We start from the raw sequence: 56,485 nt of genomic DNA on the forward strand, positions 1-56,485 counted from the left end.
TATCGAGACCAAGGGCGGCATCATGACCAAGCTCATCGAGCGCAACACGGCGATCCCGACCAAGCGCAGCGAGACCTTCACGACCGCCGACGACAACCAGCCGTCCGTCGCGATCCAGGTCTTCCAGGGTGAGCGCGAGTTCACCCGCGACAACAAGCCGCTGGGAACCTTCGAGCTCACCGGCATCGCGCCGGCCCCTCGCGGCATCCCGCAGGTCGAGGTGACCTTCGACATCGACGCGAACGGCATCGTGCACGTGTCCGCCAAGGACAAGGGCACCGGCAAGGAGCAGTCGATGACGATCACCGGTGGATCGTCGCTGCCCAAGGAAGACATCGAGCGCATGGTGCGCGAGGCCGAGGAACACGCCGCCGAAGACAAGAAGCGTCGTGAGTCGGCTGAGACCCGCAACCAGGCCGAGACCCTGTCGTACTCGATCGAGAAGCTGATCAAAGACAACGAGGACAAGCTGCCCGACGAGGTCAAGACCTCGGTGCAGGCTGATGTCGACGCCCTCAAGACCGCTCTTGCCGGCGAGGATGACGACGCGGTGAAGGCTGCGTTCGACAAGCTGAACCAGAGCCAGTCGCAGCTCGGTGAAGCCATCTACCAGGCAGGGCAGGCCGCCGGCGAGAACCCCGACCCGGCGGCGAGCGAGCCCGGCTCGGGTGAGGTCCCCAACCCCGACGAGGACGTCATCGACGCCGAGGTCGTCGAGGACGAAGACGACAAGAAGTAAACGGAAGAGATCATGGCACGCAAGGACGACGAAGAGCCCACACCTTCGGAGAAGGACTCCGGAGTCGGACCTGACGGCGCCCCTGACAGCGCGAGCGCTGACAACGGTGACGCGGCAGCGTCGGAGGACACCTCCTCCGGCGCCGCCGGCGCCGGGCAGGATGACCTCACGGTGGATGACATCCTCGGGGCCGCGCAGTCGGCCGATGCCGCTGCGGCCGAGGATGTCGTGCTGGCCGACCTGGAATCGGCACTGTTGACCGACCTCAAGCGCCTGCAGGCGGAGTACGCCAACTACCGCCGCCGCACAGAGGAGCAGCGCGAGATCGAGATCGAACGCGCCAAGGGAGCCGTCGCAAAGGGCTTCATTCCGGTGCTCGACGACCTCGACCGAGCCGAGAAGCACGGCGACCTCGAGGAGGGCACGCCCTTCTCGGCGATCGCGGACAAGATCCGTTCCGTGGCCGAACGGCTCGGCGTCACCTCCTACGGCGAAGCCGGCGAGGTCTTCGACCCGCAACAGCACGAGGCGATCTTCCAGCAGCCCACTCCCGGGGCTACCGAGACCACGATCCTCGAGGTCGTGGAGGTCGGCTATCGGCTCGGATCGATCGAGCTTCGCCCCGCGAAGGTCGTCGTCGCCGTGCCGGCTGAGTAGCACGGAGGACAACCGATGGCCAGTCAAGACTGGTTCGATAAGGACTTCTACAAGGTCCTGGGCGTCTCGAAGGATGTCTCCGCTGCGGACCTGAAGAAGACGTACCGCAAACTCGCACGCCAGTACCACCCCGACTCGAACGCGGGCGATGCCAAGGCCGAGGCCCGCTTCAAGGAGATCAGCGAGGCGTATGCCGTGCTCTCGGACCCCGAGCAGCGCGAGGAGTACGACCAGATCCGTGCCATGGGCTCGGGTGCGCGCTTCACGGCAGGCGGCCAGGGCGCTGGCGGATTCGAAGACGTCTTCAGCCGGTTCGGTCAGAGCCGCGGCGGCTACAGCTACGAGAGCGCCGACTTCGACGACATCTTCTCGATGTTCGGTCAGGGCGGCGGCAGCTCATTCGGCTCGGGACGGTTCGGACAGGCATCCGGTGGCTACCGCGGGTACGGCGGTCCCACGCGCGGCGCCGACGTCACGGCGCGGACGACGATCGACTTCGTCACCGCGACCAAGGGTGAGACGATCACGCTGCAGTCCGAGGACGGTCAGCCGTTCAAGGTCAAGATCCCTGCTGGCGTCGCGGATGGTCAGAAGATCCGGCTTCGCGGACGCGGTCGGCCCTCGCCGGATGGCGGAGAGAGCGGCGACATCGTCGTGCAGGTCTCCGTGCGCCCGCATCCGGTGTTCACCCGAGACGGACTCAACCTGCGGGTCGTCGTCCCGGTGACCTACACCGAGGCGGTCTTCGGAGCCACGATCGAGGTCCCGACCCTCGGTGGCGACCCCGTGAAGCTGCGCGTAGCCCCGGGAACGCCCTCGGGGCGGGTCCTGCGGGTGAAGGGCCGCGGCGTGCAGACTCAGAAGGGCACCGGAGACCTCCTCGCCGAGGTGCAGATCGCGGTGCCGACACACGTCGACGGAGCGGCACGGGAAGCGTTGGAGAAGTACCGCGAGGCCGAACCGAAAGAGAACCCGCGAGCCGAACTGATCGCTCGCGCCGCTAGCTGACCCGCCATCGAGGACATCCGGATGCACGAAGACGAGATTGACGACGAGGCCCCGATCCTGGCGATCGCGGCAGCGGCCGAGCTCGCCGGCATGCATCCGCAGACCCTGCGTCAGTACGACCGGCTCGGCCTGGTCGTGCCGGCGCGCACGCCGGGCGGTTCTCGGCGCTACTCGCTACGCCACGTCGAACAGTTGCGTGAGATCGCCCGGCTCTCGGGTGAGGGAATGAGCCTGCCGGGAATCGCGCGGATCCTTGAGCTCGAAAACCGGGTGCGCGAACTCCACACTCGAGTTCGCGACCTCGAGGCCCGCGTCGAAGCGGAACTTGCCAACAGGCCCGGGGCTCGTGTGTTCGCTGCAGGGCCAGGTGGTTCGGTGATCACTCTCCGGCACGGCCGGCGCGTGCGGCGCGCCACCGAGATCGTGCTGTGGCGCCCGCGCCACGCGCTGCCACCGGCATCCGACACCCCGGCCGGCGACGACTGAGTCGTGCCCCTGCGGCGCCTGTACGAGCCGCTGAAACCGATTGCATCGGGATACAGTGGAGCATGGCAACAATCTATGAGGTGGCCAAGCTCGCGGGTGTCTCCACGGCGACGGTTTCCCGCTATTTCAACGGCGCGACAGTCGCTCCTGTCACTGCCGCACGCGTGAAGGAGGCCGCAGAGGCGCTGCGTTTCGTCCCGAATCGGACGGCGCGGCGGCTGCGCCGCCAGACGTCGGAGCTCATTGCGCTGCTCATTCCTGACATCGAGAACCCCTTCTTCACCGCCCTCGCGCGCGGCGTCGAGGACCGGGCGCAGCGCGCCGGGTACTCGGTTGTTCTCTGCAACACCGATGACGATGGCGGATTCAACCGGTCAACGCAACGGGTGCTGTGAGATGAAGCAGGCGCTGATCTCGGGAGGCATCGATTGCAGGGCAAACATGGTCATCTCAGTCGTGAGCAGAAGCAGCTCGCGCTCCGTCTCCACTCGAAGGGGTGGCGGCTCATCGATATCGCCCGCGAGATCGGCTGTACGGCGCCGATGGTCGGCCGCATGGCGCGGGAGGGCCGTCACCTCGACGGGAAGCCGTTCGGCTGGGAGCCGCGCGAGGGGCATCTGACGGTCTTCGACCGTGAGGAGATCCTGGTCGGCCTCGCCCGCGGTGACACGCTTACTGCGATCGCGCGTGCCCTGGGACGCGCGGTGTCGACGGTCAGCCGCGAGGTCAAGCGCGGGGGCGGACGGGAGGAGTACTCGGCGTGGCGGGCGCACGAGGACGCGCGGGAGCAGGCCCGCCGACCGAAGCCGTTCAAGCTCGACAGTGGACGGCTGCTCGAGGTCGTCACGACGCAGCTGGAGCAACTGTGGTCGCCGCAGGAGATCGCCGCACGCTTACGTTTGGAGCATCCCGATGACCCGGAGATGCACGTGAGCCACGAGACGATCTACCAGTCCCTGTTCGTGCAGGGACGCGGGCAGTTGCGCCGCGAGCTCGCCCGCTGCCTGCGGTCGGGGCGTGCGGCACGGAAGTCGCGGACCGCGACGGACGGGCGGGGCCGGCTGCCGGGGATGGTGATGATCAGCGAGCGTCCCGCAGAGATCGAGGGCCGTGCCGTGCCGGGGCATTGGGAAGGCGACTTGATTCTCGGTGAGAACAGTCGCAGTGCCGTGGGAACCCTCGTCGAACGCAGCACTCGGCTCGCTCTCCTGCTGCACCTGCCCGACGGGAAGAGCGCCGAAAAGGTGGAGGCCGCGATGCGCGAAGCGATCACGGCGCTACCGTCGTCGCTGGCGCGGACGATCACCTGGGACCAGGGCGCGGAGATGGCCAAGCACGCCGAGTTCACGACAGTAACCGGCATCCCGATCTACTTCTGCGACCCGCATTCCCCGTGGCAGCGCGGAAGCAACGAGAACACCAACGGGCTGTTACGCCAGTACCTGCCGAAGAGCACCGATCTGAGCATCGTCACCCGCGCTGAGCTGACCGCGATCCAGGACTCGCTCAACGGTCGACCACGCAAGACACTCGGCTATCTGACACCATCGGAGAAGTTCGCGGAACTCGTTGCGACCACCGGTTGAATCCGCCGATCCTGCGAAGGAGACGCGGTATCTCGACATCGCCAACTCGGAGGACATGGCGGGCGTGATCCTGGCGCCTTCGTCCGTCGACGGCGAGATCTCGCATCTGACCGATAGCGGACGACCCGTCGTGGCCGTCGATCGGCGCACGGGACTAGATATCGATGCGGTCATGATCGACAACAGAAGATTGGGCGCCGAAGTGACGGCACGTCTCCAGGCGCGTGGGTACCATCGCATCGCGTGCATCGCGGGTCCGAGCGATCTCGAGGCGACCGAGGGGCGCGCGCTCGGCTGGAGGGACGTCGTCGGTCCCGGCGATGCGGCGCGTCTACTCGTCCACGCGGACTACCGCGTCGCGGGCGGCGCATTGGCCATGACGGAGCTGCTCGCGCGCGGGGAGCGGCCGGATGCCGTGATGACCACGAACAATCTGATGGGCGTCGGAGCCGTGCAGGTTCTGGCCGCGCACGGGCTCCTGGCCGAGATCGGCGTCGCGGTAATCGGCGAGCTTCCGTATCCGCCTGCGATCGCCCGGATCGTCACTCAGGTGCGCCTTCCCGCCCGGCACTTGGGAAATACTGCCGCTTCACTGCTCCTGGATCGGATCAACGGCGATGACCAGCCTCCGCGGACGGTGGAGTTGCGCGGCGAGGTACTCGAAGTCGACGCCGGTCATGTGAGCTCGGATGTAATCGATTCATCGTTGTCTCGTATGTGAACAGGGGGCCTGCGGTGCAGATGTAATCGATACTTGACGAAATCGATTACATGCGGTCTACTGAGGTGAGCCGATTCTCGATGGAGAGGACATCAGAATGAAGCGCGCCAGGAGTGCACTTGCAGTTCTTGCGGTAACAGCGACCGCGTCGGCGGCCATCTTGACCGGCTGCACGCCAGCCGAAGACGGCGGTGACGATGCGGCAGGAACACTCGACGTCGTGTTCTGGAACTACGGGCCCCTCGCAGAGGGGCAGTATCAGGGAGCCGCCGACGCTTTCATGGCGGCGAACGAAGGCGTTGAGGTGAGCCTTACCCCGGTCGCGGGAGAGAACTGGGGCACGTACTACGCCAACGTCGCCACGATGATCGCGAGCGGCGAACGCCCCGACCTGATGCTCATCTCGACAGAGGGCGCCCAGTTCGTCCACGCGAACGGTCTCGTGCAGCCGATCAACGGATATCTCGAGAGCGACCCGGGCGCGCAGGAACTGCGCGCCGACGTCGCGGACGGTCTCATCGAATTCTTCACCGTGGACGGCGATGTCATCGCGCTCGCAGACGCGTGGAACGACATGGTCATCTGGTACAACACCGATGTGTTCGCTGCGGCCGGCGTTGAGCCGCCCAGCGCGGACTGGACGTGGGATGAGTTCGTCGACGTCGCCGCGCGGCTTTCCAGCGACACCGATGGTGACGGAGCGAACGACACGTACGGGTTCACCTGGGCGAGCAACGAGATTTTCCCCGGGATCCTCCCGTGGGTCGCCAATGCCGGTGGGAATCTCGTGTCCGATGACGTCTGCGCCCCGACGGTGGACTCGCCCGAGGTCATCGAGGCCGTGAGCTTCTTGAACGACCTCATCGCCGAAGGCATCGCTCCGGCACCCATGCCGATGAGCGATGTCTTCACACGCTTCCAGAACGGAACCATCGCCATGTTCGGTGCCGGGCGCTGGCCGAACGGGTCTTTCGGTGCGGCAGGGTTCACAGCGGGTGATATCCAGCTCTATCCGACCGGAGCAACCTACAAGACGGTCGCCGGGGGCGGGGCGTACGCCATTCTGTCGTCGTCCGAGGATCCGGACCTCGCGTGGGAGTTCCAGAAGTTCACGCTGAGCGACGAGATCCAGGAACTCTACGTCGGAACACCCGACGCCCCTGGTGACCTGATCCCCTCACGGCGATCCATTGCCGCGCAGATGAGCGAGCAGGGTGTGCCGCCTGCCAACTCCGAGCTCTTCTACGCGATCATCGACGACTACCCGCCGTTGGTGCCGTTTCCCGCCCCGCCGGAGTACAGCGAGTTCGAGGCCACCGTGCTGCGCAACCTCCAGCTGATCTTCGCAGGTGACGTGTCGGTCGAAGCCGGCCTGGCGGCGATGCAGTCCGAGCTCGAGCCGATCGTGACCTGTGAGTGATGACGGTCGCCTCTGTTGAGCGCGCCGGGGGCGAGGGCCGTGAAGTCCTCGCCCCCGGCGGCGAACCCCCACTGAGGGCGCGTCGCCGGCGGCGAGACACGCGCGCAGCTCTCGTCTTCCTCCTCCCGTCGATGCTCGCCTTCGCGTTGTTCGTGCTTGCCCCCGCGCTGGGAGTCTTCGGACTGAGCTTCTACGACTGGAACCTTTTCACCGACGGCACCTTCATCGGCCTGGACAACTACGCGCAGCTCATGCAGGACTCGCGACTGCTCGCCGTGTACGGATCGACGACCTACATGGCGGTGTCGATCCTGGCGGTCAACGTGATCATCGGGCTGTTGCTCGCTGTGCTGCTGGAGACCCGGATGCCCCGTTGGCTGCGCGGCTTCTTCCGGCTCTCGTTCCTCTTCCCGTTCGTCGTCTCGTCGACCGCGGTAGCCCTGATCTGGCGATTCCTGCTCAACAAGGACCTGGGACTCGTGAACTACTGGCTCGGCCAGATCGGTATCGACCGGATCGACTGGCTGGGCTCCAGCACCTGGGCGCCCATCTCGATCATCATCGTGTCGTCGTGGAAGACGCTGGGGTTCTCGATCCTGATCTACATCGCGGGGCTGCAGTCGATTCCGAACGAGATCCGCGAGGCGGCGATCGTCGACGGCGCCAACCCCTGGCAGCGCTTCTTCCGGGTGACTCTTCCCCTGCTCTCGCCCACCGTGTTCTTCCTGATCGTGATCAACACGATCAACGCGTTTCAACTCTTCGCCGAGCCGGAGGTGCTCACGGGAGGCGGACCGGGCGATGCGAGCCGCACGATCGTGCAGTACATCTACGACCTCGCGTTCGGACGCTTCGATCTGGGGTACGCCTCCACTGTCGGCATCACTCTTCTTGTGAGCCTGGTCGTTCTCACCGGATTGCAGTTCCGCATTTCGCGCCGCTGGACGTTCTACGAATGAGCACTCGAACCCGCACCCGAGACGTGCTCGCGCGCGTCGTCGTCTTTCTCATCCTGGGCGTGGCAGCGCTCGCGATCATCGCCCCGTTCGCGTGGATCTTCCGGGGTGCCATCTCCCCCACGGATGCCGAGCTGTACCAACTGCCACCCACTCTGCTGCCGGCGCAACCGACGCTGGAGAACTTCGTCAAGGTGTTCCAGCAGGTGCCCTACGGCAGATTCATCCTCAACTCCCTCGTCGTGGCGGGCTCGATCACGATCGCACAGATCATCACCTGCTCCACAGCTGCCTACGCGTTCGCACGCCTGGACTTCCCGGGCCGTGGGTTCGGCTTTGCACTGGTCGTCGGATCGCTGATGATTCCGATCCAGGTCACGATCGTTCCGCTGTTCCTGGTGCTCTCGAAGGTGGGACTCACCAATACGCTGTGGGCCCTCATCCTCCCAGCAGTGTTCAGCGCGTTCGGCATCTTCCTCCTCCGGCAGCACTTCCTTAGCCTGCCCAGGGAGCTCGAGGAGGCTGCCCGTATCGACGGCGCCGGTCACGCGCGCACCTTCCTGCAGGTGATCCTCCCCCTCTCGGGTCCGGCCCTCGCAACGCTGTCGATCCTCACCTTCACGTACTGGTGGAACGACCTGCTCATGCCGCTCGTGATGATCCGTGACGCGGAGCTGCAGACGTTGCCCGTCGGCCTCATCCTGCTCGCCGGCCGCTTCGACACCGGCTCGCTGGGCACCATCGCCGCGGGCATCACGCTCGCCGTGATTCCTGTGCTGATCGTGTTCATCGTTGCCCAACGCTGGATCGTGCAGTCGATCGCGTCGAGCGGATTGAAACTGTGAGCGTCGTCGAGCGCCCGGGGACCGGGCTCGCGCCGGCGCAGGCACTCTGGGAGGCGACGAAGGCGGTGTGGGCGGAGTTGCCACGCGTGATCTTCCTCTCCGTGATCGTGCTGTGCGCCTGGCTGCCTTTCGTCGCAGCCACAGTGTTCGAGGCGCTGGCATTCCTGCCGCTGTGCGCGGTGCCTGCGTTGGCCGCGACATCCACGATGTACTCCGCGCTCGCGTCGGCCGTGTCCGGTGGTCGAGTGACGCTGCGACGGATGCCCCGTCCTGACGCGGTGTGGGTAGCCCTCGGCGTCCTCGTCGTCACCGCGGCGGTGTGGGTGGTAGTCGCTCCCACCGGCCCGATCGCCGTCGCTCTCTGGGCAGGTGTGGCTATCGGAGCCCTCATCCTCCCCGTCGCTGCGGCCTACGGCGCGCATCGGGCACTGCGAGGATTGCCGGCCCTCGCCGGGGCGCTCGTCATCGTGGCAGTCCGTCCCGCGGTGGCACTGTGCATCCTCGCGGTGGGGGTGATCGCAGGGTTCGGCGTGGCAGCGACGGCCGGGGCGCTGGTCCTGGTGGTCCCCGCCGTGCACGCGGCCTATTCGATCCTGCTGTGCGAGCGCGTGGTCGCTGTCGTCAACGCGGGAGAAGTCCGATGACCGGGCGTGACATCGTCCGGTCGCTGGCGCCGGCTCCTCATCGGACCGTCCGGATGCGGAAAATCGACCTTCCTGCGGATCCTCAACCGCATGCACGAACTCGTGCCCTCGGCATCCCTCGCGGGTGAGGTTCTGCTTGACGGAGATGACATCTACGACGCGAGCAAGAAGCTCGTCGACGCCCGCAAGTCGATCGGGATGGTCTTCCAGAAGCCCAACCCGTTCCCCGCGATGTCGATCTACGACAACGTCATCGCCGGCCTCAAGCTCACCGGTCTGAAAGCGGGTCGCGACGAGAAGGACGAGCTCGTCGAGACGTCTCTCATCAAGGCCGGGCTGTGGAAAGAGGTCAAGGACCGTCTTCGTGCACCCGGCGGCGGTCTGTCGGGCGGTCAGCAGCAGCGACTGTGCATTGCCCGTTCGCTTGCGGTCAAGCCCCGCGTCCTGCTGATGGATGAGCCGTGCTCGGCTCTGGACCCTACCTCGACTCGCGTGATCGAAGAGACCATGGTCGAGCTCAAGGAAGAAGTCACGATCGTCATCGTGACCCACAATATGCAGCAGGCCCAGCGGGTCTCGCAGCAGTGCGCATTCTTCCTAGCATCCCAGGGGACCCCGGGTGTCATCGTTGAGCACGGCGACACCGAGGCTATGTTCTCCGACCCGATCGACCCGCGCACCTACGACTATGTCAACGGCCGGTTCGGATGACCCGACCTGCTCCCTGACGCCTACAACGGTTCGGTCGCGCCGTGTTGCGGGTTGAGCTGAGCCGAACCCGCAACATGACGCGACCGAAGTGGGTGTGTGAGGCCAGGTCGCCTCAGCTCGCGGCGGACTCGCGACCGCGCGCGAAGCCGGCGTCGAACCCGCGCTCGTAGGCGTGCTCGCCGTGGCGGTGCTTGCCGTGACGGTGCTTGCCGTGACGGTGACCGTTCCGGTGCGAGCCGTGGTCACGACCGTCGTCGCAGTGGCGCGCATCGTCGTCGGCATCGAATGCTGGACCGAACCCGGGACGGAATCCGGGGCCGAAGGCGCGTCCGAATCCGGGGCGGAATCCGGGCCCGAATCCGGGTCCGAAGGGGCGGCCGTGCCGCCCGCGCCCGAATCGGCCGAAGCCGAGGCCCGAGTACAGGTCGTCCTTCTGATCCCCGCCGAGTTCGCGGGCCATCGCCTGAAGCGTGGCGATGGTCGTGGCGTAGTCCTCGGGTGAGACGGCGCCTGACACGCGCTCACGGATGCCGGACACAGCCTCGGCGAGGCGGGCCTTCATCTCGCGGCCGGCGTCGGTCAGCGTCCAGTCGCCGGATCCGTTCTGCTCGATCCAGCCGCGGTCCTCGAGGCGACGCATCCGCTTACCTCGAGGTGCTCGGGCCCAGGCGTGGGTGCCGTCGATGATGTTGAGCAGCATCCAGTCTCGGCGGTCCGCGCCGGGCTCGGCGAGGCGGGTGTCGAACTCTCGGCTGATCAGGGCGTCGACCAGGCGCAGCCAGTAGCCGAGCGGACGGTCGCTCCCAGCGGTAGCTTCTCCGTGGTGTTCTTCGTGGGTGTTCATGGTGAATCCTCTCTGGCGGGCCAAGCCCGCGTCAGTTCCGGTGGGCGTTGTCGCAGCCTCCTCGGAAATGCATGTGATGATGCATGTAGTTGTATGGTGACATGTAATCCGAGTCCATGTCAACTCGCATGTAAATTGGAAGGATGCCGAGCTCGCCGTCCGACCCCATCGATCAGATCGCGGCAGCACTCGTTCGCCTGCGAGGTCGGCGCGGCCCCCGGCCGTGGATGCCTCACGAGCCCTCCGAGTCCCACGACCACGGTTCCGACGAAGAACGTGACCACCGCAGGCGCGGGCATCACCGAGGAGGACCGGGCTTCGCGCCGGGCGGCGGCTGGGGTCCGTGGGCGGGACCGATGGGTCCGAGGGAACAGCGGGGAGATGCCCGCATCTCGGGCCCGGCACGGATGCGGGTGCTCGAGGTGCTGGCATCCAGCGACCACCCGCTGACCGTGAGCGAGCTCGGCGAAGCCATCGGCGTCGATCAGCCTCGCGCATCACGCCTCGTCCAGCAGGGGGTCGAGTTCGGACTCGTGCGTCGCGAAGCCGACCCCGACGATGCCCGCCGAACCCGGATCGTCCTCACCGACAAAGGCGAGGCCTTCGTTCGCGGCTTTCGCGATCAGCGCCGGGATGCGATCACGACGGCGCTGACATCCTTCACGGATGCCGAACGCGCCGACCTCGCCCGCCTGCTGACCAAGCTCGCCGACTCCTGGCCAAGCTGACCCGCCCCCGCCGAATCGCGCAGGTCGGAGACATCACCGACGTAGGAAGGATGCTGGGCACGTCGTCCTACCTCCGAGAGATTGCCGACCTCCGCGATTCAGGTGCCACGCCCGGGCGACGCCTGTGCCGTCAGCACGGAGGTAGGAGAAATCACCGAGGTAGGACGGATGCTGCCGCCACCCTCCTACCTTGCGGATTTTGCCTACCTCGAGGATGCCGGAGCCGCGCTCAGGCCGCCGAACGCTTCGGCAACCGCACGAACAGCAGCAGGATGAGGCCGAGCAGCAGCACCAGTCCGATGCCGAGGACGCCGAAGATGGTCGAACCGAAGGCGGCGATAAAGACCGTCCACATCGCCGGGGACAGGAAGCTCGCTACGCGGCCGGTGGTGGCGTAGAGACCGAAGATCTCACCCTGCATCCCCGTCGGGGTGACCCGGGCGAGCAGCGACCGCGACGCGGCCTGGGCCGGACCAACCATCGCGGAGAGGATGAGCCCGCCGATCCAGAAGATGACGGCGCCGAGGTCGTGGAAGGCGAAGACGACGAAAGCGACGAGCACGAGTGTCGTCAGGGCGAAAACGATGACGGCCTTCGCTCCGAATCGGTCGTCGAAGCGACCCGCGATGATCGTCGACAGGCCGGCCACCACGTTTGCGGCGATCGCGAACAGGATGACGTCAGTCGGCCCGAACCCGAAGGCGACGGCGGCAAGCACCCCGCCGAAGGCGAAGACCCCGGCGAGCCCGTCGCGGTACACGGCGCTGGCGATAAGGAAGGCGGATTCAACCGGTGGTCGCAACGAGTTCCGCGAACTTCTCCGATGGTGTCAGATAGCCGAGTGTCTTGCGTGGTCGACCGTTGAGCGAGTCCTGGATCGCGGTCAGCTCAGCGCGGGTGCGATGCTCAGATCGTGCTCTTCGGCATGTACTGGCGTAACAGCCCGTTGGTGTTCTCGTCTCCTCTTCCGCGCTGCCACGGGAATGCGGGGCGCAGAAGTAGATCGGATGCCGTTACTGTCGTGAACGGCGCTTGGCCATCTCCGCGCCTGGTCCCAGGTGATCGTCCGCGCCACGACGACGGTAGCGCCGTGATCGCTTCGCGCATCGCGGCCCCACCTTTTCGGCGCTCTTCCCGTCGGGCAGGTGCAGCAGAGAGCGAGCCGAGTGCTGCGTTCGACGAGGGTTCCCACGGCACTGCGACTGTTCTCACCGAGAATCAAGTCGCCTTCCCAATGCCCCGGCACGGCACGGCCCTCGATCTCTGCGGGACGCTCGCTGATCATCACCATCCCCGGCAGCCGGCCCCGCCCGTCCGTCGCGGTCCGCGACTTCCGTGCCGCACGCCCCGACCGCAGGCAGCGGGCGAGCTCGCGGCGCAACTGCCCGCGTCCCTGCACGAACAGGGACTGGTAGATCGTCTCGTGGCTCACGTGCATCTCCGGGTCATCGGGATGCTCCAAACGTAAGCGTGCGGCGATCTCCTGCGGCGACCACAGTTGCTCCAGCTGCGTCGTGACGACCTCGAGCAGCCGTCCACTGTCGAGCTTGAACGGCTTCGGTCGGCGGGCCTGCTCCCGCGCGTCCTCGTGCGCCCGCCACGCCGAGTACTCCTCCCGTCCGCCCCCGCGCTTGACCTCGCGGCTGACCGTCGACACCGCGCGTCCCAGGGCACGCGCGATCGCAGTAAGCGTGTCACCGCGGGCGAGGCCGACCAGGATCTCCTCACGGTCGAAGACCGTCAGATGCCCCTCGCGCGGCTCCCAGCCGAACGGCTTCCCGTCGAGGTGACGGCCCTCCCGCGCCATGCGGCCGACCATCGGCGCCGTACAGCCGATCTCGCGGGCGATATCGATGAGCCGCCACCCCTTCGAGTGGAGACGGAGCGCGAGCTGCTTCTGCTCACGACTGAGATGACCATGTTTGCCCTGCAATCGATGCCTCCCGAGATCAGCGCCTGCTTCATCTCACAGCACCCGTTGCGTTGACCGGTTGAATCCGCCGATCCTCAAGGCTGCGAGCGTGTTTTTCGCGAAGGAGCTCGACCGCCCCTGACCGAGATGATCCGGTTCATCACCGAGTACCGGGATCGTTTCGGGGTCGAGCTCATCTGCCGGGTGTTGCGCCCGGCAGTTCAAGGGTTCCTCACCTCCCGCGGCTACCGCGCCGCCATCGGCCGTGTGCCGTCCGCCCGGCAGCTGCAGGACGAGCTGCTCGTCCCGGAGGTCGCCAGGCTGCATGCGGAGAACTACGGCGTCTACGGCCGCCGGAAGATGCATGCATTAATGCGTCGGCAAGGGTGGGACATCGGCCGCGACCAGACCGAACGCCTCATGCGCCTGGCCGGAGTCCGAGGCGTCCGGAAGTCGAAGCGTGTGTTCACTACCCGCTCGGACAAGACGACCGTGCTGCCGAGTGATCTCGTCAACCGCCGCTTCACGGCGCCGGCGCCGCGGCGGCTCTGGGTTTGTGACGTGACCTACGTCGCAACGTGGTCGGGGTTCGCTTACGTCGCGTTCGTTACCGACGTCTACTCGCGACGCATCGTGGGCTGGAACGTCGCGTCGACGCTGCGGTCGGAGATCCTTCCGATGCAGGCGCTCGATATGGCCGCCTGGAACGTCGGCGGCCGACTCGATGGGCTGATCCACCACGCCGATCACGGGTCGAACTACACCGCGATGGTCTACACCGAGCGGATCGTCGAACTCGGCGCTGTCCCCTCCACCGGAACCGTCGGCGACTCGTTCGATAACGCGATGGCAGAGGCGGTCAACAACCTCTACAAGACCGAGCTGATCCGTCAACGCGGCCCCTGGCGGACCGTCGAGCAAGTCGAGCTCGCGACGCTCGAATGGGTGTGGTGGTGGAACAACCAGCGCCTCCACGGCGAGCTCGACATGCGCACCCCCGTCGAGGTCGAGGACGCGCACTACGCTGACCAAGAATCAGGCCAGCCGGCACCTGCCGGACAAGGCTCCCGATAGGAACGAAAGTCAGGCCGATTCACGTGAGCGCGGGAATCTACGGATGGCCAGTCGATGACGCGGTCGACGTAGCGTTCGAGTCGATCTGGTCGGCGCCCACTGCGGTTGCCGCAGTCACACTCGTCGCTTTCGATCGCGAGATCTATGAACGGATGCTTACCAAGCAGGGTGAGGTCACTCCGCGCCGGATCCTCGAAGGCGTCAGGCAACTCCACGAGCGGGGATACGAATAATTCCGCATCCTTCCGTACATGAGCCCCTCAGGGATGCACTGGCGTGTTGAGATCGCAGAGGCGGCGGCCATGGACGACTCCGAAGGCTACGTCGCTTACCGAAACGAGAACGTGGTGCTCAGATACAGCACCGGAAGCGGTCCCGAGTTCGCGGAGACGATCGTCGACCGATCCACCAAGCCCGACGAGGTCGCCGACCTGATCCTCGCTTCTATGCCCTAGGTACAAGAACACGTGCCCGACTCCGCCTATGCGGACTGGTATGCCCGGCTCATGCGGCTGATCACCGCGCAGGATGCCGTGCCCATCGCCTTCGCGGACTACTACGACACCCGGCAGGGGTGGGAAATCGGCTGGGGGAGTGGCGTATTCGTGGAAGCGCCACCACTACTTCCTCGCTGAGGCAAATGGCCCCGCGATGTCGAAAGTGGTTCTGCCTAACCGTCGCACGGCACACCCTCTGCCGACTCTGATGCAAGTCCACCGGGAGCGTCGGAGGGGCACGATAGCCTCAGCGTGACGGACGATGGCGAACATCGTTCCGCACGGGGAGGGGTTCAAGGGCGATGGTGGAACAACGGCGACTCGATTTCGGCCGGCTTAAGGATGTAGCCGACACGGCTGGTCGCAAGGTCGCGGACGTGGCGAACTCCGGCTGGGCGAAAACCGTTGAGGTCGCAGACGGCGTCGGGCAGGGAGTGAAGAAGTCTGCCGATCAGACAGCCGCGACGCTCACTGCCGTCGGGCAGAGCGTTGCAGGTCGTCTCCAGGGCAAGCACAAGAACGGCGTCGACCTATCAGCGCTAAGTACCGAGGCCAAGCTCGCTTACTGCCGCATTCTCGCGCGCCTCACTCTGGCGGACGCCGCAATTGACCCCCGCGAGATCGCGAACCTGTATCTGTTCGCCACAACGATTCAGCTTGAGCCCGACGCGCGCTCAGTTCTGCGCGGTGAGTTGACGGCGCACAGTCTTGGTAGCGATACCGAGGCGCTCGAGGAATCGGCCGTCGGATATGCGGTTGCCCTGAAGGGGGAACTCCTCGACGAGGACGTCGAAGCCGTGTTCGCTGCGCTCGTTAGGGATCTTCTCCGCATAGCTCGCGCCGACAAGCATCAGTCCGAGGAAGAGGACCGGCTAATCGCGAAGATCGCGGAGGTGCAATTCGGCGAGGCTACTGACGATGTGGTCGCAACCACCAGAACCCTGGTCACAGCTGAGGAAGATTACCTTGCGGGGAAGATCTCAACCAGCCAGCTCGAGACCGTCACGAAGGATGTGCTCGCCAAGGCTGCGGCCTTTAGCGCACCGATCGCCGCTGTCAGCCTCGCCGGAAGCGTCAGCGGACTTGGCGCCGCGGGGATCACGTCGGGGCTCGCGGCACTCGGATTCGGTGGCCTTCTCGGCCTGAACCCCATGACGACCGGCATCGGTGTCGCAGTGCTCCTCGGTGTGGGCGTGTACGCAGGAACCCGATGGGTGCTCGGCATCAACGAGCGCGAACGAGAGCATCGTCGCGAACACCTGATCCAGCAGGTTCTCAAGAACCACCAGCAGGCAATCGGTGACCTCACTCAAGACATCGCCGGGCTGGCAAGCCGCATGGAGGACTACCTCGCACAAACGACACAGAATGAACACCGACTCGCCGCGTTGCGCGCCGACCTTGCAGCGTTCAAACTCGCACTCGCAAGCCTGCAGGCCAACCGCGACGCGTTCGAGCAGGGTGAGTCTGTCAGTGCCTGACTCACTCGCCGCAGTTTCGACCGTTGCGGCATACCAGGACGTGACGTTGACCGAACTCCGTGGCGTCTTCGATCGTGTCGACTTCGACCTGCGCGAGGCACTTGAGCGGGAGGCTCGAGTAAGCGACTCGGTATCGAGCATTGAGGACGAGATCGGCGCCGTCAGACACCAGTTGGCGGCGCTAGGCATCGAAGTTCCGGACTTCCCACACGACACAGCACAGGCGAGCGAGGTGCCCGCGAACGGCGCAGTTCACCAGCCCGGCTATGGACTCCCCGTCGCGCCGTCAGGACTCGACTTCTCCGACCTCACCGCGCTGGCAGAAGCCCGCCTCGCCATGCTCGACGTTGATCTGAGCCGCGACCCGCTTCTCCAGGTACTACCAGAGGGGCAGATCAAGGCGAGCCTCCAACAGTACGACGCTCAGTTTGGAGACGTGAGCTGGACCAAGACGGACTGGGCTGTAGTCCTCGGTGCCGGCGTCGTCGCGACGATCCTCGACGTTGTGCTGGTGCGAATCCCCGCCGACCGCAACTTCATGGGCAAGAAGTACGAGGGCTCACCGCTGACGGATTGGCTCAACGAAAACAGCAAGTCCCTCCACGAGCGATTCGGCAAGCCGTTCGAAGGTTTCGCCAAGGTCCCCTTCGACGCGCCCACCACGAAGGCCACCAACGATGCCGTGCGAGGCATGTTCCCGAAGGTGCACAGGCTGATGAGTCCGGGACACGACCCGATTCTCGGCTTCCTGGTGGGCATTGCCGACCTCATGCGCGGGACCGGGACATACATCGATCACCTCGGCAATCTCGTGCAGGTGACTACCAACATGGCGCCGGTGGACCTTACGACCGCGTTGCTCAAACAGGTAGCTCACCTTCTCTCTGACGTCTTCACGCCGGCCGGTTTGCCCGCCCCGTTGTTCAGCCTTCTCCAACTCGTCAAGACGGAGTCCCCGTTCGCGCTGTGGAAGGACGGGCCAAAGGTGCCCTGGACGGACATCGCCCGCGACATGTACAGAAACGGCTACGACCTCCGATACTTTCTGACGATGGGCATCGTTCCCGCGGCTGTCGAAGTGATCATCCGGGCGTACTGGATGCTCGACGCTCTCTCTACTGGGAAGACCGCCGACCAGCGAAAGCTCGAAGTCGCCAAGCTCCGCTCGATGCTCCTGCTGGGCCACACTGTCGCGACGTCCGGAACGCTGGTCAAGACGGGTCTTGTCTTCGGAATGAATCCGGCCGCGCTCAACTACCCACAGCTGCTCGCGATGGTGCCCGCCACGATCGCCTGGCTCAAAGAGTCGATTGCTCGAGAGCAACGCATTGGCAGCGCGCTTGAAGCCGAGTGGGTAGCCCTCACAGCCGAAGACAGCAGATCCGAATCACAAGCCGAGTAGTCGCTCGGATCGGAAGGAGCCCCGACGTGATCGCCGAGCAGGTTGACGAAGCGCTCCATGACGCGCGGGCAGGGCTCGCGCGCGCCCGAGACATGCGTTCAGTGCTCACCGATCTCCCGGATTGGGCTCGCTCCGCCTGGGTAGGGCGAAAGCTGCTCGACGTAGGAAAGAACGAGGAAGCCCTCCGCGCGCTGTGGACAGAGATCGAAATGGGTTGCCCGTGGTATCTGATGCAGGCGAGATTCCTCGCTGAGGCGAGTCTGGAGGGCTTCCTCGAGCATCCGGAAGCGGCGCTTGATCGCCTCTGCATGGCCGCGCAGCCCCCGGCAAATGACCACTGGGACCCGGAGCTGTACTTGCAGGCGCTCTTTGAGCTCGCCACCTTCGAAACCCAGGATCCGCAGGTCGACGCAGTTCTGAGGCGCGCCGAGTGGGCGAACCTCGCATTCGAGCTCGTGGAGAGCGTGACCTGGTGGTCCTTCGTGCCCTGGTGGGATGAGTCGAAGCAACAGAGACTCCGCGCAATCATCGACGCTGCCGATCCGGCTTCCTCGCTCTTTGATCACAATCCGACGGCATCCTGGCAGCACTACATCGCAGACCCTGATCACGAGATCCGCAACCTCGAGGATTGGCAGGACGAGCTCATGGGGCTTGAGGAGTCGCTCCTCGCAGCTGTCACCATGTCCGAGTTCAACGATTCCGCGCTTCGCCGTCCCTACACCGACGAGATCGCAGCACTATGGTCCGCAGGCGACCCAGTTCGCACAGCCGCGGAGGTGAGCGACATCCTTCTGGACGCCTACCGACCGCAGGAGCTGGACGATAGCGAACTGCAGGGCAGTGACACCGAGAGGCCCTACTGGCGTGATCCGCTTGCCCAGACGGAACTTGAGGCTCTCCTCGCACGTGCCTATGCGGCGATGGGAAGACCCGACGCAGCCGATGCCGCCTATGCTCGCGCTTTCGCCGGGTTCAAGGAGGCGTCCGGCTGGGTCCTCCAACTCGACGCGCTCACGGATGGCCGCATTCTGGCAGCGTTGGGCGATGTCGATGGGGCCTTCGACAAGCTCTGGGAATCCGTCCGACGGTTCAATTCGTCGCGCGGAGACATCGATCTGGCGCTCGAGGCGCTATGCGAGCTCGCCATCCTCGAACGGCCGTCGCCGCGGCATCCGTCGCCGCGGGACTGGGCAACCGTTGCGACGGCAATGGCTGCGGCTGAGGGATCATGGTCACCGGGACCGTGGTACAACTCATTCAGCGGTCGAGTGGATCGCATTGCTCGATAGCAGTCTCCCCCGCGATCGCGGAGTCTCGCCCAGGGGTTGGCGTTGCTCTCGAGAACTTGAGATGTAGACACTTACTCGACTGTTCAGATACCTCGAGATCTCTCCAGGAGCGTCCAGATCCATCGAAGCCCGGTCGCGTATGCTGGCAAACTCAACCACCGGAGTGAAGCCGAAGCGCAAGATTCCGGGGATTTTGGGCATCCGCGAGACCATCCGGGCCTGTGGCGCAGCTGGTAGCGCACCTGCATGGCATGCAGGGGGTCAGGGGTTCGAGTCCCCTCAGGTCCACCCTGTGATGAGTCGCGACATAGGAGACATCTGAGTCGCGTCATAGGCGACATTTACGAGAGAGAGTCCGGCCATCGGCCGGGCTCTCTCTCGTTGTTTCGCCAGTAGGTCCGGGCGGGGTCGATGGTGTTGGTCGCGATGATTTCGCCGGTGTCGAGGTGGATGACGGTGACGGTGTGTTCGTCGGCGATGAGGATGCAGCGTTTCCCGCGGTGGTTGGCGCCGATGCCGAGGTGGTGCATGCGGGCCGCGCGGCGGAAGCTGATTTTCCCGTTGCTGTCGACGTGGTCGTGTCGGATCCGGTAGTGGGTGCGGTCGCTGTGGCCGGCGGGGGTGGCTTTCGGGGTGGCGGCGTAGGCGAGGTCGGGTGTGGTTGCGTGGGCGCGGTGGGGTCGGGTGGTGTTGTAGTAGTCCCGGAACTGGTCGAGCTGGGTCTGGAGCTCCGTGATGGTTGCCGCGCGGGGTCGGGCGGTGAGCCAGCGTTTGAGGGTCTGGTGGAAGCGTTCGATCTTCCCTTGGGTTTGCGGGTGGTTCGGGGTGCCGTTCTTCTGTCGGATGTTCAGCGCGGCGAGGACGTATTCGAACTCGTTGCGTCCCCCTCCGTGGCGGGCGGTGTAGACGCGTCCGTTGAGTTCCTAAGGGATGTCAAGCGGTGGTGTGCTGGGTAGCCTTGGGCTGGGACGGGCCGGTTGATGGAGCGCGTTGCGACTCCTTGCTTCGCCGGCTCGTTCTTGTCGTGGTGCGAGTTCGCCGGAGCGAGTCCGGGACGGTGTATCGAGCTCGGATGAGCGCTCGCGCGTTCTCGGTAGTGACGGGTGTGCCGTCGACGTCGCGGAGTTCGTAGGGGGCCCCGGCATTCCAGCACGCTGCGATCCTGGTGAGTAGGGTTGCGGCGATGTGGCAGATCGCGGTGTTGGGGACTGCTGCACGAGTAGGTGACATCTGATCTGGCTTGCCCGGGAGGGCGGCCTGGAAGGATGGCATCGTGCCAAAGCCTTATCCCACCGAGTTCCGTGACGACGTGGTCCGCGTCGCGAGGAGCCGTGAGCCCGGAGTGACGATCGAGCAGATCGCGAAAGACTTCGGGGTCCACCCGATGACGCTGCAGAAGTGGATGCGTCGCGCCGATATCGACGAGGGCGCCAAGCCTGGCCAGACCCGCACCGAGGCGGCTGAGATCCGTGAGCTGAGGAAGCGGAACCGGCTGCTCGAGCAGGAGAACGAGGTGCTCCGGCGGGCCGCGGCGTATCTGTCGCAGGCGAACCTGCCGGGAAAAGGTTCTACCCGCTCGTGACGGAGCTCGCCGCCGCGGGGATCCCTGTGACGGTGACGTGTCGGGTGCTCAAGCTCTCCCGCCAGCCCTACTACCGGTGGCTCGCGGACCCCATCGCTACCAGCGAGGTGGTGGAGGCGTATCGCGCGAACGCGCTGTTCGACGCGCATAGGGACGATCCCGAGTTCGGGCACCGGCTCCTTGCCGACGAAGCCGCCGAAGCGGGCGAATCCATGTCGGATCGGACGGCGTGGCGGATCGCGTCCAGCAACGGCTGGTTCAGCGCGTTCGGGAAGCCCAAGCGCAGCAAAGGACGCCGACCGGGTCCGCCGGTGCACGACGATCTCTGCGCGGTGGTCGACGAGGACGGACGGACGCGGCACGTGTTCGCGGCCGACGCGCCGAACGAACTCTGGCTCGTCGACATCACGGAGCACAAGACCGCGGAAGGCAAGCTCTACTGCTGCGCGATCAAAGACGCGTTCTCCGGCCGGATCGTCGGGTACTCGATCGACTCCAGGATGAAGTCGCGGCTGGCCGTTCAGGCTCTCGAGAACGCGGTCGCAATGCGCGGCGACGTCGCCGGCTGCATCGTGCATAGCGATAGGGGCAGTCAATTTCGCAGTCGGAAGTTCCTGCGTGCTCTGGCCCGCCATCGCATGGTCGGGAGCATGGGAAGAGTTGGATCGAGCGGGGACAACGCGGCGATGGAATCGTTCTTCGCCTTGCTGCAGAAGAACGTCCTCGACCGCCGCACTTGGACCACCCGTGAGCAGTTGCGGATCGCGATTGTCACCTGGATCGAACGGACCTATCACCGCCGACGCAGACAGCGTCGGCTCGGGCGTTTGACGCCCATCGAGTTCGAGAACATCATGAACACGACCGTCGCACTGGCGGCGTGACTACAACCTGTCACCTATCCGTGCAGCAGTCCCTTGTGGTGCTTGCCGGATACGACCATGAGCCGGTGATACTTCGCGGCGAGACTCGGGTCTTGTCTGCGGGCTTGGTCTGCGCTGATGAACAGTGCTTCGCGGAGCAGGGCATCGCCGTGCTTGGTGGGTCCGCCGTGGTGACCGGAGATTCCTGAGGAGTCGAGCGAAGGGACCAGGCCGCTGAAGGAGCGCACGGCGGCGAGGGATCGGAATCGTCCGGGGTCGCCGAGCCTGCCGAGGATGACCGCGCCGTTGACCGGGCCGACCCCCGGTGCTGAGGTGATGATGCCGCGCGGGTCGCGCTCACGGACCAACGCGTCGATGCGGTCGTCGAGTTCCTTGAGCTCTTCCGTGATCCGCAGTGCGAGTCGTGCTTCGACGGCGATGTCCTCGGCGAGATCGGTGAACTCCAGGTCTTCGCCCCAGAGTTCTCGTGACGCTGCCGCGGCGGCGAGGATCGTGTCCGCGACGGCTTCGCCCCAGGCTCCACGGGAGTGTCTCCCGAGGAACCTGATCAGCCGGGTTCGTCCCAGCCGTCGCACCGCGATTGGGTCAGCGTAACCTGCGGCAAGAAACCGGAGCGGGGTCAGATTCGACAGGTCGCCGCTGAACGCGGCGTGCCAGTCGGGGCCGAGGATCTCCAGCAGCGCGTCGAGCCTGGCGATGCTCGTCGTGCGGCGCTTGACCAGCGTGGAATGCATTTTCGTCGCCCGACGTAACGGGTCGCCCGGACCCAGCCCCCGTTCGGAGTAGAGGCCTTCCGGGTGCAGCAGTGGCAGCCTCGCCAGGAGCACCGAGTCGAGCCGGTCGCTCTTGGTGTGCTTCGCGTAGTACGCGCGCAGGTCCGCGGATCTCTCCGCGGGAACGAGAACGACATGCGCGCCGCGGCGACGGAACCATGCCGCTAACGGCACCCAGGCGTTGCGGGTCGGCTCCATCACCACCGTCACGCCATCTGCTGCGGCCCCGCTGGGAAGTCTCGACCACAGCTGCTCGAGATCGGCGGGGCTGGTGCGGAACCGATACCCAGACCACAGCAGTTCGCCGCGCTCGTCGGCGACGCTGGCTTGATGCGGGGCGCGGACGGCGATATCCACGCCGATTCGAACGATCATCCAAGACTCCTTCGCGTTGTTCATCCGGTGACCGGCGGCCGTGCTGCGCGAGGGAGTCGATCCGCACCAGACATTCGCTAACAGGGATCCTCGACCGTCGGTGGCGAGGTCACCGGGTTCCTAACAGGGCATCTCGAGCTCCGGCAGTGGCCCCACCCGTCAACGCGATCAACAGGCAAGAAGTCGCGACGCGCTCCACTCGGTCAAGCAACGACGACGGGCGGGTGCCGGACAACACCGATCCTGCCCGCCGGCCGACGAACCTGCTCGAGTGCTGCCCACCCAGCTTGAATGTCGGTGAGGGTCGATGCGGGCGGTCCGAACTCGTCGACGCAGTGTAGGAAGGTGTCCACGACGGTTTTGCCGGTGACGGGGTGGTGGACGGTGCAGGAGAGCAGTTTGCGGGAGTGGTCGTCGAGCCAGTTCAGGATCTCGACGTCGGTGCCCTCGGCCAGGCGCCAGTGGGTGAAGTCGGATTGCCAGGTCTCGTTGGGCCTGTCTGCTTCGAACCGGATGTAGGAGGAGCGGGGGCGTTTGCGGGGTTCGGGGGCGATCAGCCCGGCAGTGTGCAGGATGCGGCGGATGGTGGAGGTCGACGGGGCCTGTAGCCCTTCCTGGGTCAGGTGCCAGGCGATCGTGACCGGGCCAGCGTCGGTTCCGGCCGCGGTCAGCGCGGCCCGCAGCTGCACGATCCGGTCACGGACCCGGTCGGTGACCGCCTGCGGGCTGGTCAACGGGGCACGGGATCGGGGCTTCAGCCCGTCCAGACCCTCGTCGCGGTAACGGGCGAGGAGCTTGTGTAAGTACTGCCGAGACATCCCGTACTCGGCCGCTGCTGCCGTGACCGACAGCTCCCCGGCGACGATCTTCAACACCACGACCCGATGCTTCGACGACATGCACGAGTGTCGCCTATGACGCGACTCACGTGTCGCCGATCACCTGTCGCCTATGTCGTGAACTCAGACACCCTCAGGTCCACCATGATGCTCTTACTCGAACCCTCGACAAGAGCAATGAGATTATCGGACAGCACGTCCAGGGAGAGCCCGCCGGTTTCGGCGGGCTCTTTCGTTTGCCCCGTGCCGTCGGGGATGACGGTGGACTGTGCATGTCGTGCCTCGTGGACGAGCGCTCGGCTGTCTGGGCCGTAGATGACGTCGAACGGTGTCTGGTAGGTCGCATCGACGTGGTGCCTGCCGTCGTCGTCGGTAGTGACGAGGAGCTTGTCGAAGAGGAGCTGGTTGAGCATGCGGCGGATGTGCTCGGGGGCTTGCCGGTAGGTGTTGCCTGCGTGCTGGGCGATGTCGAGCGCGATCCGGATGAGCTCGTCGGCCTCGGTGAGGTCGGCATTGAGGGCGTTGAGGCTGCGGGTTGTGGCGGCTGAATATTCGCTTCTCTGAGCGCCACGAGTATTGCGGTTGAGCGCCAACCTGCTCGTGGGCGCGTTCGCGTCGTTGAGCGCCACCGAGTATTCGGGTTCGGCGCCACCTTCCTAGGCTCCTTCTGCCGCGTGGCTGATCACGCGGCAGAAGGAGTAGTTCGGATGGTACGCAGGATCAAGGCGAAGCTGGTGTTGAGGCTTCGCGCGGAGGGGCTCACGGGTCGGCAGATCGCGGCGCTGGGCATGTCTCGGCACTCGGTGTCGGCGGTGCTCAACGCCGCCGACCGGGAGGGCGTCGGCTGGGACGACGTCGCGGAGCTCGACGAGGCGGACGTGTATGCGCGGCTGTTCCCCGGGCGTGGTGAGCACGAGAGTGTTCACGCGCAGCCGGACTGGGACAAGGTGCATCGGGAACTCGCGAGGGTCGGGGTGACGTTGAAGCTGCTGCATGGCGAGTACGTCGATGCCTGCCGTGCCAAGGGCGAGACGGCGATGGGCTACGACCGGTTCTGCAAGACCTACCAGCGTCACGTGCTGGTGATCGGGGCGGCGTCGCGGGTCGGTCACAAGGCCGGGCAGACGGTCGAGGTCGACTGGTCGGGCAAGACTATGCAGCTCAGCGACCCGGTCACCGGGCAGGCGACGAGGGTCTACCTGTTCGTCGCGACGCTGCCGTTCTCCCGCTACTCGTTCGTCGAGCCGACGCTGGATATGAAGCAGGACACCTGGCTGCGCGCGAACACGGCGATGTTCGACTGGTTCGGCGGGTCCGTCCCGCGGATCGTTCCGGACAACCTGAAGGCGGGTGTGATCAAGCACCCTGCCGAGGGCGAGGTGGTGCTGAACGACGCGTATCGGGAGCTCGCGGCGCACTATTCGGCGGCGGTGCTGCCGGGACGGGTGAAGAAGCCGAAGGACAAGCCGAGTGTCGAGGGCACGGTCGGGAACGTTGCGACGGTGGTGATCGCGGCTCTGCGCAACCAGCGGTTCGCGACGCTGCCGGAGTTGCGGGCCGCGGTCTACGAACGCGTCGCCGCTTACAACGCGAAGCCGTTTCAGAAACGTGCCGGGTCGAGGCTTTCGGTGTTCGAGGGTGAGGAGAAGCCGCTGCTGCGGCCGCTGCCGCAGGTTCCGTTCGAGATCTCGCAGTGGCTCTACGGCCGCAAGGTTCAGAAGAACGGGCATGTGGTGTTCGAGCGGAACTTCTACTCCGTCCCTTACGAGAACATCGGTCGGTCTGTCGACCTGCCCATCACCGACACCATGTTGGAGGTGTTCGCCGGGGATCAGCGGCTCACCAGTCATCTGCTCGCCCCGGCCGGGGTGGTCAACGAGTACCGGACGCATGACAGCGATCTGCCCGATGGGCCCCGCTACCAGCAGATGGACCCGCAACGGGCGCGGGAGTGGGCCGCTCGGGTCGGGGAGCACACCACGACGATCGTGAACCGGATCTTCGAGTCCGTCCCGGTCGATGAGCAGGGGCTCGGGGCTGCGCTGGCAGTGCTCAGGTTGACCCGACGCTACTCCGCCGCCCGTGTCGAAGCCGCCGCTGGCATCGCGCTCGAGTCCCGCGTCCGATCACCGCGGTATGCGCATCTGCGGCCGATCCTGGAGTCCCACCAGGACCAGACCGGCAGACGCCAGCCGAGGTTCGAACCGTCGGCCCCAGAGGAACCGGCCGGGTATGTCCGCGGCGCCGACTACTACGCAGGAGACGCCCGATGAGCCGGCTCGATGCGGAGACGAAGCGGAAGCTGCGGGAGATGGGCGTCCCCGCCCTCGTCGACGCGCTCGACATCCAGGACGAGGGCCTCACGATGGGGCTGGTGTTCGAGGAGAGGATCAAGCTCGCCGTCGACGACGCCCACGCCGCGTTCACCCACTCCAAAGTCGAAGGCCTCATCCGATGAGCGGGCCTGCGCTACCCGAACGCGGACCTCCGCTGCGTCGACATGCTCGAACAACGCGGCCTGGACCGGGGTGTGATCGCGCAGCTCGGGACCTGCCAGTTCATCACGAGGCACATGAACGTCGTGTTCCAAGGCTTCACCGGCTCCGGGAAGTCCTACCTCGGCTCGGCGTTGGCGAAGCAGGCCTGTCAGCACCGCTACCGGGCGCACTACATCCGCATGCCCGACCTCGAAGAGACCTGGACCGCGGCGAAAGACAAGCCCGCCGGTCGGGAGAAGTGGTTGCGGAAGTACTCCACGTTCACGCTCCTCGTGATCGACGAATGGCTGCTCGACCCGCCCACCGACGACGTCCGGTCCATGCTGCTCGAGCTCCTCGAACGCCGTTACGACGCGACCTCGACGGTGTTCTGCACCCAGTACGCGAAGAAGGACTGGCACCAGCGCCTCGGCGGAGGGGTCCACGCCGACGCGATCATGGACCGCATCGTCCACAACACCCTCTGGATCGAGACCGGCGACGTCAACATGCGGGAGCACACCGCCGCCGCGGCCGGCTGAACCCGGGCCGGTGAGCGTCGCGCCGACCGGGGTGGCGCTCACCGGCAATACCGGTGGCCCTGAGAGTGAATATCGAGTGGCGCTCAACCGCAATAATCAGTGGCGCTCACGACTCCAAATACTCAGCGGCGAGTTCGCGCGAGTGGTACCGTTTTTCGTACAACTTTTGGGAGGGGCGTGACGGTGTCGGCTATAACGGCGTCCGAGGCTCGGAAGAGCCTGTTCGGACTCATCCAACAGGTCAATGATGATCACATCGCGGTGGAGGTCGTGTCCCGGCGCGGCAACGCGGTCATCCTCTCGAAGGACGACTATGACGCGCTCACCGAAACGGCCTACCTGCTGCGCAACCCCGCCAATGCCGAGCGACTTCTCGGTGCGATCGAGCGTGCACGTCGTGGTGAGTTCGAGAATCACGATCTGCTCGACGCGTGACGCGCGCCCTCTCCTTCGACCGGAACGGGTGGGAGGACTACGTGTACTGGCAGACGCAGGACCGTAGGACGCTCAAACGCATCAACGCGCTCCTCGCTGATATCGCCCGCGACCCGTTCGCCGGCATCGGCAAGCCCGAGCCGCTCCGCCACGTGTTGTCTGGCGCGTGGTCCCGGCGCATCGACGACAAGAACCGACTCGTCTACTACGTGACCGACGACCACGTGGTGATCCTGCAGGCTCGCGATCACTACTGACACGACGGACGCGGTTCTCTGCTCGCCAGCCGATCCCGACCTCGTCCCACCACTCCGGACCCCCGTATCATGGGGGGCATCGTGGAGGTCGACGATGTCCTCAGAGCCGCACGCACCCGGTGAAACGCTGATCACGTCGGTCCAGCGCGCCCTGCGGCTGGTGGACGTCGTGGCCAACTCCTCCCGGCCGGTGACGGCGAAGACGCTCGCCCATGCGTCGGGGCTGACGCTCGGAACGACCTACAACCTGGTGCGCACTCTGATCCGCGAAGGCTACTTGGCGACGGAGCCGGACGGACTCGTGCTCGGTGCCAAGTTTCCCGGGCTGCGCGACAGGGATGATTCGGGGGTGTTCCTTGCACGGGTGCGCGAGTCGCTCCACGAGGTGGCGGACGGCCTGGGCGCGACGGCGTATCTCTCCCGCTATGCCGACGGCGAGGTGCACCTCATCGACATCGTCGACGCCAAGTCGAGCCCGCGGGTCGAACTGTGGGTGGGGCTGCACTCAAGCGCTCACGCGACCGCGCTCGGCAAGCAGATCCTCGCCGAGCTCTCGCCGGATGAGCGGCGCGACTACCTCTCGCGTCATCCGCTGGACGAGCTGACGCCCCACACGATCAGGGACCGCCGGCTCCTGCTGGAGCAACTGGAGCGGGCGGGGCCCGTCGTCCTCGACCGGGAGGAGTATGCGATCGGGTACATGTGCCTCGCGGTGCCGGTGCAGACACCGGTGGTGACGGCATCCCTCGCGGTGTCGATTCCGGCGCACGCCGAGGGAATCGACACGGACGCGCTCGCGCTCCGTCTGCGCAGGATCGCGAACCGGCTGTCGATGCGCCTGGCGGCGGACCGTTTCGGACAGTTCGCGCGCTGATCACCCGCCCGCGGATGACGGATGCCGCGGACGGACGCTCCCACTTCACCATCTGAAATCCGGCACCTGTCGCCGGACCGGCCGACCTGTCTATCGTGGCCCCGACGGCGGCATACCCGCCCGCCGCCCCGACAGTGCTGTCACCACCAAGGAGGGTTGCAATGACGCCATCCCCACGGCTCGATGACGCGACGCGTCGCGAGCTGCTGAACACGATGCTCCTCATCCGCACATACGAAGAGGCCATCCTGCGCGAGTATCACGCCGGCAAGTCGCCGGTGTTCGACATCGGTGCCGGCCTGGTGCCGGGCGAGATGCATCTGTCTGCGGGCCAGGAGCCCGTCGCCGCAGGTGTCTGCGCTCATCTCACCCCCGACGATGCGCTCACCGGCACGCATCGACCGCACCACATCGCGATCGCGCACGGCGTGGACCTCCGGGCGATGACGGCGGAGATCTTCGGCCGGGAGACCGGTCTCGGGCGCGGCCGGGGCGGACACATGCACCTGTTCGACCCGGCGACGCACTTCTCGTGCTCGGGCATCATCGCCGAGGGGCTGCCGCCGGCTCTCGGCCAGGCGTTCGCGTTCCAGCGACGGGGCACCGACCGCGTCGCCGTCGCGGTGACGGGCGAGGGGGCCGCGAACCAGGGCGCCTTCCACGAATCACTCAACCTCGCCGCGGTCTGGAACCTGCCGGTCGTCTTCGTCGTGGAGGACAACGACTGGGGCATCTCGGTGCCGCGCGCCGCCGCGACCGCGGTCGCCTCGAACGCCGACCGCGCGGCCGCCTACGGCATCCCCGGCGTCCGCGTCGAAGACAACGACGTCGAGGGCGTCTACCGTGCCGCGGGCGAGGCGGTCGCGCGAGCGCGGGCCGGCGAGGGGCCCTCCCTCATCGAGGTGCACACGCTTCGACTGTGGGGTCACTTCGAGGGAGACGCGCAGGGGTACCGAGCCGACATCGAGGGCGTTCCCGGGCGCGACCCGATCCCCACCTACGTGGCGAAGCTCGTCGCCGACGGTGTCATCGAGGAGGCGGATGCCGCGGTCATGCGCGCCAGCGCCTCCGAAAGGGTCGAGGACGCCGTCGCCTACGCGAAATCCTCGCCCATCCCCGACCCCACCCACGCACTGGACTACGTGTTCGCGGAAGGAGCACGCTCATGAGCACGACAGCGGATGCCGCATCGAAGGCGGTCGCGGTCGAACCCGCCCCCGGCAGCCGCAAGCTGTCGACGGCGAAGGCGCTTCAGGAGGCGATCGCACAGCAGATGCGCGCCGACCCCTCGGTGTTCGTCATGGGCGAGGACGTCGGCCCGTACGGCGGCATCTTCTCCTCCACGACGGGGCTCATCGACGAGTTCGGCCCCGAGCGGGTGCTCGACACGCCGATCTCCGAGACGGCGTTCATCGGCCTCGGAATCGGCGCGGCGGTCGAGGGCATGCGGCCGGTCGTCGAGCTGATGTTCGCCGACTTCTTCGGTGTGTGCATGGACCAGATCTACAACCACATGGCGAAGATCCACTACGAGTCCGGCGGCAACGTGAAGGTGCCGATGGTGCTGATGACGGCCACCGGCGGCGGGTACTCCGACGGCGCGCAGCACTCCCAGACCCTGTGGGGCACGTTCGCGCACCTGCCGGGAATGAAGGTCGTCGTCCCTTCGACGCCCTACGACGCGAAGGGGCTCATGACCGCCGCCATCCGCAGCGACGACCCGGTCGTGTTCATGTTCCACAAGGGGGTCATGGGACTCGGGTGGATGAAGAAGAACCCCCGCTCGATCGGCGCGGTGCCCGAAGAGGCGTACGAGGTGCCGATCGGCAAGGCCCGCGTCGCGCGGGAGGGGACCGATGTCACGGTCGTGACCGTTTCCCTCTCGGTCCATCACGCGCTCGACGTGGCCGAGAAGCTGGAGGGGGAGGGCATCAGCGTCGAGGTGATCGATCTCCGCTCCCTGGTGCCGCTGGACCGGGAGGCCATCGTCGCGTCGGTGTCGAAGACGGGACGACTCGTCGTCGTCGACGAGGACTACGAGTCGTTCGGCATGACGGGGGAGGTGATCGCCTCCGTCGCCGAACGCGATCCTGCGTTGCTGCGCCACGTGTCGCGCGTGGCGGTGCCCGACGTCCCGATCCCGTACGCGCGGGAGCTCGAATACGCGGTGCTGCCCACGCCCGCCCGCATCGAGGCGGCGATCCGTGAGGCGGTGACGGGGTGACGGATGTGCGATTCCCGTCGATGTCCGATGACGCGAATGCCCTGGGCGTCGTCGCGACGTGGTTCGTCGGTGACGGCGAGGAGGTCGCCGAGGGCGCCCTCATCGCCGAGGTCGCGATGCAGAAGGTCGACCAGGAGCTGTATGCCCCGGCATCCGGCGTCATCTCTCTGCTCGTCCCGGAAGAGCAGGCCGTGTCGCAGGGGGGCGTGATCGCGACCATCGAAGGATGACGCGCTCCAGTCCGCCGGCGCCCGCCGGCACGCTGATGATCCGTGAGTCGCCGTCGACGGGCGGCACGCTTCCCGGCACGCTGGTTGCGGCTGCCGACGCCGAGCTGAAGCGTTCGCTCGAGCTGCTGCGCGCGGTCGCGGCGGGCACGATCCCGCACCGTCGCGTGGTGCGCGTCTCGACACCGCCGCGAATAGTCGCGATGAGTCGGCGCGAGAGCCGCATGCCCGGATTCGAGGATGCTCGTCGGGCGTGCATCGCTCACGGCTTCGTACCCGTCATCCGCCACACCGGCGGCCGGGCGGTCGCATACGACGAGACCTGCGTTGTCTTCGACGTGATCGTGCGAGAAGCAGGGGGGCCGATGGATCAGGCGCTGTTCTTCCGCGACGTCGGCGATCGGCTCGTCGCGGCGCTACGTGCTCTCGGAGTCGACGCGCGGCTCGGCGAGGTGCCGGGCGAGTACTGTCCCGGCCAGTTCAGCGTCAATGCGCGAGGCGCCGTGAAGCTGATCGGCACGTCGCAGCGCGCGGTACGCGGCGCCAGACTGCTGAGCGGAATGCTCCCGCTCGGTCCGGTCGACAGGTTCGTGCAGGTCCTCGTCGCCGTCAACAGGGCGCTGGGGCTGGATTGGGACCCGGTCACCTTCGGCACGCTGGGGCACGAGAACCCGGGCCTCCCGCGCCGGGCCGTGGAGGACGCGCTCGTCGCAGCCCTCGACGAGTGAACCGGCGCCACGCGGCCGGGTGCGCGCACTCGCGGACGGCGACCTCGATGCGTGCATCCGGTCCTGCTTCCCCATTCGTGCGGTGAAATGGGTGGCTGTACCGATCGCGTCCCTCCGGAGGCACCATGGACCCGCTCTCGCACCGCGCCGAGTACGAACTCGACGCCCTCGACGAGGCCGACTTCGCGCCCGAACCGCTCGCACAGTTGGCTCAGTGGCTCGAGCGCGCCTCCGACGCGGGCCTCGTGGAGCCCAACGCGATGGTGATCAGCACGATAGATCCGGGCGAGCAACCCTCCTCGCGAACCGTGCTGCTGCGCGGCATCGACGAGTCGGGTCTTCTCTTCTATACGAATCGCCAGTCCCGGAAGGGCCGGGCGCTCGCGCACCGGGCCGCGGCATCGGCCCTCTTCCCCTGGTACGCGCTGCAGCGCCAGGTGATCGTGGCGGGCCGCGTCGAGCTCGTGGACGACGCAGCATCCGACGCGTACTTCGCCGCGCGCCCCCGGGCATCGCAGATCGCCGCCCGGGCGTCGCATCAGTCCGAGGAGATCGGCAGCCGGGCCGAACTCGAGGCCGCCTTCGCGCGCGAGGCCGCGCGGTGGCAGCACGAAGAGCGGGTGCCCCGGCCCGACTTCTGGGGCGGCTACCGGCTCGTCGTCGACGAGGCGGAGTTCTGGCAGGGCCGCCGCTCGCGGCTGCACGACCGGATCGTCTACCGGCGCGGTGCCGGCGAGCAGACGTGGGAGCTGCACCGCCTACAGCCCTGAGCGGCCACGTCGACGCATACGGCGAGTTCAGCACGGGGGCGGATGCCGGTTCCTGCCACAATCTCGATGTGTTGACCGAGAGTCGCCGTCGTGTGCTCGGCGTCGTCGTGCTCGTGGTGGTGCTGACCGGGATCGTCGGCGTGGCGTGCGTCGTCGTCGTTCCCCAGGTGTGGGCGGCGTCGCTGACAACCGTCTCGGAGGAGCCCCGCACGGTCGAGCTCTCCGCTGGGGATCATCGGGTCGGTGCGCGGGTCCCCTCGGGCTGGGCACTGCGCCCCGTGCCGACCGACGCCTCTCGCCTCGAGTTGTGGTCGCCCGACGGAGTCCTGCACGTCGAGCTACGGCTCACGGATCCGGGCGATCCGGAGGCCCTCCTCGCCGAGACCGCGGCAGGGCACGGGCCCGTGAGCACGGAGACGACCGCGGCGGGCGGCATCTTCGTGCACGCCGAAACGGCGGACGGCTCGGGGATCGCCGGTGTCGTGACGGCGGGCGGGAGCCGAGTCGTCGTCGTCGCCGATGAGACGGAGGGCTACCGCGCGGAGGTCGCGATGCTGGTCGCGGGGATCGGGGCCGCCACATGATCGGGGCACGCCGTCGCGCTCTCGCCGCGTTCGCCGCTGCGGCGCTCGTGCTGACGGCGTGCGCACCGGAGCCCGACCCGCAGTGGCAGCCGCAGGCGTGGCCGGAGTCCGGACGGCTCGTCGAGGCGCTGCCGGCCGGGTCTACGTCGCCCCCGGCAGCGGGGGAGGCCGCCGCGATCGGCCAGCGAATCCGCAACGACGCGACGGGAATCGACGCGCGATGGGCGGCCCTGCCCGGCGGCCACGCCGTGAACGAGGCGATCGAGGAGATCGTCCGGCGCGCCATCGAGGCGCAGTCCTCTCTGTCGGGGCAGGCATACCGGCCGCAGGCGCAGGACCCGGGCGCGGGCTTCGCGAGCCGCGGCTGCGAGGCGGGAGCCTCGACGCGGGCGGCCGGGGCGGTGCTCGGTGCGGGGGACGCCCCGCGCACCGTCGTGGTCTGCGAGATCGTGCACGCCGCGGGGACCCTGTGGGGTCAGAGCGTGCGCATCGTCACGGGCGTGGGCGGTGTCGTGACCTCCGACACGACGACGACGCTCTACGCCGACGTCGCGAGCGGAGACGTCGTCGACGGGTCGGAGATCCTGGGTGATGCCGCCGGGCTCTGGATCGATGTCGTCGGGATGCTCCGCCGACAGGCGGGCTCGCTGAGCACGGCGCCGGTGACCGCGCCGGACGAGGCGCAGCGGGCCCTGCTGCGCCGGGCCGTTGCCGATGCGGTGGTTGCCGACCGCGAGCTCGTGCTGCCGTTGCCGTCGGGCTTCAGCGCGCGGGAGCTGGAGGGCCTCGCGCGGTGGCGGGTGCCCGATGCCGATCACCCCGTCTCGGTGGCGCTTCCCGCGGAGATCTACACGCCGCTCCTCACCCCCTTCGGACGTCGGCTGCTGGCCGATGCCGGGCCCTTCGTCGGCGCCGGATCCCGGGGTGCGGGCTTCGAGCGGGTGCCGTGCGACCTCGTGCCCTGCATGGCGATGACGCTCGACGACGGACCGGGCGGCCTCACGGGGGGAATCCTCGACGCACTGCGGGAACGAGGTATGGCCGCCACCTTCTACATGCTCGGCCAGAACGCCGCGCGGCACCCGGACCTCGTGCGCCGCGTCGCTGCGGAGGGCCACCAGGTCGGAAATCACACCTGGAACCACCCTCGGCTGCCGATGCTGGATGACGCGGGGATCGGTGAGCAGCTCGCCGACACGGCCGCGCTGCTGCGCCAGCTGTCGGGGCAGCCGGTGTCGACCTTCCGGCCGCCGTACGGCGATGTCGACCAGCGCGTGCTGCGGGTCGCGGGGCAGCCCGCGATCATGTGGAGCATCGACACGCGCGACTGGGAGGGTGCGGAGGACGCGACGCTGGCGCAGTACACGGTGTCGGCCCCGCGGCCCGGATCGATCGTCCTCATGCACGACATCCAGGCGGTCACGGCGCGCGTGCTCCCCGGCATCCTCGACGGCCTTCTCGACCGCGGGTTCACGCTCGTGACGGTGGAGCAGCTCTTCGGCGGAGCGGTTCCGGGAGGCATGGTGCGCAGCGCTCGCTGAGCGCGGGCACGAGCCGACGGGTACGGTGTGCAGGTGAGCTCCACCCCGCGCTGTCCCCAACCGCATCAACCGGTCCATGGGCTTCGGGGACCTGTACCCGTTCGACCTCGTCGCGAGGGTGAGGCGCAAACTGGGTTTCGTGCACGACATCGTCACGCACGCCCCGTTGACGCTCGAGGAGCAGATCGCGGCGGCCCGGCCCCAGATCGAGGAACGGACGTGACGACGGCCCCGCGGTGGGTGCCCCGAAACCTGGGGCGGGCAGCCGTCCTCGCCGCGATCGCCGTGCCGTTGGCGGTCGCGGCCCCCGCGGCCGCCGCCCCTCCGCCCGTGCCGACGGCACAGGGCGAGGAGGCACCGCCGATCCGTGTCGAGCCTGCGGCGGCGCAGGACCGATCGGATGCCGCGGCCGCTCTCGTGGCGGCCATGTCGACCCGAGAGCGTGCCGCCGCGATCGTCATGGCGCACACCCCCACGACCGACCCGGGCGCCGCGGCGGACTTCGTCGCGCAGACGGGCATCGCCGGGTTCATCCTCATGGGCGCGAACATCGGTGGCGACGAGGCGGCCGTGCGCGACCTCACGGACGCGCTCACCCTGGACGCCGCCCTGCCTCCGCTCATCGCGGTGGATCAGGAGGGCGGTGATGTGCGCCGCCTGCGATGGGACGATTTCCCCGCCTCCACGACACTCAAGCGGACGGACGCCGAGGCGGCACTCGACGCCTTCGCCGCCCGCGGATCGCTGCTGGGCCGCGTCGGCATCGGCGTCAACTTCGGAGTCGTCGCCGACTACACCGACGACCCGGGATCGTTCATCTACCGCCGGTCACTCGGGACGGATGCCGCAGGGTCGGCCGAGCGCGTCGCGGCCGCGGTGGAGGGTGAGAGCCCCTTCGCCGCCTCGACGCTCAAGCACTTCCCGGGCCACGGCGCGACGCCGGGCGACTCGCACCGCGTCATCCCCGCCACCGACATGAGCCTCGAGGCCTGGAGGTCGGGCGAGGCGGTGCCGTTCCGCGAGGGCGTCGCCGCGGGCGCGGAGCTGGTGATGTTCGGGCACCTGGCCTACACCGCGGTGGATGCCGCTCCGGCGTCGCTCTCCGCCGCGTGGCACGACATCCTGCGCGACGAGCTCGGCTTCACGGGGGTCGCGGTCACCGACGACATGGCGATGCTCGAGGCATCCGGCATCCCCGCGTACTCCGACCCCGTCGAGAACGCGATCGCGGCGGTCGTCGCGGGCAACGACCTGGTTCTGGGCGTCGCCTATACGACACCGGGGCGGGTGACGGCCGTCGTCGACGGGATCGTGCAGGCCACAGAGTCGGGGCGGATCGCGCCCGAGCGCCTGCAGGAGGCGGCGACGCGCGTGACCGCGCTGCGTCTGGCCCGGGGCGGCTCGTCCGGTGCGGTGCCCTGCGGCGAGTGCGCGCCCGTGGGCTGAGCGCGCGTCGGCGCTCGGACGGTCGTCGTCTCGGGCACCCCTCGAGGATGCGCGGGGCTCAGGCGGCCGGCTCGATCAGGGAGGGGTCGTTGTTGCGCACGTTGCCCACGGCTCGGCCGACCACGCGAGCCTCGAGCTCGGCCGCGACGCTCGGCGCCGCGTCGATCGCGGCATCCAGCACATCGCCCACGTTGGCGACCGTGGGGTCGAGCCACGCCTCGGCGTGGTCGAGATCGAGGAAGAGCGGCATGCGATCGTGGATCGAGCCGAGGGAGCCGACGGCGTCCCGCGTGAGGACGGTGAAGCTCAGCATCCAGCGGGCGGGGTCGTCGTCGGGGCGCGCGGGATCGCGCCACCACTCGTAGAGACCCGCCAGCAGCAGCGGTGCGTCGTCGGCGGGGTGGACGAAGTGGGGGGTCTTGCCATCCGGCGTCGTCTGCCACTCGTAATACCCCGAGGTCGGGACGATGGCGCGGCGCTTCTCGAGCGCCGCGCGGAACATCGGCTTGTGCTCGGCATCTTCGGCCCGCGCGTTGAAGGCGCGGGAACCGACGGAGGGATCCTTCGCCCAGCCGGGGACGAGTCCCCACCGCGCCGCTTCGAGGCGCCGGGTCGGCGGCTCGGTCTTGATCGAGTCGAGCACGATCGCGGCGCGATCGGTGGGGGCGACGTTGAACGACGGGGCGGGGAGATCCTCGCCGATCGTGTCGACGTCGAGGAAGTCCACGAGCTCTGTCGATGGCCGGGCCACGACGAAACGTCCGCACATGCACGCCACCCTACGCGGGCGTGCCGACATCGGCGCGGGCCGGGGCCGGGGCGGTCAGCGTCGCGGTGCGTCGGCGGAGCCGCCGGGGCCGACGAGACCCGCCTCGTCGAGGCGTTCGAGAAGCCCCGCACCATCCGACGCCGATACCCACGGAGCGGCGCCGGAGTGATCGTCCACGACGGTGCGGCCTCCGGCCAGCACGGCCTCGGCGGTGGACAGCCTGCGGATGGCGACGCCGGCGACGCGGTCGGGGTGATCACGCGTGAACTGCGTGTAGATCTCGTCGTCGTGCTGTCCGTCGTCGCCGATCAGGATCCACGTGATGTTCGGGAACTCCGCGGCGAGGCGGCGGAGGTTCTCCGCCTTGTGATCGCGCCCGCTCCTGAACCAGCGCTCGTGCGTCGGACCCCAATCCGTCAGCAGCATCGCCCCCGGCGGGAACAGGTGTCGGGTGAGGAAGCGGGTCAGGGTGGGGGCGATGTTCCACGCCCCCGTTGACAGGTAGATCATCGGCGCGCCGGGGTGGCTGCGCACGAGGCGCTCGAGGAGCACCGCCATGCCGGGCACGGGCAGACGCGCGTGCTCGTCGACGACGAAGGAGTTCCAGGCGGCGAGCAGGGGTCGGGGGAGCGCCGTGACCATGACGGTGTCGTCGACGTCCGAGAGCACCCCCACCTCGACATCCGGCGCGACGACGAAGATCCTCGCCTCGACCGGTTCGCACCCCTCGACCGAGAAGGACACCGGCTGCCACCCCGGCTCGAGCGATGCGTCGATCACGGCATCCACGACGCCCCCTCGATCGGCGACGACCTCGTGCCGGCGGCCCGCCACGGTGACCGTGACACGGGCGTTGCCGACGGGGATGCCGAGGAAGCTGCGCCAGCCGCGCACGCTCGCGAGCTCGCCGTTCTCCGTGCGCCGAGGCGGCCGGACGATGAGCACCCGTCCGACGACGCGGATCCAGCCGTCGCCGCCGTAGCCGGGGAACGCCGCGACGGTCGGCCGCATGCCGCGACGCCGCGCCCGGCGTTCCCGCCAGGCGTGGAATCGGCGCTCGAGGCGCGCGAGCCAGAGGATCTTCCGCGGTTCGGCCGGGGGCTGGGTCGACGTGGGCATCGTCCTCAGTCTTCCACGTCGGCCGGTTCGGCGCCGTCCGGGCCTTCGTCGTGGAAGTGGCGGCGCTCCACCCGCTCGATGACCTTCTTGCCGATGTAGGCCAGGAACAGGAAGACGACGATGACGCCGACGAAGACGTAGCCCGCGGTGTGGACGGTGTCGGCGAGCTCGCGATACGTGCCCGCCGCGGCCGCCGCCACGGAGATGTAGAGCGCCGCCCACAGGATGCACGCCGGCGCCGTCCACGCGAGGAACCTGCGGTAGGGGTATCCGCTCATGCCGACCGTGAGCGGCACGAGCGAGTGCAGCACCGGAAGGAACCGGGAGAGGAAGATCGCCGGGCCGCCGCGGCGCCGCAGGTAGCGCTCCGACTTCGCCCAGTTGGCCTCGCCGATGCGCCGGCCCGCCCGCGAGAGCCGGATCTTCGGTCCGAGCCACCGTCCCAGCCAGAAGCCGATGCTCTCGCCCACGAGCGCACCGACCACGACCGCTAGGCCGAGCAGGATGCCTTCGAACGGCGTCGAGACGGCCGTCGAGGCGACGATGACGATCGTGTCGCCGGGCACCACGAGTCCCACGAGAACGCTGGTCTCCAGCATGATCGCGACGCCGGCGATCAGGGTCCGCAGCACCGGGTCCACGCCCTGAACGAGATCGAGCACCGTCGACAGGAAGTCGTTCACCCCTTGAGCCTAGGGCCCGGCGCGGCACCGTAGCCTGGGAGTCATGCCCCACGACATCGTCGCCGTGTCGCTGCCCGCGGGCGCCGACCCGGCGCGCATCTTCGCGGCCATCGAGCCGCGGCATCCCGACGTGTTCTGGCTCGACTCGGGGACGAACGCCCGAGAAGGCTTCAGCTACGTCGGCGTCGGCGACGCCGTGCCGGCCGAGGCGGTGCACGATGTCGCCCTCGGGGGGAGCGACGACGGCGGGGATGCCGGGCGGGCCGTGCCCGGCCGCTTCCGCGGCGGGTGGATCGGCTGGTTCTCCTACGAATCCGGCGCTCACGGCATGGGAGCTCCGGCGGCGGGCCCCGCTGACGACCGATGGATGCGCGTGCGCCGCTGGGTGGCCGTCGAACACGCGACGGGCCGCGCGTGGGCCGTCGCCCCGGCATCCGACGCACCGGAGTGGCACGCGCGGATGACGGATGCCGCGGCATCCCCGGCGCCCGAGCCGCCGGCGCCCACCGGATCGACCGAGGCCCGCGCGCGCCACACGGCCGAGGACTATGCGGTCATGATCGAGCGCTGCCGCGACGCGATCCGCGAGGGCGACGCCTACCAGCTGTGCCTCACGACGCGATTCGAGGCGCCCGCGGCGGATGCCGCCACCGTCTACGCTCGGCTGCGCGCGGGGAGTCCCGCCCACCACGGCGCCTTCGTGCGCATCGGGGACACGGCCCTGCTGAGCGCGAGCCCGGAGGAGTTCCTCGCCGTCGGCGACGGGATCGTGCGCACGCGCCCCATCAAGGGCACGCGGCCGCGCGCGGCGGATGCGGCGACGGATGCCGCGCTGGCGGCCGATCTCGTCGCGAGCGAGAAGGAGCGCGCCGAGAACGTGATGATCGTCGACCTCATGCGCAACGACCTCGCCCGCGTGTGCGAACCGGGAACCGTGCGCGTGGACGCGCTCCTGGCGGTGGAGAGCTACCCGCACGTGCACCAGCTCGTCAGCACCGTGTCCGGGCGGCTGCGGCCCGGGGTGAGGATGAGGGACCTGCTGCGCTTCGCGTTCCCCGCCGGCAGCATGACGGGCGCGCCCAAGCTCTCCGCGATGGGGATCCTGCACCGTCTCGAAGGAGCCCCGCGCGGTGTGTACGCCGGGTGCTTCGGCTGGATCGGGGACGACGGCGGCGCCGATCTGGCGATGGTCATCCGCTCCATCGTGCTGCGCGGCGAGGCCGCCGTGGTGGGTGCCGGCGGCGGCATCACATGGTCCTCCGTCACGGCCGATGAGGTGCGCGAGGTGGGCATCAAGGCGTCCGCACCGCTGCGCGCGCTGGGGGCGAGGCTGCCGTCGGGATGGTGAGCCGTCGCGGACGGTAATCTGGAAAGAGCGCCTCGCGCACACCCGCACCCCCCACGATTGGCCTTTCCGTGTCCCACATGGCTTCCTCCGACAGCGCGCCCGCCGACGAGCAGGTGTACGACGCCGCCTCGATCCAGGCGAAGTGGCAGGCGGTCTGGGCCGAACACGACCCGTTCCGCGCGGGCGGGGACGAGGATCGCCGTCCGCGCAAGTACGTGCTCGGCATGTTCCCCTACCCGTCGGGCGACATGCACATGGGGCACGCCGAGAACTACGCGTACGTCGACGTCGTCGCGCGCTTCTGGCGCCACCGCGGCTACAACGTGCTCAACCCGATCGGGTGGGACTCGTTCGGTCTGCCGGCGGAGAACGCGGCGATCCAGCGCGGCGCCGATCCTCGCGAGTGGACGTACTCCAACATCGAGCAGCAGAAGACCAGCCTGAAGGCGTTCGGCACGTCGTACGACTGGAGCCGGGTGCTCCACACGAGCGATCCCGAGTACTACCACTGGAACCAGTGGCTGTTCCTGCGCCTGCACGAGCGGGGACTGGCGTACCGCAAGGAGAGCCCGGTCAACTGGTGCCCCCACGACCAGACCGTGCTGGCGAACGAGCAGGTCGTCGACGGCCGGTGCGAGCGCTGCGGCCACGAGGTCGTGAAGAAGAAGCTCACGCAGTGGTATCTCCGGATCACCGACTACGCCGACCGCCTGCTCGACGACCTCAACCAGCTCGAGGGCTTCTGGCCGCAGAAGGTCATCCAGATGCAGCGCAACTGGATCGGGCGCTCCGTGGGCGCCGACATCGATTTCGAGATCGAGGGCCACCCCGAGAAGGTCACGGTCTTCTCGACGCGCCCCGACACGTTGCACGGCGCGACCTTCTTCGTCGTCGCGCCCGACTCCGACCTCGCCGCCGAACTGGCGGCAGGGGCGGATGCCGAGGTGCAGGCGCGCTTCGGCGAGTATCTCGAGAACGTGCGTCGCTCCACCGACATCGAACGCCAGAGCACCGACCGCCCGAAGACGGGTGTGTTCCTCGGGCGCTATGCGATCAACCCGGTCAACGGCGCCCGCCTGCCCATCTGGGCCGCCGACTACGTCCTGGCCGACTACGGACACGGCGCCGTCATGGCCGTTCCCGCACATGACCAGCGCGACCTCGACTTCGCTCGGGCGTTCGACCTGCCTGTGACGGTCGTCGTCGACACGACCGCACCGATCACGGGCGCCATCCCCGTGATCGAGCTCGACGACGACGGCGAGCCGATCGAGCCCGAGGGCGAGAGCCTCGACAGCATCGACCCGGCGCGCACCGGCGTCGCGCTCACCGGCGAGGGTCGCATGATCAATTCGGGGTCGCTCGACGGACTGTCCAAGCGCACCGCGATCGCGCGGATGATCGAGCAGCTGGAGGCCGCCGGCACGGGCCGTGCGTCCAAGTCGTACCGCCTGCGCGACTGGCTCATCTCGAGGCAGCGCTTCTGGGGGACGCCGATCCCCATGCTCCACACGGAAGACGGCAGGATCGTGCCCGTCCCCGACGACCAGCTGCCGGTGCGGCTGCCGAGCGTGGAGGGCCTCGACCTCACGCCGAAGGGCACGTCTCCGTTGGGGGCCGCGGCATCCTGGGTCGAGACCGTGGACCCCGAGACCGGCGCGGCGGCACGGCGCGACCCCGACACGATGGACACGTTCGTCGACAGCTCGTGGTACTTCCTGCGCTTCCTCTCACCGGGCGACTCCGGTGAGGCGTTCTCGCCGCAGGAAGCGTCCCGGTGGGCGCCGGTGGACTCCTACATCGGCGGCGTGGAGCACGCCATCCTGCACCTGCTGTACGCGCGTTTCATCACCAAGGTGCTCTTCGACATGGGCCTGGTGGATTTCACCGAGCCCTTCTCCACGCTCATCAACCAGGGCATGGTGCTGCTCGGCGGCTCGAAGATGTCCAAGAGCAAGGGCAACCTCGTCGAGTTCGCCGCGAGCATGCAGTCGCCGGGCGCCGACGCCGTGCGCGTCGCGATCGCGTTCGCCGGCCCCGTCGAGGATGACATCGAGTGGGAGGATGTCTCGACCACGGGGGCGCAGAAGTTCCTCGCTCGGGCGTGGCGCATCGCGAAGGACGTCGACAGCGAGACCGGTGTGATCTGGGCCGAGGGCGACCCCGCCCTGCGCCGCGTCACGCACCGCCTGCTCGCGGATGCGCCGGGCCTGGTGGAGCAGACCAAGTTCAACGTCGTGATCGCGCGGCTCATGGAGCTGGTCAACGCCACCCGCAAGGCCATCGACACGGGAGCCGGCGCGTCCGACCCCGCCGTGCGTGAGGCGGCCGAGGTCATCGCCATGGTCCTGGACCTCTTCGCGCCCCACACCGCGGAGGAGATGTGGGAGATGCTCGGATACCCGCCGTTCGTCGGCCTGGTGCCGTGGCGTCAGCCCGACCCGACGCTGCTCGTGGACGAGTCGGTCACCGCGGTCGTGCAGGTGGACGGCAAGGTCCGGGCCACGATCGAGGTGCCCGCGCGGATCGGCGCCGGTGAACTGGAGGAGCTCGCGCGCGGCGATGCCCGCGTCGTGCGGTCGGTGGGAGAGCGCGAGATCGTGAAGGTGATCGTGCGGGCGCCGAAGGTCGTCTCGATCTCCACGCGACCGGCGGCCTGAGGCTCCTCCCCGACGGGGCACGCGGCGGGGGATCCCCGATGGGGCATCCGGGGGAGAGTGCCGCGTGCGCGGATTCGTAGCGTGGGGCGGTGCCCTCGCCCCCGTCCGCGCCGCTCGACGCCTACGAGCGTGCGCCGCGCCGATGGCGCACGGGCGTCGGGGCGATCGCGCTCGTCATCCTTCTCGCGCTCGCGGTGACGGTCGGGGTCACCGTCGTGCGCTCGGCCGGCGACCCGGGCGAGGTGCTGCCGCTGTCGACGCCGGAACCGGCCGAGCAGGCGACGGCGGCGTCGGTGTACGTGCACGTGTCGGGAGCGGTGCGTGCGCCCGGGCTCTACCGGCTCCCCGCGGACTCGCGCGTCTTCGATGCGGTCGCCGCGGCATCCGGATTCACAGAGGAGGCCGACCGCGGTGCGGTGAATCTGGCGCGCGTGCTCGCGGACGGTGAACAGGTCGTCGTCCCGACGCCCGGAGCGACGGCGGAGGGTGGGGCCGCGGTTCCCGGCGATGGGCGGGTGAGCCTGAACTCCGGCACGCTCGCCGACCTCGACACGCTTCCCCGTGTCGGGCCGGCGATCGCCCAGCGCATCATCGAGTGGCGGGAGGCGAACGGGCCCTTCACGAGCGTCGATGACCTCCTCTCCGTCCCGGGCATCGGGGAGAAGATGCTCGAGGCGATCCGCCCGCTGGTCGTGCTGTGACGGCGCCGGATCGCGCCGCCGTCTGGTCTGCGATCGCGGTGACGGGGGCGGTGTGGGCGGCCGCCTCCCTCGCGATTCACGTCGAGGATGCCGGGGCGGTGCTCGCCGCGGCGTGCCTGCCCGGTGCGGTGCTCGCGCTGGCCGGAGCGTGGTGGTCGTCGTCGAGATCGCGCGCACCGGCGGGCGTCGTGCTGCTGGTCGCCGCGCTGGCCCTGGCCCCCGCCGGAGCCGCGGGGGCATCCGTGGCCATCGGGAAAGGGGTGCGGGGGGCGGCGCAGGAGCTCGTGAACGGCAGCGGCAGAGCCGTGGAGCTGCGCGCGACCGTCACGACGAAGGTCGAGCCGACCGAGCACGGCGGTACCCGGTTCGACGCTCGCGTGTCGCGACTCCGTGTCGGCGATCGCGCGATCTCGGCCCCCCTCGCGGTGCGTGTCATCGCTGGTGCGGATTCGGGCGAGCACTCCGATGCGGTCGCGGGGTGGGGCGCGGTCGTCGATGTCCGCGGGCGGGCGATCCCGGCGGGGCCGGGGGAGCGGGCGGTCGTCATCGTCTTCGCCGACGAGGTCGAGCTCCGTGAGACTCCCGGCGGGCTTCTGGGGACGACGGCCGACCTGCGCGCGGGCCTCCGCGAGGTGGCCACGGCCCTGCCCGGTCCCGGAGGAGGGCTCCTGCCGGGCCTCGCCATCGGCGACACGGCGGGCGTCGATCCGTCGCTGCGCGATCAGATGCAGGGAGCGTCCCTGACGCATCTGACGGCCGTCTCGGGGGCCAACTGCGCCATCGTCGTCGCACTGGTCTACGGAGCTGCTCGAGCGCTGCGGGCTCCCCGCGCGCTGCGGCTGTCCGCCGCGGGATTCGCCCTGGCGGGCTTCGTCGCGCTGGTCACGCCCGAGCCGAGCGTCGTGCGTGCCGCGACGATGGCGGCGATCGCCCTCATCGCGCTCGCGTGGGGGCGTCCGGCGGCGGGGCTGCGGGCGCTCGTGCTCGCCGTGGTGGTCATCCTCGTCCTCGATCCCTGGCTGGCTGCATCCCTCGGATTCGCCCTCTCGGCCGCCGCCACCGCCAGTCTCCTTCTGCTCGCGGCCCCGCTCACCCGCGGACTCGCCAGGTGGATGCCGCGGCCCCTCGCCGCCGCGCTCGCCATACCGCTGTCGGCGCAGCTCGTCTGCGGGCCCCTCGTGCTGCTGGTCGACCCGGTCGTTCCGATCTACGGCGTACCGGCGAACCTGTTGGCGGGCCCCGCGGCGCCCCTCGCGACGATCGTCGGGCTCCTGGCATGTCTCGCGCAGCCCGTTCCGCCCTTGGCCGTCGCCCTGGCGTGGGTCGCCTGGGTGCCGTCGGCGTGGATCGCGGCGGCCGCCGAGGTCTTCTCTACCCTGCCCGGTGCCCGCGCCCCGTGGCCGCTCGGCGCGGCGGGGATGATCCTGCTCGCCGCGATCGGGGTGACGATCGTCGTCGCGATCGGGCCGACCCCCCGGCGCGCACCGCGCATGCGCGCTCTCGCCGGGATCGCGACGGCGATCCTCGTCGGTACGACGGCGGGCTGGGTGCTGCTCGCCCGGCCCCTCGCTCCTCTGACGGTGCCGGAGGACTGGAGCGTCGCCCAGTGCGATGTCGGGCAGGGAGACGCCGTGCTCCTGCGCTCCTCGGATCGGATCGCCCTCATCGACACGGGCCCCGATCCGTCGGCGCTCCGCGGCTGCCTGGACCGGCTGGGCGTCGGGCGCATCGACCTCCTCGTGCTCACCCACTTCGACCTCGATCATGTCGGCGCTGTCGATGCGGTCGAGGTCGGCGCGGCGACCCACGTCCTGCACGCTCCCGCGTCGGAGGACGACGAACGCCGCCTCCTCGCCCGTCTGGCCGCCCGGGGTGCGACGCTGCAGGAGGGACGCAAGGGGGCGCGGGGAGCGCTCGGCGCGGCATCCTGGCATGTGCTGTGGCCCGAGGCCGGCCGCACCCGGTTCGACCCCGGGAACGACACGAGCGTCGTGATCGAGGTCGAGCGCGACGGCGAGGGGATGCCTCGCGGGCTCTATCTCGGGGATCTGTCGGCCGAGCCGCAGCGCGCCCTCGAGCCGTCGTTGCGCGGGGCGTACGACATCGTCAAGGTCGCCCATCACGGCAGCGCCGACCAGCAGCCGAGCCTCTACGAGCGCGCGGGCGCGACGCTCGGGCTGGTCGGCGTCGGTGCCGACAACGACTACGGGCACCCGCGGCAGGAGATCCTCGACATCCTGGCGGCGACGGGAACGACAGTCGCGCGCAGCGACGCGGACGGGCTCGTGCTCGTGGATGTCGAGGCGGACGGGGTGCGGGTGTGGCGGGAGCACGTCGGGGTCGGCGGGGATGAATAGGCTGGAGCCATGGCCACGCGCACCCGTCGACCCGCAGGCGCCCGACCGGCCTCGAAGATCCCCCAGCTGCCGTGGCGGTCCCCGCAGCCCGCGCCGATCGTGCTCGTCTCCGGCCCGGAAGAGGTGTGCGCCGAGCGGGCGATCGCGGGGCTGCGCGACTACCTCCGGGCGGAGGACCCCTCGCTCGAGGTGTCCGACGTGCGCGCAGACGCCTACGCGCCGGGCACGCTGCTCTCGGTCACGTCGCCCTCCCTCTTCGGCGAGCCGCGGCTCGTGCGGGTGGCGGGGGTCGAGAAGTGCACAGACGAGTTCCTCGCGGAGGCGATCTCCTACCTCTCGCATCCCCAGGAGGGGGCGACGGTCGTGCTCCGGCACACCGGTGCGAGCGTGCGCGGCAAGAAGCTGCTCGATGCGATTCGATCGGGAACGGGTGGGGGAGTGGAGATCGCGTGCGCCGCCGTCAAGCGCGACTCCGATCGGTACGACTTCGCAGCCGGGGAGTTCCAGGCGGCGAAGCGCCGCATCGCCCCCGCGGCCCTCCGAGCGCTCACCTCCGCCTTCGCCGACGACCTCACCGAGCTCGCGGCGGCCTGCCAGCAGCTCATCGCCGATGTCGAGGGCGATATCACGGAGGCCGTCGTCCAGCGTTACTACGGCGGTCGCGTCGAGACGTCGTCCTTCGTCGTGGCCGACACCGCGATCGCCGGGCGCTACGGCGAAGCGCTCATCGCACTGCGGCACGCCCTGGCATCCGGCGCGGATCCCGTGCCGATGGTCGCGGCCTTCGCGATGAAGCTGCGCACGATGGCACGCGTCGTCGGCGTGCGTGAGGGATCGGCATCCCTGGCCGCACGGCTCGGCATGAAGGACTGGCAGGTCGATCGTGCCCGCCGCGACCTCGTCGGCTGGACCGAGGCTCAGCTGGGCCTGGCGATCCAGGCGGCTGCGCGTGCCGACGCGGAGGTCAAGGGCGCGTCCCGAGACCCGGTGTTCGCTCTCGAGAGGCTTGTGACGGTGGTGGCGACGCGCTCGCCCTTCGGGTCCTGAGTCGCCGCGGCGACGAGGGGGCCCGGTCGGCCCGCGGCCACGAAAAAGGCCCGCTCCGAAACGGGAGCGGGCCTTTCTCGTGTGCAGGCGGGTCAGAGCGACGCGACCTGCTTGGCGATCGCCGACTTGCGGTTGGCGGCCTGGTTGCTGTGGATGACGCCCTTGCTGACGGCCTTGTCGAGCTTCTTCGTCGCCTTCGCCAGAGCGGCCTCGGCCGTGGCCTTGTCGCCCGAGGCGACGGCCTGGCGGGTGCGGCGCACGGCGGTGCGCAGCTCGCTCTTGACGGCCTTGTTGCGCTCGCGCGCCTTCTCGTTGGTCTTGTTGCGCTTGATCTGCGACTTGATGTTTGCCACGTGTGGGTCTTTCGGTCGAGGTGTCTGCCTGTGGAAGTGCCGGCGACAAGAGAGGGCTGTCGCGCAGCGGTCGTGAGGGTGGGAAACCCACACGCAAGCCAATCAAAGAGTCTAGCAGGTCCGCTCGGGCTGATCCGCTCCGGGCGAGACCGTCGCGATCGCGAGATCGAGGAGCGCGTTGAAGACCCGTGGCCGCATCGCGGTGACCAGGTGGCTCGTGCGCGGGACGACGATCAGCTCGGCGTGCGGAACGAGCCGGCGGAACAGGCGTTCGTTGACGCGGAGCTGGTCGAACTGCCCGTTGATGAACCACGTGGGCACCGAGATTCGGCGGAGGGCGCGGGTGAGGTCGAGCACCGACAGCGAGCGGAGCGCGATGTCCTGTGCGTCGAAGGCGTACCCGCCGGCGCCGAAGTCGTCGCGCGTCTCCTCCGGGAGGGTCCGGGCGAGCACCATCTCCGTGAGGCGCATGCCTCGATCCGGCAGGCTGTCGAAACGCCGCGCGAGTGCCCGGTAGGTGGCGAGACCTGGTCCGCGGGGAACGGCGGTGCAGGATGCCGCGACGAACGCCGCGACGGGCGGGGCCTCCGGTGCGCCGACGTACTCGCAGCTGACGAGCCCGCCCATCGAGTGGGCCGCGAGCACGACAGGGCCGCGGCGGGCCGCCTCGCGCACCGCGGCGTCGATCGTCTCGAACGCGCCGTCGATCGTGAAGTCTTCGCCCATCCGGGTCCCGTGTCCGGGCAGGTCGAGCGCGTGCGCGTCGATGCCGCGTTCGGCGAGATGCGCGATCTGCGCCCGCCACATCGTCGCTGACGTGCGGATCCCGTGGACGAGGACCACCTGCACCGTCATTCCCTCAGCCTAACTTCGCCTCCGTGACGTCGTCCCCGCCCGTTCGCGGGCGGGTAGGCGCGAGCGCGGACCGGCGGGTGCGGGTCCTGGAAGAGCTGGCGTGTCGCCGGAACGTCGTGTTTGATGCACCCCAGATCGGGTGGCGGAGACTGCGTAGAATCGAGCGGACATGTCTCCCCGCGCCGCTACGCCTCCTCAGCCCGCCGCGACTGCCCCCGAGCAGCTCCGCAACTTCTGCATCATCGCCCACATCGATCACGGCAAGTCGACCCTGGCTGACCGCATGCTTCAGATCACGGGAGTCGTCGCCGACCGCGACATGCGCGCGCAGTACCTCGACCGCATGGACATCGAGCGCGAGCGCGGCATCACGATCAAGAGCCAGGCCGTGCGGATGCCGTGGGAGACGGGCGGCGAGACCTTCGCGCTCAACATGATCGACACGCCCGGACACGTCGACTTCAGCTACGAGGTCTCCCGCTCGCTCGCGGCGTGCGAGGGGGCGATCCTCCTGGTGGACGCGGCGCAGGGCATCGAGGCGCAGACGCTCGCCAACCTTTACCTCGCGCTCGAGAACGACCTGCACATCATTCCCGTGCTCAACAAGATCGACCTGCCCGCTGCTGACCCGGAGAAGTTCGCGCTCGAGCTGGCGAACCTCATCGGCGGCGACCCCGACGACGTACTCCGCGTCAGCGGCAAGACCGGCGCGGGCGTCGAGGAGCTGCTCGACCGCATCGTCCGCGACATCCCGGCGCCCCAGGGGGATGCCTCGGCACCCGCTCGCGCGATGATCTTCGACTCGGTCTACGACTCCTACCGCGGCGTCGTCACCTACGTGCGCATGGTCGACGGCAAGCTCGAGCCCCGCGAGCGCATCCAGATGATGTCGACGCGGGCGACCCACGAGCTGCTCGAGATCGGTGTGTCCAGCCCTGAGCCGACTCCGACGAAGGGCCTCGGCGTCGGCGAGGTGGGGTACCTCATCACGGGCGTGAAGGACGTGCGCCAGTCGAAGGTCGGCGACACGGTCACGACCGCACGAAAGCCCGCCGAGGAGGCCCTGCCGGGGTACACCGACCCGAAGCCGATGGTCTTCTCCGGCCTGTATCCGATCGACGGCAGCGACTACCCGGATCTGCGCGAGGCGCTCGACAAGCTCAAGCTCTCGGATGCCGCCCTGGTCTACGAGCCCGAGACCTCCGTCGCTCTCGGCTTCGGATTCCGGTGCGGATTCCTCGGCCTCCTCCACCTCGAGATCGTCACCGAGCGTCTCGCCCGCGAGTTCGACCTCGACCTCATCACGACGGCACCGAGCGTGGTCTATCGCGTCGTCACCGACACCGGAGCCGAGGTGATCGTGACCAATCCGAGCGAGTACCCCGACGGCCGCGTCGCGACGGTGTCCGAGCCGGTGGTCAAGGCGGCCATCCTGACGCCCAAGGACTACGTGGGCACGGTCATGGAGCTGTGCCAGTCGCGCCGCGGGACCCTGCTCGGGATGGACTACCTGAGCGAAGACCGCGTCGAGCTGCGCTACAACGTGCCGCTCGGCGAGATCGTGTTCGACTTCTTCGATCAGCTCAAGTCGCGCACGCAGGGCTATGCGAGCCTCGACTACGAGCCGGCGGGGGAGCAGGAGGCCGACCTCGTCAAGGTCGACATCCTCCTGCAGGGCGAGAAGGTCGACGCGTTCAGCTCGATCGTCCACCGGGACAAGGCGTACGCGTACGGGCTCCTCATGACCGAGCGGCTGAAGAAGCTGATTCCGCGCCAGCAGTTCGAGGTGCCCATCCAGGCCGCGATCGGCGCGCGCATCATCGCCCGCGAGAACATCCGCGCGATCCGCAAGGACGTGCTCGCCAAGTGCTACGGCGGCGACATCACCCGCAAGCGCAAGCTGCTCGAGAAGCAGAAGGAGGGCAAGAAGCGCATGAAGATGGTGGGCCGCGTCGAGGTGCCGCAGGAGGCGTTCATCGCCGCGCTCTCCGGCGACGTCGAGACCGGCGCCAAGTAGGGTTGGGCGCATGCGGCGCGGGACTTTCCGAGACGACACCGTCGATTACGCGGCGGTAGGCGCAACGCACTCACCGGATCTGATGCAGTATCCGCCGGAGCGCAGCATCGCCGCCGAGCGGACGATCCGGATCGGATCGGGTCAGGAGCGCTTCGCCTCCGCGGGCGAGGCCCTGCTGTCGTGGACGGCCCAGAAGGGCGCCGGCCTGCAGCTGGGCGATGTGCGCCCGGCATCCGGCCCCATGTACGCGGGGGTGGGGTTCGACGACGAGGGAAACCCCGTCGCCCCCGCCAGTACGGAGGCCGAGCAGCGCTTCGACGCCGAAGGCACACCGTTCGCCGGCGCGGGCACGACCGTGACGGTGCACGGGCGCGTGGCGGGCCTGCGGGCGGATGCCGAGCTGCGCGTCATCTCCGTGACCGAGGAGCCGCGGCGGATCGCCTTCACGATCGGCACCGTGAGCGGCTCCGTGGTCAGCGGTGAGGAGTGGTTCCTCATCGAGTGGCGGGGCAACGACGAGGTGTGGTTCACGGTGCGCGCGTTCGACGCGCCGGTCGCGCTCGCGTACCGCCTCGTCCGCCCCCTCGTGCGACGCCGTCGGCGGGCGCTCTTCGACGGCTACGTCCGCGCGATCTCGCCGATGTACACGACCGGCTGACCGTGGCCGGACCCCTCCCGCTCGGCGATCCCGCACCGGTCGACGGCGCCCTGCCGGGCGACCTCCCTCTCGACCCGACCCGCGCCCTCGGCGTGTACCTGCACGTCCCCTTCTGCCGGGTGCGGTGCGGCTACTGCGACTTCAACACGTACACCGCCGGCGAGCTGCGCGGTGCCAGCGCCGAGGACTACCCCTCCGAAGCGGGGCGTGAGGTGCGCCTGGCGGCGCGCGTGCTCTCCGACGCCGGCGCGCTGCGTGCGGCATCCACCGTGTTCTTCGGCGGCGGCACGCCGACGCTGCTGCCCGCCGGATCGCTCACGCGGATGCTGGAGGACGTGCGCGCGCACATCGGCGTTCAGCCGAACGCCGAGATCACGGTGGAGGCCAACCCCGACACCGTCACGCAGGTCGTCGCAGACGAGCTGGCCGCCGCGGGGGTCACGAGGCTCTCGATCGGCATGCAGTCGGCCGTGCCGCACGTGCTCGCGGCGCTCGACCGCACGCACGACCCCGCCGCCGTCGCGCGCGCCGTGGGAGCCGCGCGCGGGGCGGGCCTGGCCGTCAGCCTCGACCTCATCTACGGCGCGCCCGGGGAGAGCCTCGCGGACTGGGCGGCGTCGCTGTCGCAGGCGGTGGAGCTCACGCCCGACCACGTGTCGGCGTACGCCCTCATCGTCGAGGACGGGACGGCGCTGGCGCGGCGCATCCGCCGGGGCGAGCTCGCCGCCCCCGACGACGACCTGCAGGCCGACATGTACGAACTGGCCGACCGCGTCCTGGCCGACGCGGGCTTCGGGTGGTACGAGGTGAGCAATTGGGCGCGGGACGACACCCACCGCTCGCGGCACAACCTCGCCTACTGGCGCGGCGATGACTGGTGGGGCGTGGGGCCCGGCGCCCACAGCCACGTGGCAGGACTGCGCTGGTGGAACGTCAAGCATCCCGCGGCCTACGCCCAGCGCCTGCAGTCCGGCGCCTCGCCGGCGGCCGGGCGGGAGAGGCCGGATGCCGCCGCCACACAGCTCGAGCGGGTGCTGCTCACCTCCCGCATCCGTGAGGGACTTCCCCTCGAGATGCTGGATGCCGGCGCGCGTCGCTCCGTCGCGGGGCTCGTCGCCGACGGGCTCGTCTCCGGCGAGGACGCCGTGCGCGGGAGGGTCGTGCTGACCCTGCGCGGGCGGCTGCTGGCGGACGCCGTCGTGCACGCGCTGGCGGGCTGAGCGCCGCCTTCCGGAGCACACGCGCTGCGAACCGGTAGAATTGGCACTCGATCTGCCAGAGTGCCAGGACGGGAGGAGAGGCCATGGTCTCGGAACGGGGGCTCCAGGTCCTGCGCGCCATCGTGCAGGACTACGTCGCCACCCACGAACCGGTCGGCAGCAAGTCGATCGTCGAGCGTCACGCGTTCGGGGTCTCCGCCGCCACGATCCGCAACGACATGGCCCAGCTGGAGGACGAGGAGCTCATCGCGGCGCCTCACACCTCCTCCGGGCGGGTGCCGACGGACAAGGGCTACCGCGTCTTCGTCGACCACCTCGCCGACATCCGGCCGCTCTCTCCCGCGCAGCGCAGCGCCATCACGGACTTCCTCGGCGACCCGGGCGACCTCGACGACCTCCTGGCCCGCACGGTCCGGGTCCTCTCACAGCTCACCGGCCAGGTGGCCATCGTGCAGTATCCGTCCTTCGCACGCGCCAACGTCACCCACGTCGAGCTGGTGGCGATCGCGCCCGCGCGCATGCTCATCGTCCTCGTGACCGACACGGGCCGGGTGTCCCAGCGCATCGCCGCGCTCACGGCGCCCCTTGAGGACGAGGACCTGCCCGCGCTGCGGGCGCGCCTGGCGGCGCTGATCGTGGGTCACTCCGTGCGTGAAGCGGCCGACCGGGTCGAGGCCTTCCGCGCCGCCGGGACGGCCGAGGCCGTCGGAGTGGACGCGGCCCTGCTCTCCCTCTGCCATGTGGTCGCCGAGGAGCTGGACGAGTTCCGCCAGGACCGCCTGCTCATGGCGGGAGCCGCCAACCTCGCTCGCCGCGAATCCGACTTCCGCGGCAGCATCTACCCGCTCCTCGAGGCGATCGAGGAGCAGGTCACCCTCCTCCGGCTCATGGGGGAGATGGTGGCCGACACCCAGGGTCTCGCGGCCAGCATCGGCCGCGAGAACGATCCGTGGGGGCTCGGCGAAGCATCGGTCGTGACGAGCGACTACGAGACATCGGGGGCGGTGGCACGCGTGGGCGTGCTCGGACCGACCCGAATGGACTATCCCAGCAACCTCGCCTCGGCGCGGGCCGTCGCGCGATACCTCTCGCGTCTGCTCGACGAGGACGAGAACCGCCGCTGAGGCGACCCCTGCCCCGCACGACGGGGCGTGAAGAAAGGCGAATGTGGCAGACCATTACGACGTCCTGGGCGTGGCGAGAGACGCGTCACCCGACGAGATCAAGAAGGCGTACCGACGCCTCGCGCGCGAGCTGCACCCGGATGTGAACCCGGGTGAGGAAGCCTCGGAGCGCTTCAAGCTCGTCACCCACGCATACGACGTGCTCAGCGATCCGGAGCAGCGCCAGCGCTACGACTCCGGCGGAGACGCGTTCGGCGGGGCCGGAGCGGGCTTCGGCGGTTTCAGCGACATCTTCGAGACGTTCTTCGGCGGGGGCGGCGGGGGCTCGCGCGCGGCGCGCCCGCGCTCGCGCCGGGAGCGCGGGCAGGACGCCCTCGTCCGAGTGAACCTCGACCTTCGGGATGTCGTCTTCGGCACGCACCGCGACCTCGAGGTCGACACGGCCGTGCTGTGCGAGACCTGCCAGGGCTCGTGCTGCCAGCCCGGCACGCAGCCCGTCACGTGCGACATCTGCCGCGGCGCGGGACACATCCAGCGTCAGGTGCGCAGTCTGCTCGGCAACGTCGTCACGAACGTGCCGTGCCCCACGTGCCAGGGGTACGGCACGACGATCCCGTACCCCTGCTCGAGCTGCCAGGGTCAGGGCCGCGTGCGCTCCCGGCGCACCGTCTCGATCGACATCCCGGCGGGTGTGGAGACGGGGCTGCGCCTGCAGCTGCCTGGTTCCGGCGAGGTCGGCCCCGCGGGAGGGCCCAACGGTGATCTGTACATAGAGGTCAGCGTGGCCGCCGACGACGTCTTCAGCCGGGACGGCGACGACCTGCTCGCGACGCTCGAGGTGTCGATGCCCGATGCGATCCTCGGCACCGAGACGACGATCGAGAGCCTCGACGGCCCGGTCGATCTGGAGATCCGCCCCGGTGTCCAGTCGGGCGACATCCTGACGATCAAGGGGCGCGGCATCACTCCGCTGCGCGGGAGCCAGCGCGGCGATCTGCGCGTCGGCGTGCAGGTCGTGACGCCGTCGCGCCTCGACGCGAAGGAGCGGGCCCTCGTCGAGGAGCTGCGCAAGCGCACCAAGGCGCCCGCGCCGACGCTCTCCCACTTCCACCAGGGCGTCTTCGCGAAGCTGCGCGACAGGTTCCGGAACCACTGATGCCGCTGCACTTCGTCGTCGACGCGGCCTCGACCGCGCATGTCGGCGACGTGGTCGCACTCACGGGCGACGAGGCGCACCACGCGGCGGCTGTCCGCCGCGTGCGGGTGGGGGAGGAGGTCACCCTCGGCGACGGACGCGGAGCGTGGCTGACCGGCGTGTGCGAGGCGGTCGCGCCGCGGGAGGTGCGCGTGCGGGTCCGCGACCGCACCCTCGTGCCGGCCGCGGCACCGCGGATCGTGCTCGTGCAGGCGCTCGCGAAGGGCGACCGCGACGAGCTCGCCGTCCAGGCGGCCACCGAGCTCGGGGTCGATGAGATCGTCCCGTGGCAGGCGTCCCGCAGCGTGTCGCGGTGGCAGGGGCCGAAACTCGTCAAGGGCGTCGCCCGATGGAGCACCATCGCGCGCGAGGCCGCGAAACAGGCCCACCGCGCGTGGATACCGCCCGTCGCCACGCCGCTCGGGACCCCCGGCGTCATCGAGCGCGCCGCCGACGCCCGTGTCCTCCTGCTCGAGCCGACGGCCGAGCGAGCGCTGACGGCGCTTGACTGGCCGCGGGGCGAGGCACGCGACATCCTGCTGGTGGTCGGCCCGGAGGGCGGCATCGACGGCGCCGAAATCGATGCGTTCGAGGCGGCCGGCGCGGAGCCGGTGAGGATGGGGGCGAGCGTGCTACGCACGTCCACGGCCGGACCCGCGGCGATCGCGGTGCTGTCGGCCGCGCTGGGACGCTGGTGAGGGGCCCTCGATACACTGGGACGGTGTCCGACGAACCCTCGATCTTCACCCGTATCCTGCGAGGCGAGATCCCCGCAGAGATCATCGCCGAGACCGAGGGCGCCTTCGCGATCCGCGACATCGCGCCGCAGGCGCCCGTGCACGTGCTCGTCATCCCGAAGTCGCAGGAGTACCGCAACGTCGTCGAGCTCGCAGCGGGCGATCCGCAGCTGCTCGCCGAGATCGTCGGGCTCGCGAACACGCTGGCGGCCGAGCTCACCGGTGGCGACTTCCGTCTGGTCTTCAACACGGGGGCGGATGCCGGGCAGACCGTCTTCCACGTCCACGCCCACCTGCTCGGCGGCGGACTGACGGAGAAGAGCGTCGGTGCCTGACGAAGAGACCCCCGACACCACGACCGAGCGGGTCTACGCCGACGGTGTCGCGATGGTGCAGCTGCTCGGTCCGCAGGACCGCCTCCTCCGCGTGCTCGAGACGGAGCACCCGGAGGTCGACGTGCACGTGCGCGGCAACGAGATCACGCTCTCGGGCGCGTCCCGGGCCGTCGAGGCCGCACGAGACCTCGTCGACGAGCTTCTGGCCATGACGAAGGCCGGGCACGCCCTCGCGCCCGGAGACGTCTCCTCGTCGGCGCGCATCCTCGAGGGGGACGCCGGTCGACGTCCGTCGGAGGTGCTGGGTGAGGCGATCCTCTCCACCCGCGGCCGCGTGATCCGACCCAAGACGCTGGGCCAGAAGGAGTACGTCGACGCGATCGAGGAGCACACGATCGTGTTCGGAATCGGTCCCGCCGGAACGGGGAAGACGTATCTCGCGATGGCAAAGGCCGTGCAGGCTCTCCAGCGCAAGGAGGTCTCGCGGATCATCCTGACCCGGCCCGCCGTCGAGGCCGGCGAGCGCCTGGGGTTCCTGCCCGGCACGCTGAACGACAAGATCGACCCGTACCTGCGACCGCTCTACGACGCGCTCAACGAGATGATGGACCCCGAGCTCGTGCCCAAGCTCATGGCGACCGGGACGATCGAGGTCGCGCCCCTGGCGTACATGCGGGGCCGCACGCTCAACGACTCGTTCGTCGTGCTCGATGAGGCGCAGAACACGACGCCCGAGCAGATGAAGATGTTCCTCACGCGGCTCGGGTTCAACACCAGGATGGTCGTGACGGGCGACATCACGCAGGTCGACCTCCCGGGCGGCAGCTCGGGGCTGCGCCTCGTGACCCGCATCCTGAACGACGTCGAGGACATCCACTTCGCGCGTCTGACCAGCGACGACGTCGTGCGTCACAGCCTCGTGGGGAAGATCGTCGACGCCTACAGCGCGTACGACGAGCGCCGTACCGCCGCGCGCCACGAACGCGAGCAGGCGAGCGAGTTCGCCAATCGCGCCGAGCGCCACTCGTCGACCCGACCGCTCGGTCCCCGCGACCGCCAGCCGAAGCGAGGCAGCCGATGACGATCGAGATCACGAACGAGTCGGGCGTCGCGGCCGACGAGACGAAGCTGCTGCGCCTGATGGAGCACCACCTGGCCGAGCTGCACGTCAGCCCCGAGGCCGACGTCGCGATCATCCTCGTCGACGAGGGGGCGATGGAGGCCCTCCACGTGCAGTGGATGGACGAGCCCGGTCCGACCGACGTGCTGAGCTTCCCGATGGACGAGCTGCGCCCCGGGACCGAGGAGTCGCCCACCCCGCCGGGGCTCCTCGGTGACATCGTGCTCTGCCCGCAGGTGGCCGAGACGCAGGCCCGCGACAACGGCGTGTCGACCGAGGACGAGATGCTCATGCTGACCACGCACGGCCTTCTGCACCTGCTCGGGTTCGACCACGCCGAGCCCGAGGAAGAGCGGGAGATGTTCGGCCTGCAGAGGGAGCTGCTCACGTCGTTCGCTCTGCGCGAGCGCCGACGGCGCCGTCCATGACCGCCGTCCTGCTCCTGATCGGCGGCGGGGCGCTCGTCGCCTTCGCCGGCCTGATGGCGGCACTCGAAGCCGCGCTGGGGGTCACCTCCCGCGGTGATCTGCTGGACTGGTCGCTCACCGCCCGGGCCAAGAGGTCGCTGCGCGCCATCGCCGACGAGCCCGAGGCGCACACCAACGCCGTCGTCTTCGTCCGCATCC

The 56,485-nt window shown here is 68.8% G+C and carries 59 protein-coding genes, 1 tRNA gene and 3 pseudogenes (2 of these 63 running past the window's edge); 50 read left to right on the forward strand and 13 right to left on the reverse strand.

All coding sequences use genetic code 11. The annotated features are described in order from the left end of the window. The 12 genes and pseudogenes from dnaK to RYJ27_RS05510 form a co-directional block, all read left to right on the forward strand. Positions 1-739: the end of a molecular chaperone DnaK gene (gene dnaK, locus RYJ27_RS05455; RefSeq protein ID WP_330171715.1), read on the forward strand. It extends 1,130 nt beyond the left edge of the window; only the last 739 of its 1,869 coding nucleotides appear in the window; its start codon lies off the left edge, out of view; its stop codon occupies positions 737-739. A 12-nt stretch (positions 740-751) separates the two neighbouring features. Then, positions 752-1,396, forward strand: coding sequence for a nucleotide exchange factor GrpE (locus RYJ27_RS05460; protein ID WP_330171716.1), 645 nt, complete (start codon positions 752-754; stop codon positions 1,394-1,396). 15 nt (positions 1,397-1,411) lie between these two features. Beyond that, on the forward strand, positions 1,412-2,404 hold the full coding sequence (locus RYJ27_RS05465; protein WP_292728761.1) for a DnaJ C-terminal domain-containing protein: 993 nt from the start codon (positions 1,412-1,414) through the stop codon (positions 2,402-2,404). 21 nt (positions 2,405-2,425) lie between these two features. After that, positions 2,426-2,890 (forward strand): heat shock protein transcriptional repressor HspR, encoded by a 465-nt coding sequence (locus tag RYJ27_RS05470; RefSeq protein ID WP_330171717.1) that lies wholly within the window; start codon positions 2,426-2,428, stop codon positions 2,888-2,890. A gap of 80 nt (positions 2,891-2,970) precedes the next feature. Beyond that, positions 2,971-3,285, forward strand: coding sequence for a LacI family DNA-binding transcriptional regulator (locus tag RYJ27_RS05475; RefSeq protein WP_330171718.1), 315 nt, complete (start codon positions 2,971-2,973; stop codon positions 3,283-3,285). A gap of 33 nt (positions 3,286-3,318) precedes the next feature. Further along, on the forward strand, positions 3,319-4,476 hold the full coding sequence (locus RYJ27_RS05480; RefSeq protein WP_330171712.1) for an IS30 family transposase: 1,158 nt from the start codon (positions 3,319-3,321) through the stop codon (positions 4,474-4,476). After that, a complete protein-coding gene (locus RYJ27_RS05485; RefSeq protein ID WP_330171719.1) occupies positions 4,460-5,197 on the forward strand; it encodes a substrate-binding domain-containing protein in 738 nt (245 codons plus the stop codon). Before RYJ27_RS05480 ends, RYJ27_RS05485 begins: the two co-directional genes overlap by 17 nt. Positions 5,198-5,294: 97 nt before the next feature. Further along, a complete protein-coding gene (locus tag RYJ27_RS05490; protein WP_330171720.1) occupies positions 5,295-6,617 on the forward strand; it encodes an ABC transporter substrate-binding protein in 1,323 nt (440 codons plus the stop codon). Continuing rightward, positions 6,617-7,576 carry a carbohydrate ABC transporter permease gene (locus tag RYJ27_RS05495; protein WP_330171721.1) on the forward strand — a complete coding sequence of 320 codons (960 nt, stop codon included), beginning with the start codon at positions 6,617-6,619 and terminating at the stop codon, positions 7,574-7,576. The genes RYJ27_RS05490 and RYJ27_RS05495 overlap by 1 nt, the downstream gene beginning before the upstream one ends. Beyond that, positions 7,573-8,418 carry a carbohydrate ABC transporter permease gene (locus tag RYJ27_RS05500; RefSeq protein WP_330171722.1) on the forward strand — a complete coding sequence of 282 codons (846 nt, stop codon included), beginning with the start codon at positions 7,573-7,575 and terminating at the stop codon, positions 8,416-8,418. Before RYJ27_RS05495 ends, RYJ27_RS05500 begins: the two co-directional genes overlap by 4 nt. Then, the gene (locus tag RYJ27_RS05505) at positions 8,415-9,062 is read left to right on the forward strand and encodes a hypothetical protein (RefSeq protein WP_330171723.1); all 648 of its coding nucleotides are present in this window, start codon (positions 8,415-8,417) and stop codon (positions 9,060-9,062) included. Before RYJ27_RS05500 ends, RYJ27_RS05505 begins: the two co-directional genes overlap by 4 nt. A gap of 39 nt (positions 9,063-9,101) precedes the next feature. Next, positions 9,102-9,773: pseudogene (locus RYJ27_RS05510) on the forward strand (phosphate ABC transporter ATP-binding protein); the annotation flags it as partial. A gap of 112 nt (positions 9,774-9,885) precedes the next feature. On the opposite strand, the gene RYJ27_RS05515 reads toward RYJ27_RS05510, so the two are convergent. Beyond that, on the reverse strand, positions 9,886-10,617 hold the full coding sequence (locus tag RYJ27_RS05515; protein ID WP_330171724.1) for a hypothetical protein: 732 nt from the start codon (positions 10,615-10,617) through the stop codon (positions 9,886-9,888). A 356-nt stretch (positions 10,618-10,973) separates the two neighbouring features. Here RYJ27_RS05515 and RYJ27_RS05520 point away from each other — a divergent pair, with 356 nt between their 5' ends. Further along, complete coding sequence (locus RYJ27_RS05520) at positions 10,974-11,345, forward strand: MarR family winged helix-turn-helix transcriptional regulator (RefSeq protein WP_330171725.1); 372 nt, start codon at positions 10,974-10,976, stop codon at positions 11,343-11,345. A gap of 229 nt (positions 11,346-11,574) precedes the next feature. Here RYJ27_RS05520 and RYJ27_RS05525 read toward each other — a convergent pair whose 3' ends face one another. Next, on the reverse strand, positions 11,575-12,105 hold the full coding sequence (locus tag RYJ27_RS05525; RefSeq protein ID WP_422732867.1) for an MFS transporter: 531 nt from the start codon (positions 12,103-12,105) through the stop codon (positions 11,575-11,577). Positions 12,106-12,228: 123 nt separating this feature from the next. After that, a complete protein-coding gene (locus tag RYJ27_RS05530) occupies positions 12,229-13,278 on the reverse strand; it encodes an IS30 family transposase (RefSeq protein WP_330171727.1) in 1,050 nt (349 codons plus the stop codon). Positions 13,279-13,404: 126 nt separating this feature from the next. On the opposite strand from RYJ27_RS05530, the gene RYJ27_RS05535 reads away from it, so the two are divergent. From RYJ27_RS05535 to RYJ27_RS05565, 7 genes are all read left to right on the forward strand, one after another. Next, on the forward strand, positions 13,405-14,331 hold the full coding sequence (locus RYJ27_RS05535) for an IS3 family transposase (RefSeq protein ID WP_330171728.1): 927 nt from the start codon (positions 13,405-13,407) through the stop codon (positions 14,329-14,331). A 302-nt stretch (positions 14,332-14,633) separates the two neighbouring features. Beyond that, complete coding sequence (locus tag RYJ27_RS05540) at positions 14,634-14,786, forward strand: hypothetical protein (RefSeq protein ID WP_330171729.1); 153 nt, start codon at positions 14,634-14,636, stop codon at positions 14,784-14,786. Positions 14,787-14,798: 12 nt separating this feature from the next. Continuing rightward, complete coding sequence (locus tag RYJ27_RS05545; RefSeq protein ID WP_330171730.1) at positions 14,799-14,966, forward strand: hypothetical protein; 168 nt, start codon at positions 14,799-14,801, stop codon at positions 14,964-14,966. Positions 14,967-15,130: 164 nt separating this feature from the next. Beyond that, on the forward strand, positions 15,131-16,309 hold the full coding sequence (locus tag RYJ27_RS05550) for a TerB family tellurite resistance protein (protein WP_330171731.1): 1,179 nt from the start codon (positions 15,131-15,133) through the stop codon (positions 16,307-16,309). After that, the gene (locus RYJ27_RS05555; protein ID WP_330171732.1) at positions 16,302-17,711 is read left to right on the forward strand and encodes a hypothetical protein; all 1,410 of its coding nucleotides are present in this window, start codon (positions 16,302-16,304) and stop codon (positions 17,709-17,711) included. The genes RYJ27_RS05550 and RYJ27_RS05555 overlap by 8 nt, the downstream gene beginning before the upstream one ends. Before the next feature lie 26 nt (positions 17,712-17,737). Then, positions 17,738-19,003: a hypothetical protein gene (locus RYJ27_RS05560; protein WP_330171733.1), complete on the forward strand. Its 1,266-nt coding sequence runs from the start codon at positions 17,738-17,740 to the stop codon at positions 19,001-19,003. 215 nt (positions 19,004-19,218) lie between these two features. Continuing rightward, a tRNA-Ala gene (locus tag RYJ27_RS05565) sits at positions 19,219-19,291 on the forward strand. Positions 19,292-19,344: 53 nt separating this feature from the next. Here the strand turns inward: RYJ27_RS05565 and RYJ27_RS05570 are convergent. Next, on the reverse strand, positions 19,345-19,533 hold the full coding sequence (locus tag RYJ27_RS05570; protein ID WP_330171734.1) for a hypothetical protein: 189 nt from the start codon (positions 19,531-19,533) through the stop codon (positions 19,345-19,347). Positions 19,534-19,680: 147 nt separating this feature from the next. Then, positions 19,681-19,854 (reverse strand): annotated as a pseudogene (locus tag RYJ27_RS13515) (integrase core domain-containing protein); the annotation flags it as partial. Between the two features lie 422 nt (positions 19,855-20,276). Between RYJ27_RS13515 and RYJ27_RS05575 the strand changes: the two are divergent. Further along, a protein-coding gene (locus RYJ27_RS05575) for an IS3 family transposase (RefSeq protein ID WP_330170566.1) occupies positions 20,277-21,469 on the forward strand; the annotation gives its coding sequence in 2 pieces (ribosomal slippage) (positions 20,277-20,561 and positions 20,564-21,469; 1,191 coding nt in all). Positions 21,470-21,483: 14 nt separating this feature from the next. Here RYJ27_RS05575 and RYJ27_RS05580 read toward each other — a convergent pair. The 3 genes from RYJ27_RS05580 to RYJ27_RS05590 all read right to left on the reverse strand — a co-directional run bounded on the left by RYJ27_RS05580 (position 21,484) and on the right by RYJ27_RS05590 (position 24,085). Beyond that, positions 21,484-22,617 carry an IS110 family RNA-guided transposase gene (locus tag RYJ27_RS05580; protein ID WP_330171735.1) on the reverse strand — a complete coding sequence of 378 codons (1,134 nt, stop codon included), beginning with the start codon at positions 22,615-22,617 and terminating at the stop codon, positions 21,484-21,486. Between the two features lie 203 nt (positions 22,618-22,820). Beyond that, entirely contained in the window at positions 22,821-23,516 is a 696-nt protein-coding gene (locus tag RYJ27_RS05585; protein ID WP_330171736.1) for a helix-turn-helix domain-containing protein, read from the reverse strand. A 50-nt stretch (positions 23,517-23,566) separates the two neighbouring features. Next, on the reverse strand, positions 23,567-24,085 hold the full coding sequence (locus RYJ27_RS05590; RefSeq protein ID WP_330171737.1) for a hypothetical protein: 519 nt from the start codon (positions 24,083-24,085) through the stop codon (positions 23,567-23,569). Between the two features lie 78 nt (positions 24,086-24,163). Between RYJ27_RS05590 and istA the strand changes: the two genes are divergently transcribed. From istA to RYJ27_RS05665, 14 genes and pseudogenes are all read left to right on the forward strand, one after another. Continuing rightward, on the forward strand, positions 24,164-25,729 hold the full coding sequence (gene istA, locus RYJ27_RS05595; protein ID WP_330171738.1) for an IS21 family transposase: 1,566 nt from the start codon (positions 24,164-24,166) through the stop codon (positions 25,727-25,729). Continuing rightward, positions 25,726-26,475 (forward strand): annotated as a pseudogene (locus RYJ27_RS05605) (ATP-binding protein). The gene istA and the pseudogene RYJ27_RS05605 overlap by 4 nt, the downstream one beginning before the upstream one ends. A 177-nt stretch (positions 26,476-26,652) precedes the next feature. Further along, positions 26,653-26,910 (forward strand): type II toxin-antitoxin system Phd/YefM family antitoxin, encoded by a 258-nt coding sequence (locus RYJ27_RS05610; protein ID WP_330171739.1) that lies wholly within the window; start codon positions 26,653-26,655, stop codon positions 26,908-26,910. After that, complete coding sequence (locus RYJ27_RS05615) at positions 26,907-27,167, forward strand: Txe/YoeB family addiction module toxin (protein ID WP_330171740.1); 261 nt, start codon at positions 26,907-26,909, stop codon at positions 27,165-27,167. Before RYJ27_RS05610 ends, RYJ27_RS05615 begins: the two co-directional genes overlap by 4 nt. 94 nt (positions 27,168-27,261) lie before the next feature. Then, entirely contained in the window at positions 27,262-28,041 is a 780-nt protein-coding gene (locus RYJ27_RS05620) for an IclR family transcriptional regulator (RefSeq protein WP_330171741.1), read from the forward strand. A gap of 161 nt (positions 28,042-28,202) precedes the next feature. Beyond that, positions 28,203-29,210 carry a thiamine pyrophosphate-dependent dehydrogenase E1 component subunit alpha gene (locus RYJ27_RS05625; protein WP_330171742.1) on the forward strand — a complete coding sequence of 336 codons (1,008 nt, stop codon included), beginning with the start codon at positions 28,203-28,205 and terminating at the stop codon, positions 29,208-29,210. Beyond that, positions 29,207-30,265 (forward strand): alpha-ketoacid dehydrogenase subunit beta, encoded by a 1,059-nt coding sequence (locus tag RYJ27_RS05630; RefSeq protein WP_330171743.1) that lies wholly within the window; start codon positions 29,207-29,209, stop codon positions 30,263-30,265. The genes RYJ27_RS05625 and RYJ27_RS05630 overlap by 4 nt, the downstream gene beginning before the upstream one ends. Before the next feature lie 5 nt (positions 30,266-30,270). Then, the gene (locus RYJ27_RS05635) at positions 30,271-30,495 is read left to right on the forward strand and encodes a lipoyl domain-containing protein (RefSeq protein WP_330171998.1); all 225 of its coding nucleotides are present in this window, start codon (positions 30,271-30,273) and stop codon (positions 30,493-30,495) included. Continuing rightward, the gene (locus RYJ27_RS05640) at positions 30,492-31,220 is read left to right on the forward strand and encodes a lipoate--protein ligase family protein (RefSeq protein WP_330171744.1); all 729 of its coding nucleotides are present in this window, start codon (positions 30,492-30,494) and stop codon (positions 31,218-31,220) included. The genes RYJ27_RS05635 and RYJ27_RS05640 overlap by 4 nt, the downstream gene beginning before the upstream one ends. A 125-nt stretch (positions 31,221-31,345) precedes the next feature. Then, entirely contained in the window at positions 31,346-31,990 is a 645-nt protein-coding gene (gene pdxH, locus RYJ27_RS05645) for a pyridoxamine 5'-phosphate oxidase (protein WP_330171745.1), read from the forward strand. After that, positions 31,963-32,574, forward strand: coding sequence for a hypothetical protein (locus RYJ27_RS05650; RefSeq protein ID WP_330171746.1), 612 nt, complete (start codon positions 31,963-31,965; stop codon positions 32,572-32,574). The genes pdxH and RYJ27_RS05650 overlap by 28 nt, the downstream gene beginning before the upstream one ends. Beyond that, positions 32,571-34,115: a polysaccharide deacetylase family protein gene (locus RYJ27_RS05655; protein ID WP_330171747.1), complete on the forward strand. Its 1,545-nt coding sequence runs from the start codon at positions 32,571-32,573 to the stop codon at positions 34,113-34,115. Before RYJ27_RS05650 ends, RYJ27_RS05655 begins: the two co-directional genes overlap by 4 nt. 64 nt (positions 34,116-34,179) lie before the next feature. Beyond that, positions 34,180-34,338: a hypothetical protein gene (locus tag RYJ27_RS05660; RefSeq protein ID WP_330171999.1), complete on the forward strand. Its 159-nt coding sequence runs from the start codon at positions 34,180-34,182 to the stop codon at positions 34,336-34,338. Beyond that, positions 34,335-35,561, forward strand: coding sequence for a glycoside hydrolase family 3 N-terminal domain-containing protein (locus RYJ27_RS05665; protein WP_330171748.1), 1,227 nt, complete (start codon positions 34,335-34,337; stop codon positions 35,559-35,561). Before RYJ27_RS05660 ends, RYJ27_RS05665 begins: the two co-directional genes overlap by 4 nt. 58 nt (positions 35,562-35,619) lie before the next feature. Here the strand turns inward: RYJ27_RS05665 and RYJ27_RS05670 are convergent, their stop codons facing one another. From RYJ27_RS05670 to RYJ27_RS05680, 3 genes are read right to left on the reverse strand one after another with little or no spacing between them, the layout of a single operon-like run. After that, positions 35,620-36,330 (reverse strand): SOS response-associated peptidase, encoded by a 711-nt coding sequence (locus tag RYJ27_RS05670; RefSeq protein WP_330171749.1) that lies wholly within the window; start codon positions 36,328-36,330, stop codon positions 35,620-35,622. Between the two features lie 54 nt (positions 36,331-36,384). Further along, positions 36,385-37,449 (reverse strand): App1 family protein, encoded by a 1,065-nt coding sequence (locus tag RYJ27_RS05675; RefSeq protein ID WP_330171750.1) that lies wholly within the window; start codon positions 37,447-37,449, stop codon positions 36,385-36,387. 5 nt (positions 37,450-37,454) lie between these two features. After that, positions 37,455-38,132, reverse strand: a complete 678-nt coding sequence (locus RYJ27_RS05680) for a DedA family protein (protein WP_330171751.1) — start codon at positions 38,130-38,132, stop codon at positions 37,455-37,457. 43 nt (positions 38,133-38,175) lie between these two features. Between RYJ27_RS05680 and pabB the strand changes: the two genes are divergently transcribed. From pabB to holA, 5 genes are all read left to right on the forward strand, one after another. After that, positions 38,176-39,480, forward strand: coding sequence for an aminodeoxychorismate synthase component I (gene pabB / locus RYJ27_RS05685; RefSeq protein ID WP_330171752.1), 1,305 nt, complete (start codon positions 38,176-38,178; stop codon positions 39,478-39,480). A 77-nt stretch (positions 39,481-39,557) separates the two neighbouring features. After that, entirely contained in the window at positions 39,558-42,140 is a 2,583-nt protein-coding gene (gene leuS, locus RYJ27_RS05690; protein WP_330171753.1) for a leucine--tRNA ligase, read from the forward strand. An 89-nt stretch (positions 42,141-42,229) separates the two neighbouring features. Continuing rightward, complete coding sequence (locus RYJ27_RS05695) at positions 42,230-42,841, forward strand: ComEA family DNA-binding protein (protein ID WP_330171754.1); 612 nt, start codon at positions 42,230-42,232, stop codon at positions 42,839-42,841. Beyond that, positions 42,838-45,198 (forward strand): ComEC/Rec2 family competence protein, encoded by a 2,361-nt coding sequence (locus tag RYJ27_RS05700; RefSeq protein ID WP_330171755.1) that lies wholly within the window; start codon positions 42,838-42,840, stop codon positions 45,196-45,198. The genes RYJ27_RS05695 and RYJ27_RS05700 overlap by 4 nt, the downstream gene beginning before the upstream one ends. Positions 45,199-45,207: 9 nt before the next feature. Beyond that, positions 45,208-46,245, forward strand: coding sequence for a DNA polymerase III subunit delta (holA, locus tag RYJ27_RS05705; RefSeq protein WP_330171756.1), 1,038 nt, complete (start codon positions 45,208-45,210; stop codon positions 46,243-46,245). 92 nt (positions 46,246-46,337) lie between these two features. On the opposite strand, the gene rpsT is transcribed toward holA, so the two are convergent. Further along, entirely contained in the window at positions 46,338-46,598 is a 261-nt protein-coding gene (rpsT, locus tag RYJ27_RS05710; RefSeq protein WP_330171757.1) for a 30S ribosomal protein S20, read from the reverse strand. Between the two features lie 111 nt (positions 46,599-46,709). Continuing rightward, on the reverse strand, positions 46,710-47,453 hold the full coding sequence (locus RYJ27_RS05715) for an alpha/beta fold hydrolase (protein WP_330171758.1): 744 nt from the start codon (positions 47,451-47,453) through the stop codon (positions 46,710-46,712). A gap of 169 nt (positions 47,454-47,622) precedes the next feature. Between RYJ27_RS05715 and lepA the strand changes: the two genes are divergently transcribed. The 10 genes from lepA to RYJ27_RS05765 all read left to right on the forward strand — a co-directional run. Further along, positions 47,623-49,470: a translation elongation factor 4 gene (gene lepA / locus RYJ27_RS05720; protein WP_330171759.1), complete on the forward strand. Its 1,848-nt coding sequence runs from the start codon at positions 47,623-47,625 to the stop codon at positions 49,468-49,470. Positions 49,471-49,480: 10 nt separating this feature from the next. After that, the gene (locus RYJ27_RS05725; RefSeq protein ID WP_330171760.1) at positions 49,481-50,128 is read left to right on the forward strand and encodes a DUF1990 family protein; all 648 of its coding nucleotides are present in this window, start codon (positions 49,481-49,483) and stop codon (positions 50,126-50,128) included. A gap of 2 nt (positions 50,129-50,130) precedes the next feature. Further along, entirely contained in the window at positions 50,131-51,348 is a 1,218-nt protein-coding gene (hemW, locus tag RYJ27_RS05730; RefSeq protein WP_330171761.1) for a radical SAM family heme chaperone HemW, read from the forward strand. 83 nt (positions 51,349-51,431) lie between these two features. Next, positions 51,432-52,472 (forward strand): heat-inducible transcriptional repressor HrcA, encoded by a 1,041-nt coding sequence (gene hrcA / locus RYJ27_RS05735; protein WP_330171762.1) that lies wholly within the window; start codon positions 51,432-51,434, stop codon positions 52,470-52,472. A 43-nt stretch (positions 52,473-52,515) separates the two neighbouring features. Next, positions 52,516-53,628, forward strand: a complete 1,113-nt coding sequence (gene dnaJ / locus RYJ27_RS05740; RefSeq protein ID WP_330171763.1) for a molecular chaperone DnaJ — start codon at positions 52,516-52,518, stop codon at positions 53,626-53,628. Beyond that, positions 53,628-54,365 carry a 16S rRNA (uracil(1498)-N(3))-methyltransferase gene (locus tag RYJ27_RS05745; RefSeq protein WP_330171764.1) on the forward strand — a complete coding sequence of 246 codons (738 nt, stop codon included), beginning with the start codon at positions 53,628-53,630 and terminating at the stop codon, positions 54,363-54,365. Before dnaJ ends, RYJ27_RS05745 begins: the two co-directional genes overlap by 1 nt. 23 nt (positions 54,366-54,388) lie before the next feature. Then, positions 54,389-54,739: a histidine triad nucleotide-binding protein gene (locus tag RYJ27_RS05750; RefSeq protein ID WP_330171765.1), complete on the forward strand. Its 351-nt coding sequence runs from the start codon at positions 54,389-54,391 to the stop codon at positions 54,737-54,739. 52 nt (positions 54,740-54,791) lie between these two features. Continuing rightward, positions 54,792-55,820, forward strand: coding sequence for a PhoH family protein (locus tag RYJ27_RS05755; RefSeq protein ID WP_330172000.1), 1,029 nt, complete (start codon positions 54,792-54,794; stop codon positions 55,818-55,820). After that, a complete protein-coding gene (ybeY, locus tag RYJ27_RS05760) occupies positions 55,817-56,287 on the forward strand; it encodes an rRNA maturation RNase YbeY (RefSeq protein WP_330171766.1) in 471 nt (156 codons plus the stop codon). The genes RYJ27_RS05755 and ybeY overlap by 4 nt, the downstream gene beginning before the upstream one ends. Beyond that, on the forward strand, positions 56,284-56,485 hold the 5' portion of the coding sequence (locus RYJ27_RS05765) for a hemolysin family protein (protein WP_330171767.1). It continues 1,142 nt past the right edge of the window; the window shows 202 of its 1,344 coding nt (coding positions 1-202); its start codon is at positions 56,284-56,286; the stop codon falls past the right edge of the window. Before ybeY ends, RYJ27_RS05765 begins: the two co-directional genes overlap by 4 nt.

Origin of the sequence: Microbacterium limosum (genome assembly GCF_036324365.1) — a bacterium.
GTDB classification, from domain to species: Bacteria; Actinomycetota; Actinomycetes; order Actinomycetales; family Microbacteriaceae; genus Microbacterium; species Microbacterium limosum.

Coding starts and splice junctions, on each gene's coding strand:
- RYJ27_RS05460 (WP_330171716.1), top strand. CDS start 752: ATGGCACGCAAGGACGACGAAGAGCCCACACCTTCGGAGAAGGACTCC.
- RYJ27_RS05465 (WP_292728761.1), top strand. CDS start 1,412: ATGGCCAGTCAAGACTGGTTCGATAAGGACTTCTACAAGGTCCTGGGC.
- RYJ27_RS05470 (WP_330171717.1), top strand. CDS start 2,426: ATGCACGAAGACGAGATTGACGACGAGGCCCCGATCCTGGCGATCGCG.
- RYJ27_RS05490 (WP_330171720.1), top strand. CDS start 5,295: ATGAAGCGCGCCAGGAGTGCACTTGCAGTTCTTGCGGTAACAGCGACC.
- RYJ27_RS05495 (WP_330171721.1), top strand. CDS start 6,617: ATGACGGTCGCCTCTGTTGAGCGCGCCGGGGGCGAGGGCCGTGAAGTC.
- RYJ27_RS05500 (WP_330171722.1), top strand. CDS start 7,573: ATGAGCACTCGAACCCGCACCCGAGACGTGCTCGCGCGCGTCGTCGTC.
- RYJ27_RS05515 (WP_330171724.1), bottom strand. CDS start 10,617: ATGAACACCCACGAAGAACACCACGGAGAAGCTACCGCTGGGAGCGAC.
- RYJ27_RS05520 (WP_330171725.1), top strand. CDS start 10,974: ATGGGTCCGAGGGAACAGCGGGGAGATGCCCGCATCTCGGGCCCGGCA.
- RYJ27_RS05535 (WP_330171728.1), top strand. CDS start 13,405: ATGATCCGGTTCATCACCGAGTACCGGGATCGTTTCGGGGTCGAGCTC.
- RYJ27_RS05540 (WP_330171729.1), top strand. CDS start 14,634: ATGGACGACTCCGAAGGCTACGTCGCTTACCGAAACGAGAACGTGGTG.
- RYJ27_RS05550 (WP_330171731.1), top strand. CDS start 15,131: ATGGTGGAACAACGGCGACTCGATTTCGGCCGGCTTAAGGATGTAGCC.
- RYJ27_RS05570 (WP_330171734.1), bottom strand. CDS start 19,533: ATGCACCACCTCGGCATCGGCGCCAACCACCGCGGGAAACGCTGCATC.
- RYJ27_RS05580 (WP_330171735.1), bottom strand. CDS start 22,617: ATGATCGTTCGAATCGGCGTGGATATCGCCGTCCGCGCCCCGCATCAA.
- RYJ27_RS05585 (WP_330171736.1), bottom strand. CDS start 23,516: ATGTCGTCGAAGCATCGGGTCGTGGTGTTGAAGATCGTCGCCGGGGAG.
- istA (WP_330171738.1), top strand. CDS start 24,164: ATGGTACGCAGGATCAAGGCGAAGCTGGTGTTGAGGCTTCGCGCGGAG.
- RYJ27_RS05620 (WP_330171741.1), top strand. CDS start 27,262: ATGTCCTCAGAGCCGCACGCACCCGGTGAAACGCTGATCACGTCGGTC.
- RYJ27_RS05625 (WP_330171742.1), top strand. CDS start 28,203: ATGACGCCATCCCCACGGCTCGATGACGCGACGCGTCGCGAGCTGCTG.
- RYJ27_RS05630 (WP_330171743.1), top strand. CDS start 29,207: ATGAGCACGACAGCGGATGCCGCATCGAAGGCGGTCGCGGTCGAACCC.
- RYJ27_RS05640 (WP_330171744.1), top strand. CDS start 30,492: ATGACGCGCTCCAGTCCGCCGGCGCCCGCCGGCACGCTGATGATCCGT.
- pdxH (WP_330171745.1), top strand. CDS start 31,346: ATGGACCCGCTCTCGCACCGCGCCGAGTACGAACTCGACGCCCTCGAC.
- RYJ27_RS05655 (WP_330171747.1), top strand. CDS start 32,571: ATGATCGGGGCACGCCGTCGCGCTCTCGCCGCGTTCGCCGCTGCGGCG.
- RYJ27_RS05670 (WP_330171749.1), bottom strand. CDS start 36,330: ATGTGCGGACGTTTCGTCGTGGCCCGGCCATCGACAGAGCTCGTGGAC.
- RYJ27_RS05675 (WP_330171750.1), bottom strand. CDS start 37,449: ATGCCCACGTCGACCCAGCCCCCGGCCGAACCGCGGAAGATCCTCTGG.
- pabB (WP_330171752.1), top strand. CDS start 38,176: ATGCCCCACGACATCGTCGCCGTGTCGCTGCCCGCGGGCGCCGACCCG.
- leuS (WP_330171753.1), top strand. CDS start 39,558: ATGGCTTCCTCCGACAGCGCGCCCGCCGACGAGCAGGTGTACGACGCC.
- holA (WP_330171756.1), top strand. CDS start 45,208: ATGGCCACGCGCACCCGTCGACCCGCAGGCGCCCGACCGGCCTCGAAG.
- RYJ27_RS05715 (WP_330171758.1), bottom strand. CDS start 47,453: ATGACGGTGCAGGTGGTCCTCGTCCACGGGATCCGCACGTCAGCGACG.
- lepA (WP_330171759.1), top strand. CDS start 47,623: ATGTCTCCCCGCGCCGCTACGCCTCCTCAGCCCGCCGCGACTGCCCCC.
- RYJ27_RS05725 (WP_330171760.1), top strand. CDS start 49,481: ATGCGGCGCGGGACTTTCCGAGACGACACCGTCGATTACGCGGCGGTA.
- hrcA (WP_330171762.1), top strand. CDS start 51,432: ATGGTCTCGGAACGGGGGCTCCAGGTCCTGCGCGCCATCGTGCAGGAC.
- RYJ27_RS05745 (WP_330171764.1), top strand. CDS start 53,628: ATGCCGCTGCACTTCGTCGTCGACGCGGCCTCGACCGCGCATGTCGGC.
- RYJ27_RS05755 (WP_330172000.1), top strand. CDS start 54,792: ATGGTGCAGCTGCTCGGTCCGCAGGACCGCCTCCTCCGCGTGCTCGAG.
- ybeY (WP_330171766.1), top strand. CDS start 55,817: ATGACGATCGAGATCACGAACGAGTCGGGCGTCGCGGCCGACGAGACG.